Source organism: Sphingobium lactosutens, from assembly GCF_013393185.1.
Lineage (GTDB): Bacteria > Pseudomonadota > Alphaproteobacteria > Sphingomonadales > Sphingomonadaceae > Sphingobium > Sphingobium lactosutens_A.
Window position 1 is genome coordinate 111,078 of the sequence record NZ_QJQX01000085.1, and the last position, 47,956, is coordinate 159,033.

Genomic DNA, 47,956 nt, shown 5'->3' on the forward strand with positions numbered 1-47,956 from the left:
GCCGACTTCATCGGCGTCTGCCTCGACCAGATATGGAACCAGATGGCGAAGTTCCGTTACATGTTCGGTGGCAAGACCACATGTCCCGCCGTCATTCGCGTCGCCTATGGCGCGGGTCGCAATGCCGGGCCGCAGCATAGCCAAGCGGCCTATGCGATGATGACGGCCATTCCGGGCCTGAAAGTCGTCATCCCGTCCACGCCTGCGGAGGCGAAGGGCCTGCTGGCGAGCGCGATCCGCGACGATGATCCCGTGCTTTTCTTCGAACCCAAGGCGCTTTACGCGACGCGCGGCGAAGTGCCGGAAGAGGAATATCTGATCCCCTTCGGCCATGCTCGGTCGGTGCGGGAGGGCGAGCACGCCACGATCGTCACGTGCGGCCAGTTGGTTGGCACGGCGGAAAAGGCCGCCGACACGCTGGCGAAGGAGGGCATCGGCTGCGACCTGCTGGACCTGCGCACCACCAGCCCGCTGGATGAAGAGGCGATACTGGATTCGGTCGAAACGACGGGCCGCCTCATCGTGGTGGATGAAAATCCGCCACGCTGCGGCCTTGCCGCCGACATCGCCGGGCTCGTCGCAAACAAGGCCTTCGCCGCCCTGCGCGCGCCGATCCAGCTGGTAACGCCCCCGCACACCCCCGTCCCGTTCGCGCCGGAGCTGGAGCAGGCCTACATGCCCTCCACCGCGAAGATCGAAGCGGCCGTCCGCGCCGCCCTCAACTACCGATGAAGGACGCGCCCATGAGCAAGCTGCGCGCATTTACCATGCCCAAATGGGGCATCGAGATGACCGAAGGCGTGGTCGCCGGTTGGGAAATTCAAGAAGGAGCCGCCTTTACCAAGGGTGACCTCCTGACCCTCATCGAAACCGACAAGATCACCAATGAAGTTGAGGCCGAATATGACGCGGTCGTCTGCCGCCTGATCGCCACGCCGGGCGAAACCTACCCGGTCGGCGCGCTGCTCGCCGTGTTCGGGGACAGCGAGGTGGACGCGGGGACGGTCGACAGCTTCGTTGCCAGCTTCGGCGGCCCGGGCGCGCCCGGTCCTGCGCCATCTGTCAGCGAAACGCTAGCCGCTCCCGCCTCGGCTACAGCCATCGAAGTGCCGAGCGACCCCAGCGTCATCAGCCCCAGCGCCGCCGAAAAAGCGCGGCGCGAGAGCATCGACATCTCCGCCATCGCCGGGTCGGGCCGCAATGGGCGCATCACCCTTCAGGACGTCGACCAAGCCAGCAAATCGCCCGTGGCGATGCCGTCGGGCAGCCCGGTTTCGATCGCGCCCACCACCGGCCTCGACCAGCATTTCGCCTCTCCCCTCGCCAAGCGGCTGGCGGCCAATCACGGCGTCGATCTGGGCACCATATCAGGCACTGGTCCACGCGGCCGCATCAGCAAGGCGGACGTGCTCCAGCACGTCGCGCCGTCCCCCGCGCCGCAACTCATCGAGCCGCCGCAGCCCGTCGCTCCCCCTCCCCCGCTCCCCTCGGCGGATGTGCGCGTCGTCAAGATGTCGCCCATGCGCAAGGCGATTGCGAAGCAGCTCAGCTTCTCCAAATCGACCATTCCGCATTTCTACCTGCGCAATTCGGCTTCCATCGACGCGCTGATGGCGATGCGTGAACAGGCCAAGCGCGCGACCGGCGCGGCTCCGTCGATCAACGATTATCTGGTGCGCGCCTGCGCGCTGGCCTTGAGCCGCCATCCCGACATCAACGTGCAGGTGCACGGCGATGAAATCCACCACTTCCCCCACGCCGACATCGCCGTGGCCGTTGCGACCGACAAGGGCCTGTTGACGCCGATCGTGCAGGCGGCGGAAGCGAAGAGCGTGGCAGCCATCTCCGCCGAGGTGAAGGCGCTGGCCGAACGCGCCCGCGCAGGCAAGCTCGCCCCGCATGAATTTCAGGGCGGCAGCTTCTCCATCTCCAACCTCGGCATGTTCGGGATCGACACGTTCGACGCCATCATCAACCCGCCGCAGGGTGCAATCCTGGCGGTCGGCGCAGCCCGCCAGGCGACCGGCGCGGCGAACCATGCGCTTCAGTTCAGCACCCGCATTCAGCTGTCCCTGTCCTGCGATCACCGCGCCATCGACGGGGCGGTGGGAGCCAGATTCCTGGCCGATCTGACTGCGCTGATCGAAGCACCCGAAGAGTTGACGCGATAGGTCGGAATATCGCGTCGGCGACTGCATTGCGCTTGTGGAATCCGCGGCGACATAGAATATTGCTGGTGAAGATGGCGCTCCCGCCCGGACGTCAGGGAAGGCGATATTTGATGCATGAAGTGAAGCTGCTCGATCTGTCTGAACTGGAACCGGCAGGCATGGCGCCGGCCGACGCCGGCCTGCAACAGCGCAAGAGTTCGGAAACCCGCGTCGCCATTTTGGACGCGGCGATCGACTGCCTCGCGGAGCTGGGTTACTCACGCACTACCAACCGCCTGATCGCGAAGCGATCCAAGGTCTCCCGCGGGGCGATGCTGCACCATTATGCGACGCGGCAGGACCTGATCGAATCTGTAATCGACTATGCTTTCTACTGCCATATGGAGGAGTTCGGCCGCGCTATCCGTGGGCTGTCCGATCAGGAGCGCACCAGCGACAATAGCGGAATCGCGCTCGACTGGGAGCTGTTCCTGTCCCGCCCGCACAAAGCCTATATGGAACTGACGATGGCGGCCCGCACAGACGAGGAGCTGCGCACGATCTTCGTGCCGAAGGCGCAACGGCATGATCGCATCTGGTGCGACCAGCTGCTGGCGGTCTTTCCCGAATGGAGCGACGATCAGGAACTGCTCAACCGATCCCGCCGCGTGGTCACGGCGATGATGAGCGGCATGATTCTCAATCGCGACATCTGGAACGACCAGATGATGGAGCAGACATTGCTCCAGTTCCTGGCCGATATCCTCATCAAGCTGCGCGAAGGTGAGTTGCAGTTCCGGTCCGCCCCGCCGCCGAAGAAGGGCGGCGCGAAGGCCAAGCGCGCCGCCTGACGCGGAATGTCCCCCCTCCCGCATGTGGGAGGGGAGGTCGCTTGCAGCTATTTCACCGGCGCGTAGCGATCCAGCCAGCGATCGAGATTTTCGTGGAAGAAACGGACGCGCCGCTCCTGCCCCGCCAGGCATTCCCGCTGGAAGCCACGCGAATGCAGCGCCTTCTGCTGGTTCGACCAGATCGCCACATCCTGGTCGATTGTCGGCCCCATCGTATGGTCGCCGGCCTTCCCCACCTGATGCGGGGCGGGCACGTCCATGCTGACCCAGTCGCGCATCGTCGGTGAATAGTAGCTGGTCTGCCCCTCCGGGAAGAGGTTCATGTACCACATATCGAAATAACATTTTTCCGGATCGGTCGGATGCGGACGCGCGCGCAGCCAAATGTTGCCATCGGGCTTCAGGCTGAACGACAGGTTTGGGAAAAGTGTGTAATGCCAATTATCGGTCAGCATATTGTCGTCATAGCGGGAGAAATCGTATCCCTTCTCCTTACCTAGCAGCCGCTTCTGCTTCTGCAAGGCTAGGCGCAGATCATGCATCCGGCCACGGAAATCTTCCGGGTCGAGGCCCCAGAAGCGGATATGCTCACCCAGTTGCCGGATGATCTCCGGCTCCCCGCCGCGCACCGTCTGGCTGGGCGCGCCGCCCGGCATCAGCATGCGGCAATGACCGCTCTCATACAGATCGAACTGGGAATGGAGGTAGGAAAATTCCGCGACGAACTTCAGCTGCGGATGCGCGTGGAAGACGTGGTAGGATTCATTGAAATTGTCCTGAACCAGCTTCCAGTTGAAGTCGCCCTCCACCGTCACCCAGTGGGTGCGGACCATCTGGTCCATCGGATAGGCTTCGATCTGGTCCGCGATAGGGCTCAGGAACTCGCGCAGCGGCATGCAGGCATCGTCCATGTTGAACCAGACCATGCCGCCCCAGACATCGGACTTTATCTCGACAAGATTCTTTTCCATGCACTTCAGGTCAGGACTGAAGTCGGCAAGGTCCGGAACAGTCTTGATCTTTCCCTGAAGGTCGAAGGACCAGGCATGATAGGGGCAGGTCAGCCGGCGGGCATTGCCCGTCTCCTCCGTCACCAGCATCATGCCGCGATGCTGGCAGACGTTGTAGAAGCAGCGGATCTTCTCATCCTGCCCGCGCACCGCCAGTATGACTTCGGGGCCGAACTCCATGGTGACATAGTCGCCGACCTTCTGGAGCTGGCGTTCCAGCGCCACCACCTGCCAGGTGTGGGTCCACATGCCCTCCCATTCCCGTTTCCAGAATTCCCGGTCGAAATAGCGGGACGGGCTGATCGGCGCGTCACCGAGCGCGGGTTCGAGCGCCTTGGTTGCATCGATACCGATGCGGCGGGCGGGCGCTTCCTGTGTTTCGATATCACTCATGGCCATCATAGCCCCATCAAACAAAATCGCGGGCGATTGGCAGGCGGCGCAGATGCGCCCCGCCGCTGACGCGAATGGTGTCACCGGTCGCAATGCACTCATCGCTCGCCAGCCAAAGGGCCGCGGCGGCGACGTCGTCGGCCGTCGTCATCCTGCCGATCGGGATTTCACGCCGGAAAGCGTTCACGACCTTCTCGTCCGCGAAATAGCTCGCGGTCATCGGCGTGCTGGTCAGGCCCGGCGCGAGCGAATTAACCCGGATGCCGCGATCGCCATATTCGACCGCGGCGACCTTCACCACCTTGTCGGCGGCCGCCTTACTGCCCGCATACGCAGCAAGGCGCGGCGTGGTCAGTTCGGCAGTCACACTGGACATGGTGATGATCGATCCACCCTGCCCCATATGTTCCGCCACTTCCTTGATGAACAAGGCCGTGCCGATGAAATGGATGCGCGCTTGGAACAGCAGCGCTTCGGCGGTCTCGTCCGCGATGGGGGCATTGCGGTTAACCCCGGCCGTGTTGATCGCGACATCGATCCCGCCCAATATTTCAGCAGCGGCGCGCGCGCCGTCGCGGATCGATACCTCATCCAGTATGTCGGTCTTCACGATGCCGGCCGCGCCGCACATGTCGGCCACTTCACGCGCACTGTCTTCCTGCGGCGATCCCAGCACGATGGTCGCGCCTTGCGACTTGAACAGCATGGCGATGGCGGACGCGATCCCACCCGGCGCACCGGCTCCCAGGATATAAACGCGCTTGCCGTCTAGACGCTTCGATTGATCAACACTCATGCCATTACCCCAATCTTACTGTTAGCTTTGTTGCCGTTGTCGAGAGACGCCACGTGGGCGTAGATCGGATCACCTTGGCCTCGCTCGCCGAACACGCGCGGGCTGCTGGGCGACCGGTCCCATGTGTCGGTCCGGTCGAAATTGGCGTTCCAGTCGTAAACGGCGTGGCGGTGGGCGATCTTCCACACCCCGTCGCGCCGTTCGAACCGGTCTAGATAGCGGCCGGCCGCGATCATCCGCACCGGCTTGCCATCCGCATCGGCCATATCGTGATTGGCCATGAAATAGGCTTCGCTGACGGCATGGTCGCCCTGCACATCGACCAGCACATTGCCGATCAGATGCTGGGTCCGCTCCATCGTGACGAGCACGCCGAGCGCCCAGTCCACGAACTCCGCCGCGCTGCCCTTGAAGCCGCCATGGTCGTCGGTCGCATCGGCATGGAACAGCGACAACAGCAGCGGCTTGTCGCAACGGTCGAGTCCGCGCGCCAGTTTGTGAACCAGTTCCGTGCAGGCCTGCTTGGACAGTAGTGTATCGATGTCATTCCCGCTCATGCGCCTTCGGCTCCTTCATCTCCGCCGCGCGCGAGATATTTGTCGAGCGTATGCTGAAAATGTCGGACCCGGCTTTCCTGATAATGGGCCAGCCGGACCTTCCGCGTCTTCGACGCCTTCATGCCGGTCTGGACATGGGGCAGGTTGGCCATGTCCTGCTCCAGCACCGCGCCCAGTTGGCCCAGCTCATCGGCGAAACTGCCGCCGGGTGGGATCAGCGTCATTTCCGGCTGCGGCGCGGCTTCGCCCGGCTTCAACCGGCTCAGCAGGCGAACCTCCATCAGCGTGTGATCCTGATCGGGCCAAGGCCGCCAGCGATAGACGACCGTGGGCTGGAAACCGCCCCAGGGGGAGAAATTGGGAAAGATGTTGTAGGTCAGGGCGTCCTGCACTTCCGCATCGCTGGCCAAGTCGAGATCGCGGCCAAAGGCTTGCGCAAACCGCTTGCGGTTATGGTCGCCCATGGATGCGCGGGCGGTCCGCCCCTCCTCCACCGTCAGCGTCATGCCCGGCTCAACCACGCGTCCATTATATTTCAGAAAATTGTCGATGATGTCCTGTTCGGTCGCCTCGCCTTCGATCTGCGGAGACAGAACGCCGAAGGGGGTGATCGCCAAATTCACATGGTCGCCCCACATCATATATTTGCTGTTGGCGTCGCCCGTGAACGGCATGATCTGCGGGTGGGTGGCCGAAACATGATAGGCCTCCATGAACGCTTCGGCGCAGGCTTTCCAGTTAGCCGGGACGACCTTTCCGACCCAGGCGGTGGTATAAGCATCCTCATGCCGCCAGCGCGCAAAATGTTCGGGCAAGGGCGCCAGATATTCTTCAAGGCTGGGGCCGCCCGGATTTTCCTTCAGGAAGATGTAGCCGCCCCACGACCCGACCTGTGCCTCGGGCAGTTGCATGTCGGCGTCCTTCATGCCGGGGAAGTCCCAGCGGCAGGGCACATTCTTCAGGCTACCGTTCGTGTTCCAGCTGAACCCGTGATAGGGGCAGCGGAAATCCGACGCCCAGCCGCTTTCGGTGCGCAGCTTGCGGCCACGATGCAGGCAGACATTGTGGAAGGCGCGGACCGATCCGTCCTCCTGCCGCACCACCAGAAAGGACCGCCCGACATTCTCGTAAAGCAGGTAGTCGCCCGGCTGCGGAATTTCCTCGTCGCGGGCGACGAACTGCCAAACTTCCGGCCACATTTTCTCGCATTCGCGCGCAAAGAATTCCGGGCTCACATAGCGGTCCACCGACAGCGGCGCATCGCCCAGATCCTGCCAGGATTCACCCTTCAGAAAGGCCGGCACCTCGCGGCTGTCCCGCTCGGCCAGCTCGTCCCAAGACGGACCTGGCGGCGGCGAGGGGATATTCGTGCCTAGATCGGCCACGCTCACTCTCCTGATATTTTTTCGACCCAATGATGATGCCATGGGTCGGGGAAAATTACAAGCCACGTGGACTTTTTTATTCCGTCTGCCCAGGTGAAGGGCGAGGGCGGTTCTCCGCCAGAACCGTCCAGTCCGCTTCGGGAATAATGGTCGCCAGGCCAGAAGACTGGCCGCTCCTCGACCAACATGCCATCCAGCGGTTCCCGCATCGCCCTGCGTTCCTACGCGGCGGCGAAATCGTCGAGTGAACGCCACCAACTCGTCTCGACACGGGCATGGCTGGACAGGGGCACCGTTGCTTCGGCGGAGGACCGGCGGTGGACACTGAACCGCACCGCATCGCCTGGTGAAAGCATGTCCGCGTCCTCCTGCACAAACAGCATCGCCTTCAGCAAGCTCGCGCATTCCCTCCGCGACGGCGCACCCGCGACCGGCACGAGCCCCTCGACATCAATGTCCAGCCGATGGTTTTGTACATAGCCGCGCAGCAGCCCCGAATGCGCCAGCCGCAACGCTAGCCCGCGATGAGTGGTCCGCCAATGCAGCCGAAACGCATCTAGGGACAGGTCCGGTCTGCGGACGATCTGGCCCATGACCTTCAGCATGATGCAGCTCTTTAAGAAAACGATGGCGCTTCCCTTTACGGCAGAAGCGCCATCGCTCGGGAGAAATCAGAATTGGAAGCGGAAGCCAGCCCGGTAGCTGCGCCCGATAGCGTCGTAGATGACGAGGTTGGTGCCTGCGCCCTGATTATTGAGCGGGTCCTGCGAAGCGACGACGGGCGGGGCCTTGTCGAGCACATTGTCCACCGCGACGAAAAACTGACCTTTGCCACTGCCGACCTTCATGTCCCAGGACGCGAAGGCGTCGAGATAGAAGACCGACGGCACATGATTGCGGTTGATGTCGTTCGGGCCGAAGTCCGTTTCCATCTTCGCAGCGCCGATGAAGCGACCCTTCAGCTGCACCGTCCACGGCTCCTTGGCATAGGTCGCCGTCATCAGCCCCCGCCAGTGCGGAGAGCCCTGGAAGGAGCCCAAATTGTTGCCCGCTTCGCCCGCCCGTGTGATGATCGACGTCGTGCCGTTGGGATTGACGCTCACGATCTCCAACTTGTCGACATAGTTGGCGAGCGCGCGCAGATCGAGCGATCCACCGCCGAGGTCCGGTATCCGGTAGCCGACCTCTATGTCGACCCCGCGCGCCTGCTCGGTGCGGGCGTTGAACGGCTGGACGCTGACATCGGTCAGCACCCCGCTCGCATTACGGGTGAGCGCCGAGCAGAAGGTAGTGAGCCCAGCCGCGCAGAAGTTGATGATCTGCTGCGAGGACGTCACCGAAATAGCATCGGAAATCTTCACGTCATAATAGTCGATCGATGCGGAGAAGCCGGGCAGGAAGCTCGGCCGGAGAACGACACCCGCCGTCAGCGAGAGCGCCTTTTCCGGATCCAGCGCCGTATTGCCCCGGGTTGTCTGAAGTACGGTGACGGTGCGCCCCGCCTGGATGGGGTCGGAAGGGTCCGTCACGAATTGAACCAGCGATGTTCCGGCGAGGAACAGGTCGCTGATATTAGGCGCCCGAATGTCGCGCGAGCGGGTGACGCGAAACTCGATATCGTCGATCGGCGAGTAGGAGCCGCCGATCTTCCAGGTCGTCACCCCGCCGCTGGTGCTGTAATCGGTGTAGCGAACGGCTCCGTTGAGGTCGAGCGACTTGCCCAGCGCGCTGTCTTTTAGCACCGGTACCGCGAGTTCGGCATAGCCTTCCTTCACGTTGATGGTACCGCGATAGGGCCGTAGGTTCGATACATAGGCGATCGGAGCGGGCTGCGACGCGATCGGATCGGAATCGATAACGCCGCCGCTGTCGCGCCGAAATTCCGCACCCGCTGCCAGCGTAACCGCGCCCGCGGGCAGGTCGAACAGGTCGCCCTGGATGTTCACGCCGGCGACGAACTGCCGCATCCGCACATGCGCCAGCGACCGGAATGTCATCCAGTTTCGTTGCGCAGCGGTCAGTTCTCGGCTGCCGAACGGATTGTAGGGCACGCAGCCCGCCGCCCGCGCGGCGGGATCGGCGCATATGATGTTGCCGGCCCCGTCGTCAATGGCGTTGATGGCCGCCAGCACGCGGGACGGAATGATGTTGTTGTTGACCGCGTTGCGGATGCGGGACTCGCCATATTGAGCGGACACGTCCCACTTCCAGTTGTCGCCCAGAGACCCGCTGAACCCGACCAGGACGCGGCCAAGACGGCGGGTATTGTCCGCCTGAGGAATGCCGATGTCCTGGTTCATGTGCGACAGGTTGAAGCTGGTGATGCCCGCCGCGACCATGCGATCCCGCACGGAAGACGGCAGATAGGCGTTGTTGATCGAAATTGGTTCGGAATCAACGCGCCAGAAGGTTCCCGAATAGTTGGTGGAATGGGAATAGCCGTAGGATGCTTCAACGAAACCGGACAGGTCGTCGGTGAAGTCGTAGCTGACCCGGCCATAGAGCGACAGGTTCTTCAGTGGCGCGGCGATCTGAAGGTTGTTGAGGCTGAGGTCCGCATTCTGCGTTCCGCCCGCCTGCAACAGCCCGATCTCCACCGGGCCGAAGGGGAAGGCGGTCGACGCGACGCCGCCGCTTTCATCGAATAACGTGCCACGCAGCGGGCCGGAGATGATCAAGCCGGTGCCGGTCAGGTTGGCCGTTGCATTTGGCAACACCAGGCGCGTGGGCGATCCCGCCGGGTTGGGCGTCAATATCTTGTAGCCCTTGTACCAGTCATGGTCGCGCAGCCATGCGTCGCCCTGATAGGCGCCGTTGAAGCTCAACACGACATGGCCGCGATCATCGTTGAAGCCTGTGCCCCAGCTAAGGTCGCCGGAAATGCTCTCCGCATCGCCGACCTCGCTGATGCCGCCCTGTATGCCGCCCTTCAGGCCCTTGAACTTGGTGTCCAGGATGAAGTTGACGACGCCGCTGACCGCGTCGGAGCCCCAGGCGGCCGAAGCGCCGCCCGTCACCACGTCAACGCGCGAGACAAGGCCCTGCGGCAGGGTGTTCACATCGACCGCGTTGGTCACGGTAGAAGGCGTCACGCGGCGGCCGTTCAACAGCACCAGCGTGCGCGCAAAGCCCAGGTTGCGCAGGTTCATGAGGTTCGCGCCGCCCAGCCCCCCGCCGGTGGTCGCCAGCGCTGTGCGCGGCGAGTTGGACGCCTGAAGCGCGGGAAGCTGATTGACATAGTCGGCGACCGTCACTGGCGCTCCGCGCCGGATTTCCTGTTCGGTGATGACGCTGACGGGTGTCGGCGCATCATAGCCATCGCGCACAATACGGGAGCCCGTGACCACGATGTCGGCGATGCTGACGGGCTGCTCGGTCGCCGGGGCGGGTGTGCTGGTCGCAGGCGCACCAGGCTGTGTAGCCGTGGCGGTTTGGGCATGGCCTGTTGTCGCAAAACCCATCGCAGTGGTCGCGCACAGCAGGAAACGAAGTCCTCGCATCCTCATCCTCCCTTAAAAGATCCGTGACGAGGGTCGCTATGCCGACCTACCGCCAATGACCGCACCTCTTTTTAGCCCGCGTTATCACTCGCGCCAAATTAAAAAGCGTGTGAGTGCTAGTTTTTAGGAGCCTGCATCTTTTTTGTCGCATATGGAGAAAGGCGGCATTCGCCGGGCGCGACCTGGCTTCCACAGGGAAAAGGCTTTGAAATCATGATCCTCGGTTTTCACCACGCCGGCATTGCAACGACTGACCTTCCCCGGATGCTGGATTTCTATCGCTCGATGCTGGGCTTCGAACTGGTCACGGAACGGGAATGGGCGGCGGGCAGCGACCGCCATGACGCACTCACCGGGCTGGAAAACTCTTCCGCCCGCTACGTGGTTCTACGGCTCGGCCATGCCTATCTTGAACTTTTTCAGTATATTTCGCCGCCGCCCACTCCCAATGATGCCGACAGGCCGGTGTCAGACGCGGGCCTTACCCATATCGCCGTCGTGGTGGACGACATCGATGCGGAGTTCACCCGGATGAGCGAAGCGGGCGTGCGCTTCCATTGCGCGCCCGGGCTGAAGGGTCCGTACCGGGCTACCTATGGGCGCGACCCGGAAGGCAACGTCTTCGAGCTGATGGAAATTTCCGATCCGACTCATCCTTACGCCCTACGCGCCTGATCAGCCGGGCAGGGCCTTCGCGGCGGGATAACGCCCTTCGTGATCGACGCGCCATTATCGACGACGAAGGATTGGCCGTTGATCCACCGCGAGTCGTCGGAGGCGAGGTAAAGGATGAGCGAGGCGATATCCTCTGGCACGCCGCGCTCATTCTGACCGCCCGGAACGTCGGGCAACAGCCGCGACTCGGCCCCGGCGTCTGCGCGCTTGCCCGGCATCGCCCAAACCATCGGCGTGTCGATCCCGTTGGGGAGCACCGAATTGCACCGGATGGCGAGCGCGCTCTGCGCGCAATAAACGGCGACGCAGCGGGAATAGGCATCCACAGCTCCTTTCGCCGCGCTGTAGGCGGCCACATTTGGCTCGCCCTGAGCAGCCGCGATCGACGCCATGTTGATGATCGATCCGCTGCCCGCCCGACGCATCGCCGGAATGGCGTATTTACAACCCAGCACCACCCCGTCGACGCTAACTGCCATGATCCGGTGATAATCCGCCATATCGATGCCTTCCGGCGATCCCAACTCCACAATGCCCGCATTATTGACCAATATGTGGAGCGCGCCATAGCGGCTTTCGATTTCGGAAATCAGGGCGGCCCATCGTTCTTCCACGCATACGTCGTGCGGCAAGAACAGCGCTCGCTCGCCGATTGAGCGGGCGAGAGCCTCTCCAGCATCCACGTCCACGTCGGTCAGCACGACTTGAGCGCCCTCGCTGGCGAAGAGGCGCGCGTCCGCCTCCCCCAGCCCCTTGGCCGCGCCCGTGACCAGCGCCACCTTGCCCGTCAGCCGCCCGCTCATGACAAGCGGAATCCGTGCTGCACGCGAGTTGTCGACGTTCCTGATCGAATATATATAGCACGTGCTACAAATTGCCGCTTAGCCATTGCCATCCGCTCCTTCTCGGCATATTCAAGCCAGATGGCTTGTTTTTCCACGGCCGGTTGAAGGCGTCAATGGAAAGCTGGCCGATGATGCGGATGGCGATACCGCTGACGCGTCGGAACAAACGGATCACAGGAGAGAGTGCGTGACGGGCGAGGGAGACAAGCTGAACGGCGATCTCACATGCGATGTTCTGGTCATCGGCAGCGGCGGTGGCGCGCTCACCGCTGCGGTTACCGCTCGCAAGGCCGGCATGAAGGTCATCGTTGCGGAAAAGCAGGATGTGTTCGGCGGCACCACGGCGACGTCGGGCGGCATGCTGTGGATTCCGGGCAATCATCATTCGCCCGCGATCCAGCAGAAGCTGGGCGAACCGGACAGCCTGGAAAAGGTGCGCACCTATATTCTGCAGGAGGCGGGCAATTATGCCGAGGTCGACCGGATCGACGCCTTCCTGAAATATGGCCCGGAAATGGTCGAATTTCTGGAGCGGGAAACGCACGTCAAGTTCGAAGGGATGGAATATCCTGATTATTATTTCAAGAATCCGAATGCGGCCAAGACGCGGTCGCTGATCGCTGCCGAATATGACGCTAAGAAGCTGGGCAAGCATTTCAAGGAACTGAAGCGCCAGCTGCCGCAATTGCTCTTCCTTGGCTTCGCCATCGGCTCGTCCGTCGAAATGCAGCAATTCTTCAAGGCTGGCCGTTCGCCCAAGGCGTTCCTGGCGGTCGCAGGCAAAATGGCGCTGCACCTGGTCCAGACCGCCATCTACGGAGGCGCACGGAGAGTGGTCCGCGGCGGGGCGCTCATCACGCGCCTGGCGCAAAGCTGCTTCGAACTCGACATACCGATACTGCTCAATTCCCCAGCCAAAAGCCTGATCAAGGAAGGCGATGTCGTGCGCGGAGCCATAGTCGATGGCCCGAACGGACCGCGCCGCATCGTGGCCAGACATGCCGTGATCCTGGGCAGCGGCGGCTTTCCCTATGACAACAAGCGGCGCGGGGAAGCCTATCCGCCCAACGCCTTTGACGGAACGCCGCGCTCCGTCGCCAATCCGGGCAACACCGGCGACGGCGCACGCATGGCCGAAGGCGTGGGCGGCGTATTCGGCAGCGACGTGTCGAACGCGGGGGCATGGATGCCGACATCGGTTCAGCCCAACATCGAGGGCCCGAAGGGTGTATGGCCTCATTTGGTCGACCGGCTGAAGCCCGGCTTCATCTGCGTCACCCGTCATGGCAAGCGGTTCGGCAATGAAAGCTGCGCCTATTCCAGCTTCGTGCCACAGATCATCGAGGCGACGCGCGGCGACAAGTTTGGCTTCTGCTGGCTGATCGGCGACAAGGCCGCGATCGACAAGTGGGGCATGGGCCGAGTGCGTCCGAGCCCGCTGCCGCGAAAGAACTACATCAAATCCGGCTATCTGATCGAGGCACCGACTATCGCTGCACTGGCTCAGAAGATTGACGTCGATCCTGAGGCGTTGGTTGAGACGGTGGAGCGCTTCAACGGCTTTGCCAAGCAGGGCATTGATCCCGATTTCCAGCGCGGGGCGGATGACTATGACGCCTACCAGGGCGATGACGAGAATAAATGGCCTAATCCATGCCTCGGCCCCCTAGAAAAAGGCCCTTATTATGCGATCAAAATGTTCGCAGGCGAAATTGGGACCTTCGCCGGTATCAATGTCGACAAATATGCTCGCGTGATCGATGAAGCCGGGCAACCCATCAAGGGACTTTATGCCGTCGGCAACGACCAGAAGAGTGTATTCGGCGGCGCCTATCCCGGTGCTGGCGCGACATTAGGCCCCGGCATGACCTTCGGCTATGTGGCCGGGCGCCATGTGGCGGGAAAAATCGTCGATGAAATGCCGGCCAAAGAAGAGGCGATGTGACCCGGCGATAAAGCTGCGATGAAAGGCTCGTCCCGCAGTCCGAGACTTGCAAACGGGACTTGATCGATCAAGATGCGCTGATGACAGAAGCAGCATCGCCGGCTGAGGACTCGGCTGTGATACAAAAACATGGTCTCTTCGCGCCCCGCCGACCCGGACCACGCGAACAGGCGGCTATCGCCACCCGCATCAAGCTCGTGCTGGCGGCCGAAACCCTGTTTGGCGAAAAGGGTGTCGACGCCGTGTCGCTGCGGGAAATAGCCGGAACTGCTGGGCAATTGAACAGCAATGCCACGCAATATCATTTTGGTGACAAGGAGACCTTGATCCAGGCGATTTTCGAGTATCGCGGCCGGCAGTTTGAACCCGCGCGCCTGGCCATGCTTGAACGGCTGGAAGAGGAAGGCCGGCTTCTCGACGTCAGGGGGCTGATGCAGGTGCTGTGCTTGCCTTATCTTTCGGCGAGAAGTGCGGCGGGCAGATATAGCTACGCCGCGTTCCTCAGCCAGTATCTTACCAAACTGGGATCAGCAGGCATAACGCATCCGTTCTCGCAGGGCGACATCGCCCCGGCGTATAATCGACTTTTTTCTCTGTTGAAACAGCGGCTAAACTATCTGCCGCCGAACCTTGCGGTCCGTCGGGCAGGTATGGCCTCGCTCAGCTTCTGCGGCATGCTCATCCGATGGGAAAGCACGCGCGAGGGCTATGCCACACTCACGCTACGGCAGTTGGTGTTGGATACTCTGGAGCAAATTACGGCGGCCGTCGGCGCGCCCGCCGCTTACGAAGGCAGCTATGTCTTCCCCATAGAGGCATAGCTGCGCCAGCCCTCATCCGCGCCAGAATGAGGGGGAGCCCCCCTCACTCCTTCAAGGTCACTTTCACGGCATTGATCTGGCCAGTAAATTCCGCCGGTGACTGCTGCTCTGGATTGACAGGCGTGGTCGTGTCAGCCCCTATGTCGAGTCCTTCGGTATGCGAAATCCATCGCAACGTATGGTCGATGCGCCCTTCTGCAACCTTCTGCCCATCGATCGAAAGCCGTCCGGTACCGCCCTTGATCGGCCCGCCGCCGTCATATTGGAAGTCGAAGGCGATATGATGCTGGCCCGGCACGACAGGCTTTGGAGCGGCCAGCATATAGATGCGTGGCGGGACCGCATTATAGGTGAACACCACTCTGCCAGCGATTATCGACAAGCTATAGCCGCTGAATTGACCGCCTTGCGCGATGATTGCGCCATCTGCGCCCCCTTCCGGCACTACGATGTCCGCATCGATCGCGAAGGAGCGGTTGATAATATGCGGGGCGGTATCTTGCGCCACGCGTCGCAGGCGTGACCGATAGACGAATTTCGTTTGCCCTTCGGTCAGCGATGGACGCCCTGCACTTCCCTCTCCGATAGTAGAATTGTGGATGGGCGTAATATTGTTCGCGGCTGCTTCCTTCCAGAAGAGATCCTTCATCTCCTGAAGCTTGGCAGGATTGCTGGCGGCCAGATTACGCGCTTCAGAATAATCCTTGGCGACATTATAGAGCTGCCATTCGCGCTGATCGACAGGCGTTGCGACATTGGCGCCGGTCAACCAAGGGGGCCGGGCCGGCGTCGTCCCGGCAAACCATCCATCCTTGTAGATGCCCATATTCTGCATCATCTCGAACACCTGCGTTGTGCGACGCGACGGTGCTCCGGGGGCAGAGAAGCTGTAGTTCATGCTGACACCGTCCATGCGCTGTTGCTCTACGCCATTGACGGCCTTGGGTTCGGCGATGCCAGCCGCTTCCAACATGGTGGGCATGATGTCGGTCACGAAATGGAATTGCGACCGCATACTCCCGCCCGCCGGGATATGGCCGGGCCAGCTCATAACCAGACCATTGCGCGTGCCGCCGAAGTGAGAAGCAACCTGCTTGTAATATTGGAACGGCGCATTGGTCGCCCAGGCCCAAGGCGCAGGATAATGGGCGTAGAGCTTGCCAGTGCCGATGTCATCGATATGGGCGAGCTTATAATCCATCGCCTCGGTCGCGCGCGCAAGCGCGCTCTGCTCGTACATCAAGCCGTCGAGCGTACCTTCGGCGCTGCCGCCATTATCACCCTGGATGTAGATGATGAGCGTGTTGTCGAACTGGCCACTATCCTTCAGATGCTGTACGATGCGGCCAATCTGCGCGTCGGCGAAGGCCAACGCAGCGGCGTAAGCCTCCATATGGCGGGCATAGAGCCACTTTTGATCGGGGCTGAGCGAGTTCCAGGCCGGAAGGCTCGAAGGACGTGGAGTCAGCTGGGCATTGGCGGGGATGATGCCCATGCGCTTTTGCCGCACATAGGTTTCCTCACGCATCTTATCCCAGCCGCTGTCGAATTTGCCGCGGAATTTTTCCAGCCACTCTCTGGGCGCATGATGAGGAGTGTGCGCGGTGCCGGGGGCGTAATAGACAAAGAAGGGCTTGTCGGGTGCAAGCGTTTTCTGCTGATCGATCCAGCCTATGGCATCGTCGGCCATGTCCTTGTCCAACACATAGTCGGGCTTGCCCGTGGCTGGATCGACGGGCGTGGTATTGCGCACCAGCGCCGGCGCGAACTGGCTGGCATCGGCATTCAAGAAACCGTAAAAATATTCAAAGCCAAGGCCGGTGGGCCAGCGATCGAATGGCCCGACCTGGCTCTGTTCCCAATCCGGCGTGATATGGCCTTTGCCGAACATCGCAGTGCTGTAGCCACCATCCTTTAACACCTCAGCCACCGTAGCGGCAGATCTCGGGATGATCGACGTATAGCCAGGATAAGCAGTCGAAAGATTGGTGACATTGCCCATGCCCACAGCATGGGGGTTGCGCCCTGTGAGCAACGCAGCACGGGTCGGTGAGCATAAGGCGGTGGTGTTGAACTGGTTGTAGCGGATCCCAGCCTCGGCAAGAGAATCAAAGGTGGGTGTCGGCACCGGACCGCCGAATGTGCTGGTCGCACCGAAGCCCACATCATCAGTCATGATAAGCAAGATATTGGGTGCACCTTGAGGCGCCTTCACCTGCGCAGGCCACTCCGGCTTAGGAGAGGTATTTGGTGTATGCCCCGTCTGCTGGGCGGTTCCCGCTGCGCTAATTAGGCATAGGGCGAGCGTCAGGCTGGCGGCTCGCGGACCATTTACAAGTTTCCGCACTTATCTCTCCTCGGAGGCCATGAAAGAGGATGCCCTGTCCGCACAATTGAGGAGTGGGCATTCAGGATGACTGGAGCTGAACGATCACCGACCCGAATTCCGGGCGATCGCGTGATCGATGTTGGGCGCACCTATCCTCCAGGGTATCGGCTGTGTTCGTTGCTTAAGGAGGCGATCCCCAATGTTATTCGGTCCCGCATCTCACTCCCCCGCCACACATTTCATATAACGCGGCGATTATGTTATCGCAACAATTATAATGCACGATATACTTTTATGAAGGTGGGCGATCCCAGTTGGCCCGGAATCCGGAGCACTCTCCCGTGTCACTGGTCACTGGTCACTGGTCGCCACATGCTGATGTTGATTTTCTATGCCGAATTTCTTCAATCATAGCGATTGTTTTTCGTCGACCTCGGCGCCGCCAGGTGCATTACAACGAGGAGCACCTGACTACACCTCGAAGTCAGACTGTCGCTCCCGCCCACCAACCAAATCGTGAGGCCCGTGAAATCCGCCTTCATCGCCCGCCAACATGAATAGCGATCGCCCGTCTTCATAATGAAAAGGTGCGGAGATAGCCGCCGTCATCTGACTGAGCGCGTCTATCAATGTGTTCTCCAGCGATGGTATCGATCCATTGTCGACGTCAGCATTGTCCCAGCCTACGACTGCACCAACAAAAATCCTGATGACCCCACGAACCCTCAGCCGGAAGATTTCTTCCGGAAGATGCGGCATCCGGTCGCGAAGGTGCTGCAGCAAGGACTTGCAAATGGGTGCTGGTTTGTCAGCATCATCCAGAAAGGGATAGAACGTGCGCGCATCTGCCGACCGCAGTGTCACTTGCGAGAGGAATTTTGCATATCTGTGCGACCTGCCCGGCCCCACAATTGAGAGATAAGGCAGAACCAATATCTCCAGCAAGGTCTGCAAATCATAAATTCTTCCTGTCGTCCGCGCAGTATCCATCATGCGAGCCCTGACGTTCTCGAACTCGAGCGTATAATGATGTGATATGGCCTGAACCAGTTCTTCTTTCCCACCAAAATGATAGTTCACCGCGCTGGTGTTCTTCAGGCCAGACGCAAAAGCGATCTCTCTCATCGAAACATTGTCGATCCCGCGCATTGAAAATAGCTTTTCAGCCGCAGCGATGATGATCAAGATCGTGGCACGGGATGCACGATTTGCCGTTTTTCTGCGCGTCATCAAAAAGCATTGATCCTGCACTAGAACCTTCTCGTTTTTCGACCGCATGGCAGTTTGATCCTCCGTGTCCCGACTCCCAGCCGACGCAATCTTGAGCAATGCGCACGAACGTAGAAAATGTTTTACGTGCTACGTAGATGCGGTTCAACAAGGCGCCTTGCCACTCCATTTATCAGAATAGCGAGTACACCAAAAATTTTCTTGCGAATAAAATGTATCACACGATACATAATAAGACTCGAGGAGACGCGAAGGTGGTACGCTTCCAGAATATCTTCCATACTGGCTATCTGGCTCGCGATGTCGCATCAGAGATGGCGGCATTGTCCGAGGCACTAGGCCTCCGCTGGGCAAAGCCCTACGTCTATGAGGCGCTTACGATCTGGACCCCCGACCGTGACGTGCACCAGATCCGGCTTGAGGTTGCCTATTCGGCGGACGGCCCGCAACGTGTGGAAATCCAGAAAGGCCCGGCCGGGTCGATCTATGATCCGGAACTGCACAACGCCCATCATCTGGGTATCTGGGTGGAGGAGGTCAGCACTGCTGCCGCGCCAATGCTGGCGCAGGGCTGGAGTGTCGTCGTATCCGCGCTGCCGCCCCACCAGGGCTTTGGGACCTTCGCTTATCTGCGACCGCCGCGGGAAGGAATGCTGATCGAACTGGTGAACCTGGCGGCCAAGCCGCGCTTCGAGCGCTGGTGGGGAGGCGCGGATGGCCCGTTCTGACGTGGAGGCAAAGCCGCGCCCGCTGGCGCTTCATCACCTGACTGTGCGGGAATCCTCTGTCTTCGACCTGGTGAAGATCGCGGCGGAAAACATGTGCGAGGCGGTGTGCATCTTCACCCATGCGCCGCGGATCCCCATCCCAGGCGCCAGCTTCACCGAATATCCGCTGGTTGATTGCGGCAATCAGGCAGAGTTCATTGCAACACTACGCGCCAACGGCGTTGGTGTGGGCAACATCGAATTTTTCCCGGTGACGGAAACGCTCGATCTGGAGGATTACCGCAAATCGCTAGCTGTGGGCGCGGAAGTCGGCGCGAAGAGGATGGTGACGCACATCCACGATGGTGACGACAATCGCGCGCTCGATACGCTGGGACGCCTGTGCGACGAAGCCGCGCGCTTCGACCTGAAGCTGGGTTTGGAATTCATGGGCCTGACCCCCGCCTGCGCTTCGATCCAGCGTGCCTCCTGGTTCGTAAGTCAGGTCGGCCGCACCAATATCGGCATCGCGCTCGATGCGCTGCACCTGATCCGTACAGGCGGGACGGCGGAAGATGTCGCGGCTATCCCGGCGGACCAATTTAGCTATTCACAGATTTGTGACGGCCACGGCCTTGACGTCACCGGTGACTATCGTCGGGAAGGGCAGGATCGTGAACTGCCTGGTGACGGCGACTGGCCGCTCCACGCCATCTACACCGCGCTCCCTGCGTCGACACCACTGGATGTTGAGGTGCCGTCGGTCACGCGCGTTAAACAGGGCGTGCCACCGCGGAATCGCGCCCGCATAGCCGTGGAGCGCTCTCGAACGCTGATCGACAGCGTCACGCCCACGAGATGACAGGACAACAAAGGCATGATCAAGATCATGGGCATGTTACAGCGGCTGCCGGATATGCCGCTCGATGCCTTTCGGCTGCACTGGCGTACGGTGCATCGTGGGCTGGCGCTACGGCTGGCCCATGCGGATATCCTGCAAGCCTATGTCCAGAACCATAGGCTCGCCATCGACGTGGACGGCATGATCCCTTTCGCTGACGGCGTGCCCGAATTGTGGTTCAGAGATCTGGCGGCTTTCCAGGGGATGCACAGTTCGATCGCTTTCCGCGACGGCGCCTTTCACGACAGCGACCGCTTCATGGACGTGACGCGCTACCGGTCGCTTATGCTGGAAGAGGAGATGACCGTTACCGCTCCCCCGCGCGAAGAATGCGCGGGGCTGCTCAAGGCCATATTCATCCTGGACGATGTAACGGACGAAGAACTGACCGACGGCGCCCCCTCCCCTACCATGGGCGAGATCAAGCCCGTGCGGCTCAGCTATCATCGGGCGCTGTCCGAGGGGGCGGCGCTTTCCGGCCGTCCCTGCAAGGCGGTGGAAACGAGCTGGTGGGCGGACCTCCCCACCTTTCTCGATGCATGGTCGAACCGACGCAAGCGGCAGGTCGAGGGCATACTGGTCGAGGAAAGACCGATCTTCTGGGTCGGGGAACGCGTCCCTCCCGCCGACTGGGCACCGGTCGCGATCAGCACACGCACCGATCACTGACATACAATCCTATTCATATCTGTGGGAGAAGGATCATGGTCACCACGACTGCCACATCGAACAACAGCGCTGAACCATTCCGGTCTGTCACGGCCGAGGAGATTGCTCATTACAAGTCGCATGGCTGGGTCAGGCTGAAACGGTTCCTCCCCCAAGCGACGGTCGATGTCCTGTTGTCATACGCGAAGGAGAGGATGGGCGAAGATGGCGCGACTAGCGCCAATCCGGGCAAATTCTCCTTCTTCAATTCGCTAGCCGTGCAGCAGCCCCATCATCCCCTCTTCGGACCCATCATCCGCCATTTCGGCAAGAGCGCCGTTGCCCTTCGCGACCTCAAGGTTTCACCCGGCATCCGTTACTTTAAGGATAGTTTCGGCGTGAAACTGCCGTCGAACCGTGCTGACGGCCATGGCCGATCCGACTGGCACCAGGACTTTGCCGCCCAGGTTTCGGACCGCTCGGGCGGCATGGTCTTCTGGAGCGCGCTTATCGACATGACGCCCGACAAGGGAACCATGGCGTTTCTAGACGGATCGCACCGGCACGGCGTGATGGGCGATTATCGCACCTATGGTGAGGGTAATCTGCTGGATGCCTATCCGGGTTTGATCGAGGAATGCCCCTCGTCCGGATATCTGACTTTGTCGGCGGGCGACGTCACCGTTCATTCCGACATGTGCGTTCACTCCGCAGGCAAGAATGTCTCCGACGGGCCCCGCTGGACGTATCTTGTTCAGCTCAACCCCGCCGATGCGCGTTGGACCGGCGCACCGTCTGTGTCATTCGACACGAGCTCACTGACTCTCCTCAATACGCTCGATGAGGAACGCTTCCCCACGGTGGGTTAACGGCGCCACAACCGGCCGTGCGTCCCGCACGGCAAGCTCGGCTCAATGGCAGGCACTCGAATCCACCCGTGCACTACCAGTCTCGAAGGTGACGTCCCTCTCGTGCCTAAAGTTGTCGTGTTCGGCAGAGCGCAGCAAGTTTCCCCGAGCATCGATGGCGACGAATACTGATGCAGTTTGGCAGCGGGAAACTTCCTCCGCCCCATTTCTGCCATCCAAGTGGCCGATTCTATTTTCCAGCTGCTGACCGTCAGCTCTTTAATGGGGTAGGGGGTTAGCCTCACCGGTTTGCTGTGCTCTGGCTCAAGTTTATGTCCCAGCCTTCGACTTTCGGTCGCTGACCTATTCATATCACGGATCTTGAACAGCATCGGCGAAGAGCATAATTTTCGTGGCGGCCCTTATCGGCCGCTAAAGGTAGAGGATAGGAAGAAAGGAGGCAAAGCAATGTCCCTCTCCCATTTTCAATACCCGTTAGATGTGGTTCACCATCCCCAGTTTGAGCCAGAGGTAAAGCGATCCATTCTGGCCTCGTGGGCCTCCGATGCTCACGCGGTTGAGGGCAAGCCCGCCCTTTGGAAGCAGCCTACGGTACGGCGTCCCTTCTCGGTGGATGATATGATGAACGCACTGCGGCATCTCGACGGGAGCGCGCGCTGAGCCATGTCGCACCGATTTCTGGCGTATCTCAGCGAGGAGCACACCCGGCTGAAGCGGGCTAAGGCTACGCTGAAGGCCAACGGACAGGCTGACGGCCCCCGAATGGCGCACCTGCAGATGCTGGCGCAGGCCGTGGAGCGGCAGATGGAACAGTGGGCGTCTGATCTCCTGCCTCGATGAGAGGCGGTCTAATATCGATGCATAAATGAAATGGCAGGCGGGGCGACTTCGGAGAATTCGTCTCGCTTGCCATTCCCGTTCAACCCTCAAGGGCTTCAAAGCCAGGCGTTTTTTCGCTAGATCGAGGGCCTTGAAAAACTACCAGGGCTTACCAGATAAACCGCTGCCGGATGCCGGCAGGGTCCGGTATGGAGAGCGCCCGCTCTCTCGGGCGCATCTTCGTAGACTTGTTGCTCAATGGAGGACTTGGATATGAGGACCAATTTTGACTTTACCCCGTTTCGAATGTCGACCGTGGGGTTCGATCGCTTGTTCGATCTGCTGGAAAACGGGTTGGCCGCGAGTGTCGGCGAAGGCTATCCGCCTTTCAACATCGTCCGTGAAGGTGAGGATTGCTACCGCATCGACCTGGCAGTGGCCGGCTTCCGTGAGGACGAGATCGAAATCTCGACACAGCAGAACATGCTCTTGGTGACCGGTCGTAAGAGCGATGGCGACGAAGGCCATGTGCTTTACCGTGGCATCGGCGCGCGTGACTTTGAGCGCCGCTTTGGACTCGCCGATCACGTCCAGGTGAGAAGCGCAGACTTGAAGGACGGTGTGCTGTCGATCGAACTGATGCGCGAGATTCCGGAGGCTATGAAGCCACGGAAAATCCGGATCAGTTCGATGAATGACGACCACGCGCAACCGCAAGCCGCCCCGGCAATCGCGAACGACGGCTTTCAGCTAGAGGGAAGGCAATAAAATGGTCGCCGCTAAACATGCAGCGATGAATGCCCGCAAACCAAGGAGATGAATCATGGCAATGCGTGATTTGGTTCCGTGGCGCCGGCAGGAGAATACGGCGCCTGCGACGTACCAGCAGAGGGAACAAAGCCCCTTCGCTCAGCTGCATCGGGAGATGGACAGGCTTTTTGACGACTTCTTCCGCACGCCCATGGTGGGTGGAAGCGCTCTGTCTGGCCCAGGCTGGCCCAGTCTGGAGGTGAAGGAGAGTGAAAACCAGGTGACGATCACCGCAGAACTACCCGGCATGAACGAGAAGGATATCGAACTCTCGATCTATAATGGTGTCCTTACCCTCAGGGGCGAAAAGAAGAGCGAGCATGAAGACAAGGACCGGGGCTGGTCGGAACGCTTCTACGGCCGCTTCGAACGATCCATCGCTCTTCCGGCGGGCGCGGACGAAGAACATTGCGGCGCTGATTTCAGAGACGGCGTGCTGACCGTGCGCCTTCCGAAATCGGATGCGCCGGACAAGGGGCGCAGGATCCAGATCGGCGCGCCGCAGACACAGCATTGACTCTTCAGGCGTGCCGCCTTGCGCGGCACGCCGCCCTTTCTTCGCGGTACTTTCACTGCGTACTCGTGAAGCGCTTTCGATCCGTTCCCGCCCTCCAACGCCTATTTTTCTGCTCTCAGCTGCAGACCGACCGGTTTTACCATGAATAGTCTGGGGGTGAGGGTTGAGCGTTTCGCATTTGACCAGACTACGATTCGTCAGCGGCATGGGCGACCTCGACCAACCAGTCATGAAATGCGCTCACTTCATATCGCCGTAATGCTTTTGGAGAAGCCACAACATAGTAAGCCCATTTCACCGGCCAGTGTTGCTGAGGCAGCAAATGCACGAGACGGCCGCTGTCCAGCTCCTGGGCGACCAGGGCCTTGCGCACGAGCGCCACACCTTGCCCAGCAATAGCGCCTTGAATGACGGCAGCGGTCGAATTGATTTTCAACCCCCGATCCGACGGCATCCGGTTCGACCCCGCACGTGCAAGCCATTCCGCCCAGCTAGGAAACTCACCTCCTGGATGGGGTGTGCCGTCGTGAATAAGCGTCTGGTCAGCGATCCACCCTGCCGTTGGCTGTTCCCCCACTGGCACCAAACGCTGATGACAAACTGCAATGATCTCCTCGGCCATGAGATGGGTCGCTTTGACGCCTTTCCACTGACCCAAGCCGCAGCGTATTCCAAGATCCGCCTCTCCATGGGCGAGATCGATGACGCGGTCTGACACATCCAGTCGGACATCGATCGAAGGGCACGCCGTTACAAAATCTTCCAGTCGGGGGAGAAGCCAGTTGGCGACTAAGGCTTGAGACGCTGTCACTATCACCACCGATCGGGCTTTCCGCCCACGCAGCTTCTTGAGCCCCGATTCAAGCAGATCGAGGCCCTGAGATATGTCCTCCAGCGCCTCCCGCGCTTCTTCGGCCGGCAATAGCCGCTCTGAGCCGGTCCGAGTGCGTCGGAATAGCGGGTAACCGACCCAGTCCTCCAGAGACCGAACAAGCTGTCCCACGGCTGCGGGGGTTACGTCCAACTCGGTTGCGGCACCCACGAAGCTGCCATGGCGAGCGGACGCTTCCAGTGCCTGCAGAGATTTAAGCCGGGTTAGAAATCGCATGATGCCTGAATAGCGCGACCGGGCACGCCGACAAAGTTTTTCTTTCTTTGCGATGTCGGCCGTTTGCCTCGCCCAGTCCGCTGCCTTCGCTCATTTGAGCAACTCAAGCGGCAATGAGGATCGGACGAAATGCTCCACGGCAAGACAGCGCTGGTGACCGGCGGCTCAAGCGGCATTGGTCTCTCCTCCGCCGCGCTGCTGCGCGACCAGGGTGCGCGTGTCGCCATCATGGGCAGCTCCGGCGCGAAGCTGGAGCGCGCCAAAGCGGAACTCGGCGCCGATGTTCTCACGATTTGCGGTGACGTCTCTTCCATCGATGATCTTATGTTGATGCGCGCCGAACTTGAACGAACTTTCGGCACGATCGACATTCTGTTCGCCAATGCTGGCGTCGCGGCGGGCACCCCGATTGGAAGCACCGACGAGGCAAGCTACAGCCGAATAATGGACGTCAATGTGAAAGGCGTCTTCTTCACCGTTCAAGCCGTGCTGCCATTGATGCGCGAAGGCGGATCCATCATCCTCAACACCTCTTGGCTCAACCAGGTTGGGGCGCCCGGCCGCGCCATATTGTCGGCTTCCAAGGCGGCCGTACGCTCTTTTGCTCGCACGCTCTCGGCTGAACTGCTGGATCGCAAGATCCGCGTCAATGCCGTCAGCCCCGGCTCCATCGAAACGCCAATCCATCGCGGCAGCGGCCAGAGCGAGCAGGATTTTCGCGCTTATTCGCAGCGCATGGGCGCGCAGGTGCCGCTCGGTCGGATGGGCAAGCCAGAGGAGATCGCCGCTGCTGTTCTGTTCCTGGCCAGTGATGCATCCAGTTACATGCTCGGTGCGGAGATAGTCGTCGATGGCGGCAGGGCGGAGTTGTGACCAGGATGCTGAACGCTGATCTGACCAGCCGAGCCTCCGTTCAGGCGGACGAACTGGACTGGATGCCCAGCCCGATGAATGGGGTCGAGCGCCGCATGCTGTTCCGCATCGGGGAGGAACAGGCGCGGGCCACTTCGATCGTGCGCTATGCGCCAGGCAGCAGCTTTTCCCGCCACGAGCATCCCGGTGGCGAAGAGATATTCGTTCTGGACGGCGTGTTCCAGGATGAAACCGGCGACTTCCCTGCAGGCAGTTACATCCGCAATCCGCCCGGCACTGGACATGCACCGAAAAGCGATGTGGGCTGCATCATCTTCGTGAAGCTATGGCAGTTAAGTGCGAGTGATCGGCAGCGCATCGTTCGGCAGCCGCGCGAGGGAGAAGCAACTCGCCCTCGTTCAGGCGTCGCGCAATCACGGATGTTGTTCGAGAGCCCTTCCGAACATGTGGTGCTGGAGCAGTGGAGTCCGGGAGCGGAAATCGTCCTCATGAACCCGGAAGGACTGGAACTGCTCGTCGTTGACGGAACGATTCAGAGCGAGGGCGACATGTTGCGCCGCATGGGCTGGCTCCGCATCCCGGCCGGTGAGCCGCTTCATGCACAAGCCGTACCCCACGGCGCACAGATATGGCTGAAATGGGCTCCGCTGCGGCACGAAGATGTATGCGCGTTTGCGTAATGGAGAGGAAGAATGGATGACTTGATCAAGGCGGCGCTAATTGGCGTCGGCGGCACTATTGTTCTGGACATATGGGCGCTGTTTCTGACGCGGACCTTCCAGATACCCGGTATGAATTGGTCGATGGTCGGCCGCTGGATCGGCACGATGCCACAAGGGCAGTTTGCCCATGCGAGCATGGCGGCGGTTAAGCCCGTCGCCGGCGAGACGACGATCGGGTGGGCTGCGCATTATCTCATCGGCATGGCCTATGGCCTGATCCTGCTTGCCATCTGGGGCTCACCATGGATCGCGCGACCAACGATCCTGCCGCCGCTGCTCGTGTCCTGGACACTTCTGGTCGCGCCCTATTTCATCATGATGCCCGGCATGGGTTCAGGTGTCGCCGGCTCGAAGACTCCCAAGCCCAACGTCGCTCGCTTGAAGAGCCTTGTGGGACATTCTGTCTTCGGCATTGGTATGTTCTGGACAGCCCTGCTGCTCTCTAGACTGTGACCGGCATGCTGATCCCTTCCGTGAAGGTGTGAAATGAAGCAAAGACAGGTTGGCATCATCGGAGGGGGCCTCGCCGGCCTCCATGCTGCGCGGCGGTTGCAGGCAGCCGGTATCGATTATGTGCTGATTGAGGCACGCGATCGTCTGGGCGGCCGCATCTTGTCCGTGGATCAACACGGTCAGCCTTGCGACGACGGGTTCGATCTTGGCCCGTCCTGGTATCGGCCGCACATGCAGCCAGCCATGGCCGAACTGGTCGCGGAACTCGAGCTTTCAGCCTTCTGCCAGAGTAGTGATGGCGACGTCATCTTCGAGCGCATGTCTCGTGAGGCACTGCAGCGCTATCGCGGCACAGCTCAGGAACAGCAGAGCATGCGTCTGACCGGCGGCACAGTGGCGCTGGTGCGTGCGCTCTCACGCGATCTGCCGACCGACAGGATCTTACTCGGCGCGCGCGTGAGCGCCATGACGTTGGCCCCAGGAGGCGTCGAGCTGAGCATCAATCTGACGAATAGATCGAAGCAGAGCATCATCGCACAACAGGTGATCGCCGCCCTGCCCCCTCGACTGCTCGAAGCAACTATAGCCCTTTCGCCAGAACCGGATGTCAGCGATACGGAGCGTTGGCGCGCAACGCCCACATGGATGGCGCCGCATGCTAAATTCTTCGCCCTCTACGATCGCCCATTCTGGCGCGATGCGGGCCTGTCGGGCACCGCGCAAAGCATGGTGGGGCCGATGGTGGAAATACATGATGCGACGACCGCATCTAGCGGTGCGGCGCTGTTCGGCTTCCTTGGAGTCGCGGCAGATCAGCGCGCGCTGCTTGGGCAAGATGCGCTAGCGCGCGCCTGTCTGGACCAGTTCGCGCGCGTCTTCGGAGCAGATGCACGTGCGTTGAAGTCGACGCTTCTCAAGGACTGGGCCGCCGACTCGTTGACCGCGACCGAAGCTGACCGCAGCGCGGCGGGCCACATCCTCCCGAGCACCGCGCCATGGGTGTCGGGTGAATGGCAGGAGAGACTGTCGCTAGCCGGGAGCGAGACGAGTCCATCTGAGGCTGGCTATCTCGCAGGCGCGGTGACTGCGGCTGAACTCGTCGTGGCCGCGACGCTCAGGCGGATGGCGGGGTCAGCGCGCTGATGGCGTATGTTGGCGCACGACCCCCGCCAGGTGATAGAAAGGTTAGATGATGATTGCATGGCGAACCATGCTCACTACGGCCAGTGCCGCGCTTGGCACGCTCTCGGGTACCGCACTGGGCCTGTTTCTTACCTGCCCCGCCGGTGCTCTGGAAAGTAGACTGCATATTGTCCCCCAGCACTTTGTTCGCGGCCAAGCCGCCTTCATCCTTGCCGGGCGAAAGCAGCCGGTGGCGCAGGGTGGCGCGTGATTGTCAGTGCACGGCGGATTTTTTCACAATCCGACCCTTCCCGGACGCTCAGCCCTCCATTTCTGCTTCTCGGATGCTGACTGTCTGTTTTTCAATCCCGCGCCGAGCCTAATGACTGGCTCATATCAAATCGCGCAACTGGATAATGAAGATTCGATTTGAACGGAATTTCCATCATATGTTCTGCTCGAGCCGTGTCGCACGCCCAGCTATTGCGGGCACGAGCATCTCGCATATAAAGGCGCGCGAGACTTTGGGAAAGTTGCTGGATATCGTCGTGAAGGACGGCGGTTGACTTTTATGAGCGTGGTTTTTGGGAGGGGGAATGTCACGTCAGTTGAGGTTGACCAAGTTCAGCGATCTATCGCTCGCCGACCCGTTCTTCGACAGCCTGAAGGCGGGTTACAAGGGCTTCCCCCAATGGTTTGAGAGTAAGGCAAACGAGCCAGTTTACGCTGTCATTGACGATCAAACCGACGAACTAAGTGGGATGATCTATCTGAAGCAGGAGAATGGTCCGGTTACCGACGTCGAGCCGCCGCTACCTGATCGCCTCTGGCTGAAGGTCGGCACTCTCAAGATCGAGGGTAAGGGTACGCGTCTCGGGGAGCGCGTGATAAAGAAGATCTTTGACACCGCTATCGGCGTAGGTGCAGAGGGCGTCTATGTTACCGTCTTCGAACTTCACGAGAAGTTGATCGAACTATTCAAGCGCTATGGCTTCGTCGAGCAGGCGAGCAAGACCACCAACGACGGCATAGAAAAGGTACTGGTGCGTTCGCTGACTGAATTTGCCGGGGATCGCTTGAAGGATTATCCCTTCGTGCACCGTCAAGGCAAAAAGGCGTGGTTGCTGGCGATCTACCCTGCCTATCACACCCGACTTCTGCCCGATTCCATCCTAAAGAACGAGCCCATCGAGCTTATACAGGACGTCTCCCACACCAATACTATTCACAAGGTGTATATCGGCAGATTGTCGCTGGGCCGAATGGCGCCGGGGGACATCGTTATTTTCTACCGGACGAGCGACAAAAAGGGGCCAGCCTATTTCCGTTCGGTGGTAAGCTCGATATGCGTGGTCGAGGAGGTCAGGGCCAAGAAGGACTTCGTTAATGTCGAGGCCTTTCTCGCATATACGATGCCGCGTAGCGTGTTCTCTGAGGAGGAGCTACGCGATCAATGGACTAATTCGAAGCGGCTGTACGTCGCCAAGATGACCTATAATGCGGCTTTCGAAAAGCGTACGACCCGTGGTCAGCTGCTCGGCAGCGTGATCTCGGAACAGCCACGCTGGGATTTTCGCGCGCTGACCAGCAGTCAACTCGACCGTATACTCGAACTAGGTGAAGTAAATGCGCGTCTTATTGTCGATTAAACCGGAACATGTGGAGAATATCCGGCGAGGCATAAAGACATTCGAGTTTCGTCGCCGAATTTTCGCGCGCCGCGACGTCCGTACTATTCTCATTTATTGTACGCGACCGGTGGGCCGGTTGATCGGTGAATTCGATATCGCCGACATCCTTGAGGACGAACCCGAGGCGCTCTGGGCGTCAACAGCCGATGGATCGGGCATATCCAAGGATTTTTTTGACTCTTATTTTGAAGGTCGGACTCGCGGCTATGCGCTCCAGATCGGCGCGCTGCGGATTTATGATGAGCCAATCTGCCCAAGCGAGTGGTTCGATAACTTCACACCACCTCAATCCTATATGTACGTCGGACCGGCCGAACCAGGCTGCCCACCACCTCGCCAGCTGGCCATGCTGTGATGATAGGTCGATGCACGCTGGTGTTCGGAGTATCTGGCGTTGGCAAAACCAGCGCCTGTAAGGCCTATGTGGCGACCCATCCCGACACTCTGTTCGTAAGTGCGAGCGACCTGCTGAGGGCCGCGCGGCAGAGTAGCGCAGAGGCGCTGCGCACCGCTCCGGCCGACAGGGTGGTTGAAAACCAGTCGCTGTTGGCTTCGGCGCTGTCAGCCTTTCGTGCTGGCCGGGAGGACAGTCCGATCCTCATCGACGCCCATGGGGTCATTGATAATGATCGCGAGCTGGTTCGTGTGCCCGTGTCGGCGATCGCGCCACTAGCGCCCGATCAATTGATCCTCCTCGAAGCACCGGCGGAGGAGGTCGCAGCCCGGCGCGCTAGCGCCGAGCGCCCGCGGCCCGTTCGAAATCTCGATGCCATCGTCAAGGAAATCGCTACAGAGCGCGAGGTCGTCTCGGGCTTCGCAAGCGCGTTGAACCTGCACCTCGTAATTGCCGAGGCAGGCATTGGATTCACGCTTGATGCGCTCCTCGACGCGACATGTCCGTCCCCACCAACGGGAGCGACGTCGAAATGGGCAGGATGACCGGGTCATTATAGCCCAGTTCGGTCATCTTCGGCACATAGAGTCCCTCATGCGCCGACGTGACATCAAAGCCATAATAATCGAAAATCCGTTCGAACTGCGGAAGCTTTGTCGCACTGACGGTCAAATGCGGCCGGTCATGGTCAAGCCATTTGAGCAAACCGTCGAACAACCGCACCCCGATACCACGGCCTGCATAGGTCGGCGCCACCCGAACAGTACAAATTTTACACTCATCAGCTTCCTTCTTGGCGATTCCTAGCCCAACCATCGCGCCGTCACGTTCGACCGGCAGCAACAGCCGCGTACCCTGACGCACGCCCGGCACCACCTTCTGGACGAACCAACGTGCTATGCCAGGATAATCCTCGGACAACGGCAATAGGAAAGTAAGAGTACGCGCCTCCGCATCGCTCATTTTGACAGGATGGGGGTGGGGCGATTTGGCGCCGAGGGTCGAGGCATCGGTGATCACGGCTTATTTTCTACGCTATTTGATTGGTCACGCCTAGTCTTGTCCGTGTCCGATGCGGCAGGCCTTGCAGGGAGAGCAGGCACAAGTTTGTGATCGGCAGTGGGCGATGCCACTGCGGATGGAACATCCGATGCGGGCATTTCGGTCCAAGCCCGGTCCCAAAGTGCCTGAATGCCCGATGCCGCAAAATTGCCGCCGAGACCGAAGATGAAAGCGATCACCAGATAGATCAGCAAGATTTTGCGGCTGCTGCGCCGGGTCTGCAGCTTCACAAAAGCCGAGAAATCACTGATGGGCGCCTGGCGCTTCCAGTGATACACTACCATGCCATCGGGAATGCCAGAGCTTACATAGCCGTTCCAGCTCTGCTCGAGCAGCCGCATCTTATGTGATGGGGTGTTCGAGACGCTTAGTTCCGAGTGAACCGGCACCGCAGTCAGAAAGGCGATGAGTTTGAAAGCGACTTCACCGCCCTTAGCGCGATCGTTGCGCATCCGTTGTTCGATTGCAGGCGGCAAGGTGCGCGCCTCATTCATCCGGAAGTCAATATATTCAATTTCATCGAAACCACTCTGGAAGCGCCGGTCATGAGGCTGGATCACCTTAACGAAGGGATTCTCCTCGGACCCGGATTTCAAATGGATGCGCAGACGGAAATAGGATGGGGCTGGCGGCGCGGCATGGTTGCACGCCTCGTGGATCGCATCGGGCAGGATCGTTAGCACGGTGCCGTCGTGCTGCTCAGCGATCTCTAACTCGTTGACCTCAATGCCTTGCGAGCCGTGCGCGAAGCTGTGCACGCGGCAGAACACGCTGTGTGGTTTGTCATTTAGCTCGATGCATCCAGTTCCGCCCGCGACCGGCGCCGTGATCTTGAACACCTCGTTGAAGATACCCTGTGCGAACTGTGACTGAGAGAGAAACCGCGCACAATCCTCAACGGAGGATCGATGGACCTTAGTGGGTATATAAATCCGAATTCTGTCGATCTGCGTGATATCCGTGACCAACAGGCCAATCTCAATAAAATCTTCGACGGCGTTCCTTGCCTTGGCTAAGAACGCTGGATCTCCGGCGATCCTCCAGTAATTGAAATGGGCTTCTAGATCAGTTGGTGCCGAGTTGGCCCTTGGTACGCACCAGATCGCAATCGTACCGTTGTTCGGCATCTCTTACCCCCAAAATTATATCATAGGATGCCATCAAGTTGACGAAATTCGGAGTGTAGGCCTAGCATCTACTATAGACCACGCAATAGATCGAAATAAACTATATCGCGTCAAGTCTCCTTCTTACCCGGAAAATCGATCACATCTGCGGTGTGTCTTAATCCTGACCCGGGCGACTTTTTCAGCCGAAGTGCTGCGATTGATCCCTCATTTGACATGTAGCCAGCTGGCAGACCACTCAGGGACTCGACGTCATTTGCAGGAAGACGAACAGCGGCCAGCAACTCCGGTTTGGTATAGACCCGTTCATCACACAGTAACCGGATCGATCGGCTAAGGAGACGAGGCTGCTCAATTGGCATCTCGCCTTCGTCATCTAACGGCTCATGTTTCCGCCATCCCTTGGCGCTGTAGTGCTTGAACAAGCGTTGCTTGTACTCGTCACTGATGATTTCTAGGTTAGCACATCGCATGATCATAGCACCCACCGACGTCTTCCACCGTTCCTTTAATGATATAAAGGCCGGAAGCGACGGCGACCATACTTCCGCGCCAAAGCTCTCGGCAGGAAGAAGAAAAGCACCAGCAAAATAGAACGCCTGCCGCTCGATTTCCTTGAACGCGGCAGCATCGTAAAGCGCGCGTTCAGTAAGCTCGCGGTGTAAGACGAGATGTCCAAGTTCATGGGCTGCGTCAAGTCGCGACCGAGCACAGGTCTGCTTGTCGGTAGCTAAAAACACATAAGGCCGCTCGTCGACAGCCGACCAGTTAGACAGCCCGTCCATCGTGCCAGCGTCGATGCGCTCTTTCACGACGACGATGCCAGCGTTTTCCATAGCGAGCAAAAGATCTGAAATGGGACCTATACCGAGCTCCCATGCAATGCGGCATTCGATAGCCATCCGCTCAATGTCGGCGTCACGGATTTCACGAAAGTCTGTAGCGCCGATCTGCGGGACATTCGGTTCTGGCAAATCAACAGATTCCTGCAAAACGAGGGAGATGTCCTGCGCCCACCGCAAGCGCGCCTCGACGCGGCTCCGTACACTTTTTGTCGCTGCTGCCATCGAGCGGGCAAACATCGGAGCCGGCCCGTGCTCTGCCTGGGGATTAAGGAAGAAGGAAACCGGTAGATTCAAACCGCGCGCGACCGCTTGGAGCGCGTCAATCTCGGGCAATTGGTCGCCAGCTTCCCATCGGGAGATGCTGGAACTGGTCCGGCCGCTGAGGTCGGCGAGCGCCACCTGCGTGAGTCCGCGCGCCGCGCGCGCTTCGATCAACCGCTGCGGGCTGAATCCCGGCACACCACTTCTCATTTCAATGTCCTTTTGACCGCAGAACTATCAGGAGCTGCGGCCGTCCTTCTTCAGTTTGGGATGCGCGCGATCCTTAATTTCGACCGGCATCTCCCGGATCGTCGGAGCGGCAGCATCATGATAGAGCGACATAAGTTGATTCAGCGACTTTATCTCCGCCCAAGAGCTGAGATCATGGTGCGGGAAGCCAATTCCAACCCAGCCCGGGAGGGAGGGGTCCCCGCCCTTCTGGGCTGCAACCACCAGCACAGCACAGAGCTGATCACGGTCAGGCTCGGGAACACGCATGTAAAAATCCGGCTGGAGCGGGCTCAGCCATCGATTGGTTTCTGCGACTTGCTTGCGAAACTTCGTCGCACGCGGCGGCCCGCGATGAGCTTGCACATTACCACGGATCAACATGATCCCACCTGCCGATACGACGCTGTAGCGACCGCCTTTGGGATTGGTGTGCGGACTGCTTACCTGGAAGTTGTATCGCCTGGATGCTCCGCGCAATCCGGCTTCCAGTCGCGCATGTCGCAGTTGGCCAAGCATATTACTGCGCTCGGGTTCTTCGACAAACTGATTAGAGAGACGGTGGGCTTCTGCGAAAGCGGCATCGGCAGTGCCTTGGAGGTCGAGAATAAAGTCGCGCGGGTAGGTCGCAACGAACCGATCCATGCACTCGCTCATTTCTTCGCTTCCATATACGTGTTGCGTTAAATGGAAAAATACACAAAAAATTTGCGTTATCAAGCTATCAAGCCCACGCGATCAATTTTTCCGATCGCGCCACAGCCCTTTAGGACGTAAACAGCCCTCAGCTAGTTCTGCCGACAGCTCTCCCCTGCCGCTCACGTTAATGATTACAGTGATCGGAAGACGGCCTCTAGAACCTACCGACCAGCGGCAGCTTATTCCTATCGGCGGCTCCAAAGCTGTCTGACCTGAATGTCCCAAGGCTTGCCAATTCCGAGAATGCGGTCCCGCCTCACGTTCAAGCGCTCCAACCAAACCACGCTCTGGCGGCTACGCGTCGGGCTATCGAAGCCAGTTCTCGACCCGCAATCCCGGCACCCGCTCAAACTCCCGGACATTGTCCGTCACGAGCGTAGCGTCGAGTGCCAGGGCATGAGCGGCAATGAACATATTGTTTCCGCCGATCGGTTTGCCTTGACGTTCCAGCTCCGCACGAAGAGCACCATAGTGGCGATCCGCGTCGTCCTCGAGCGGCAGCACAGGCAGACGTTTGAGAATCCCTTCGAGCTGCGCCGTCAACCGCTCTGGTCCCCTACGCTCCGCCCCGAACCGCAGTTCGCTGGCGACAATGATGCTCGTGACAATGGTCTCGGTCGTCCCCTGCGCGATATGCGCGCCAATCACCCTGCGGATGCCGGATCAGATCCGAAAGAATGTTGGTGTCGAGAAGGTACATGATCAGAATTCCACGGCATCCGCGGGAAGATCGTCGATCGGACCAAAATCTTCCTCGATGTCGTCGAGTGTAGCCAGATAGTCGACCAGCGACAGGGCAGGCGCGGGTTCGATGATGAGCCGGCCGCCTTCCTTGCGCATAATGGCATCTTCCCCGGGCAACTCGAACTCGCGCGGGATACGGACAGCCTGACTGCGACCGTTTTTGAACAGTTTGACGTGGCGTTCAGCGTTCATGGCGACTCCTTGGCATATGACACTGGCATATGCCAAGGGAGAAGGCGAGCAGGCAGTCAGTACGGACGCATCGTTCCCGAGCGGACCGTGATGGCGAAGAAGAAGAGCCGTTCGGCGGGGATGCGGTAAATCCCGCCAAGGCGAGACCTAGCAAACCGGCCAGCCTCAATCCGAAGGCTGCGTGGGAGCTCCATTCGCGAGCGCATCAGCAATCATGGCGGCCAGGGTTTCTTCGGCGCGCCTGCGTGCGCTGGGGTCCTTGGCCTCCAGCTCATGCCGGACCCATTGTGGCGCGCGTTCTATCACTCGCAGAATCAAGTCAGTGGTATTCTCGTCCATGGGCGCAGCCTATGACGGTGGATACAGGCGAACGCAACGCGGTAGTCGGCGTTCCAAGCCGTGCTCTAACCCAGAAGGCCTCAAGCGGGTTTCCCCAGTGCTTCGGCTTCTTGCGCCGCCGCACGGAACTATAGGTCCAACGTGCGCGCGCGGCTCCCGGTCAAAGATCAAGGCCCAGACTTCGCTCAGGGAGGGCTGCCAAAGTATCGGAGCGATCCTTTTCGGTGCGCCCCTGCTCACCGCTGCCTGGCCGGCCTTTCCTTGCTGCGCCCCGATATTGCGCTTTGTCGCTCACCCCTGATTTGGGACCATCAGGAAGGCCAAGATCCTGAGCCCTTGGCCGCTCAGGACCGCCATCGGCCATATTATCGATATTAAGCCGCCCCGTGGCTTCCAGCGCCGACGTCTTGTTACCAGGATTGCTGGCGAGCTGGCGCTCCAGCTTGGCCTTGTCGTCCACGATCATGGTCAGCTCGTCCCGAACGCGCGTGACGCCGACATTGAACAGGCGCTGATTGGAGAGGTTTGTTTCGTAGCTCGCCATGACGGTGATGGCCTTGTCCGTGGTGATCCCCTGCGCCATGTGCATGTTGAGGCTGTAGGCGAGGTCCAAACGCGACAGCATCGGGTCGGAAAGGCCCAAGGTCAGTCGCTGCCGCGAAGCCGTTTCGACCGTAACCGCATTCTGGTCCGCGGCGACCACCGTCGCGATGGCGGCGTTGTGGAGATCACGCGACTTGTCATTCGCGGTCCAGCGGATGCGATCGCCCTCACGGATCTGAACAATCTTCTTTTCGGAAAGCTGAAGCCGATCGTGAGTTTCCTCGGGAGAGAGCTTCCGCGGATCGAAAAGGACGCGCTGGCCGCCCTTGCGAAGGTCGATCTTGCCATTGGCATGGACCTTCGCCACGTCATAACGCCCGGCCTTAAGGCCGACATCCCGCATACCGCCGCGCCCAACCTCCAGCGTCTGCCCCTCACGGTAGTTCTTCGCATAGCGCAGCTCCTCCCGGGTGAGATTTACTCGCTCATAAACGACGATCTTGATCGCCTCGCCACGCAGCGATCCTTCAGCAACAAGGCCCTCTTGGATGCGCATGTTGATCGCTGCCCGGGCGTCTCTACCCGACGCGAACACGGCCGTACGCTCCCGATCTTGGGGCGAAAGGCCAAGCCAGCGATCGGCGGTATCTTTCGCCGGACTCTGCGACTCAATGACCTTGTTCCCCAGCAGGCGAAGGGCATGGCCGGCCTTCCCGGCGTTGGCCAATGACGCGACCGTTCGCAGTAGCGTCGTGCGCTGACGGATATTCTGGTCCATCCGCGCCATGGTGCCGCCGCTGGCCTGGATCATGGCGAAAGCCTTGCCGGCATTGATCGAGGGGAGCTGCTGACGGTCCCCGACCAGCACCAGCTTGTCGATGCCGAGCGCCTCTACGACCTGATGGAGGGTGAGCATATCCTTTGAAGATACCATCGAGGTTTCATCGACCACGATCATGCTGTTGGCGAGTGCCATGCGCGCTTCGTCATAGCGCGGTCCGCTGCGCTCAGTGATGAAGTGCTGATGCGCAAGAAGAAAGGAAGCGATCGTCTGGCTTTTGATGCCTGCCCCTTGCGCCATATCGGCAACCATCTTGTTCTGGAATGCAAGGCCCAACACTTCGCGGCCTTCCGTCTCGGCAACCCGCGCGACGGCGGAAAGCATGGTAGACTTGCCCGCACCCGCGATGCCCTGGACGATGACCGTGCGATCGGCAGAGGAGACAATCAGGCTGGCCGCCGCCAGCTGCCCGGGATTGAGTTCATGAACGCTCACCGACTGAAGCCGAGCTGGGGCGTCTGCAGCAGCGATAATCGGCGTCGCCCTGCCCTTCCCCGCCTCTACCAGATCAAGGATCTTCTCCTCGGTCGCCAGAGCTTCACCGGTAGTGACCATGGAGACGACACCATCACTGTCGCGGCCGACGCCGGGGATGAGCGAGCCGCGCTTTGTGAGCGCCGCGATACGCTGATCGACAAGATCGACGGTGACGCCCTTCAGCCCCAGATCGAGCGCGGTTTTGGCAAGGTCCGTCATCTTGTAGGCGGCTTCCCGCTCGGCATGAATGCGAATGGCAGATGCAACGGCAAGCTGCGCCCGCGCCGCTGCCGGCGTCTGTCCCATGCGGGCGAGGCCACGATCGACCAGCGGATCGTCAGGTCCAAGGACATCGGAAAGTTTCTCATATGTCCTCGCGATCACCTCCTTGATCGCATGATAGCCGCGCTGGAGAGTGGACCCAGCCCGTTCCTGCATGCTGCGGGCTCGCGCGAGTTCGAGCAGATCCTTGCCGCTAAAGCCAAGCTCTGCAGCCTTGTCCTTCCAGGCTCTGCCGAGGGCATCGCGATCACCGACATTGAGCTTGGGATCACGGGTACGAAGGGTGATGGACGCGAGGGCATTGCGCGATGTAACGCCCAGTTCAGCGGCCTTTGCTAATATGTCTTGCCTGCGCTGGCTGAAGGCGTCGATCACTTCTCTTGGCACACCCGAAATTTCAAAGGTGCCGTGCTTGCCGGTCATCCCGGTCTGGTAGCCAAGCTCGCCCAGCTCATCGCGCAGGGCGGCATGATAGATGGTGCCAATGACGCTGTTGGCTTTCCAGATCGCGCGATTGTGGAGCGCCTGCCATTTTCCGTCCGGCATCTGGGTCAGGTTGGCGATCACCGCATGGACATGGCCCTGGGGATCAAGCGCCCGGCTCGTGTCATGCTCGAACAGGGCATAGACGAGATTGCCGGTCCGGATCGGCGCCTTCTTCCCGTCTATATCTTTGCGGCCCTCAGCAAGATTGGCTTCGACCCACTTCATGGTGGATTGCACCGCGCGCAAATTGGCTGACAGGATGTTCCGGTCCCCCGCGATGTAGGCCATTATCGAGGCAGATTTGGGCATGGAGAAGGTAAGGTCAGTGCCCGCCTGCCGGTTCTCCACTTGGGCCACCCCGGTGCCGTCAGGCAGGATGCCATTCAAGATGCCTTCGAACGCATCTTTTGTGACCTGTCCCGCGAGGCCAAGCTCGCGAGCCCCCTCCCCGTCCCAGATGCTGACCTCCGCCGATCCCTCGACAGTATAATAATTGTCCTTCGCGAAATAATTAGCAGCGCCAGAGGAGGAGCGCACGGCAGCTACAGAGAGCATGGATCAGATCCCGAAATCATCGCCATCAAGACCCGCGGACAGGTCCGGTCGCAACTCGATAAGCGTCTGATCCTCCACCACGGGAACGGCAGGTGCCTGCCTGTACCCGCGTTCGGTCCGGTCCCGCTCCTGGGGAACCGTCTCTCGCTGCTCACCGCCTTTAGATTGGGCAGCGGCGTCGCCGCTCCGCTGCCGCGCTGCATCGACCAGCGGGTCGCGAATGGGCTCTGTGCGCACCCCATCCTGTGACTCCACCTGTCCAGCGGCGGGCGCATGGGGCTCCTGATCCTGCGCACTGCCTGGAACGGTCAAGTCAGCGACATTCTCAATGACCTGCGCGGCTCCATCACGACCACCCGCTTCACTGCTCTGTCCCCCCTCCTGGAAGGCCCCCTCCCCGCGCCGCGAGCGGATCGGCTTTACCTCCTTACGACGGACGAAGCCGACGGCCACCGACGGGTAATCCTTATACTGCAGCACAAGCCGCGCCGCCGGAAAGCCATCGGGAAATTTGACGAAGGCATGGAGCGAAGGAAGGTTCGTGATGTCGTCGGCAATGACCAGGGGTTCGGTCTGCTTGCGCGGCGTCAGGGTCGAGGCATCGCGCGTATTATTGTAGCCATAGCTGTACGCCTCATCCATCTGGCGCACTTCCCGGTTGCCGATATAGCGCGCACATTGTTCGGCGGTGTCGAGATCGGAGGTGGCGAGGATCAGTTTGGAGCGCGCGAGCGAGGCCAGATTTTTCGCGCCATGCTCGCCATAAACCTCCACCAGCTTTTCAAAACTATGGAGGCCAAGGATCATCGCGCCGCCATAGGCACGGGCGGTCTGAAGACCGTTTTCGATCGCGGGCAGACGGTGCAGCGCACCGAGCTCGTCAAACATGAACCAGGTGCGCAGCGACCGTGTCCGCGGCATTGCCATGAGGTTGTTGATGGCAAGGTCCATCCAGAGGGTCAGGAGCGCCTTGTTCATCGGCAGATCGAGATAATGGGAGGTGATGAATAGGATCGCGCCGGGCTTCTTCTCGCCAGTGATCCATTGACGAATAGAGAAGGGTTCGCCTTCCTCTGGAAGGAAGCGCAGCACCTGCGCATTGGTGTTGAAAACGGCGCGGATCGACTCCGCCATGCGCGCCGCTTCCGGCGCCGTGAGCGGGTCCGCGATCGTGTTGGAGAGATAGCGGTGAACGCGCGCCAGATCGGCCGTCATCAGATTTTCGGAAAGTGCAAGATTGGTGGCCTCGCCCCGCTCGATCAGGCGAATGCACATTTCGATGAAAAGCGTGCGGGCAGCGAGCGCCCAGAAGGGTTCGGAGGACCCGCCGTCAGAAGGGATGAGCGCGGCCGCCGCAGAGGTGAAATCGCTATGCGTAGAGCAGTCGTTGAAGATGGACCAGGCTGGGCAACGTTCATCCATGGGATTGAGAATTGTGTCGCGCGCGGGATCGTAAAAGGACTCCACATAAGCGCCGGTCAGGTCGAAGATGACCGCGCTGTCCTGCCGCGCGCGCATCTGCGCAACGAGGCTCCGCAGCTCAGTCGTCTTGCCCGAACCGGTGGTGCCGATCAGCATGACATGGGACTGCTCGAGCCGATAGGGAAAGGGGATGCCGCCAAGGCTGTACGGGTGATGGATCCCCCTACCCTTTCGCTCGGCAAATGGGAGACGCAAAATGTCCGCAGGCTTCATGCCTGGACAGAGCTGCGCTACATCCTCTTCAAACTTGATCCGGTTATGGTCAATGATCTCCGATCGCAGCAATTCGACATCAACCAGCATGGCGCCGCGCTCATGCCGTTCCTGAAGGATCGACTTTCCCCTCCGTTTGGACATATCGACAAAGGCGATGGCTGCAGGAACGGTGATGAAAACCGACAGCAGGAAGGATCCAAGCAGCCCCTTCATGGCCACCGCCCAGGCGCGGATCACGTCCGGGATATAAGGTACGGCTGACATGATAGTGCGCACGATCTTGCCGCTCGCCAGGGTGACGTTGACGCGCTTCATCGGATCGAGATCGACCCAGTCCCAAAGCTCGGCATAGACCTTCATGCAGATGAGCTGAAAACCATGCTCATCAAGCTTCACCGACATGATGCCAAACCAGCAGCTGAGGAACACAAAGAACCAAAAGATGACGGGCATTTTCGCGCCCGAAAGCCACATCATCAGTTCGTGAGAAAGGAGCTGGCTGCCGCGCGTGAAATTGCCCGAATTGCGCTGTACTTCGCCGCGCGCCGAATGATGGCTGAGCGGGATGTTCTGCCCGTTGGTGCGGATGTCCTTACCGGCCATGGTAGAGCTCCATCCGCTTGTCGGTTTCTGCGACCACGCGGTCACGATATTGGGGGAATTGTTCGCGCAGGATGATGTCGAGGGCGAGCTGCTGGAACTCGCTGATACGCGCCAATCGCAGCCGGCTTGCATCCTCGAGCGCATCGCCCGACAAAGACTGGTCGATCGCCGCGCGAATAAGATCGGCGGTCGCGACCCCACGGGCCAGAGCGTGCCGCTCAAGGCGCTGCCATTGATCCTGCTCAAGCCGGATCGTGTAACGCCGTTGTTTAACTGTCATCCACCATTCCTCCAAGCAGCGAGGTTGGTGGGGATTACGAAAGTTCAGTCTCGATACCTGATCGACTGAATGATTGCAAGTCGTCGGACATTGCACGCCGAGAAACACCTCTATCGCTTATGCTTCCTCTTAGATCGGCTTACGGCAGACATTTGGCAGACATCGCAAACACGCCAAAATGCCAATATTCTGGTCTTTTCTTGAACCGCAGGTGCATACGGTGTGCTGCCTGACCACTTGGGAAGGCACTTAACCAAATGGCGCGCTGGTTACCTGTAACCGGCTCCTTCTTTCCCGGCCCCAGGGCCGGGTCGCCGATCCGGCAGGGATTGGCTCCGCCCATCGGGCGGAAGGATATGGCTTGGCCATATATCGCCGTGGCATGAGGGTGTTCCTCCCTCTACGCCGCGGCGAAACCGCCCCCAAAACCGGCTCCAGGCGAAAAGCAGTTCCGCCGCCAAACGACGATGCTATTCCGGCGCTCGTGCGCCACAATATGGGGAGATGGAAGGAGCGCGGATTGAATGGCCGACCGCCACACTTCCAAGGACAATTCCCGCGCAAGATCAAAGGGATTGAGCTGGACTGAGGAGGAGCTATAACGGCCCCGTCCACAATCCGATCCGACATATGGGAAATGATCCATGGCCAAAGATCTGGACAAGGAACGGGCTGCCATTGCGGCGGAAGAAGCCAAGCTGGTCGAACGCAAAAAGCAGCTCGCTGAAAAGGAACGAGATGCCTCGCTGAAGGTCATCGAAAAAGCGGGCCTGATGAAGCTGTCCCTGGAGGATCTGGAAGCGCTGGTCGGGCGCATCCGCAAGCTTGGGGTCGAGGAGGTTCAGCGTCGCCTGGCGGCGTGAAGGCCAAACCGATCCTAACGAAAATGGGCAGGCCGGGCTCGATGCCCAGCCTGCCCAATGACCCAGGCCATAAGATCTTGGGGAGAGCCTCACCGACCCTCCCCTTTAGATTTCAATAGCTGTCGTCCAGCTTGCCTGGAATGCTGTACACCACCCGGTTGATGATGGTCGTTGGCAGAGCGCCATAATCGCCTTCATCAATGGCGAAGAACCCACCCTCTTCATCCCGGATGATGTGCTGCGGAAAGTAGCTCGTCATCGCGCGTAGCTCGGCGTTGGCAAATGCTGCGATGTAGGTGCCCTCTGCGGCGAAAGCGTTGTGATTGATGTGCGTGGGTTTTCCTCATCAAAATGAAAATTTAGGTCAGCGGGCATGTGGATCGTGGCTGGGTCAACCACGGCGAAGCCGCCGCGAAACGGGGAGCGGAGGACCCGATTTTGCTGCGGCCGGAACGGAGCGCAGCGCAGTGGAGGGCGCGGCAAAATTGGAGGGGCCGCTCATCGTTGAGGCAGCCATGGTCCACATTACAGGAGAGAAAATCAGTGAGATATTCCCCCCTGTCGTTGGCATGCCGTTTCTAGGGAACTCGACACGCCGACCGAGGTGGTACGCGTCATGCAGGCACGATGTTCAAGGACGAAAAACAACGCCCTCGGGCAGGAAAAGCCGAGGGCGCTGCTTGCATGCTGTCGGGCATCCAAGTCGGGGCCAATCTAGCGGAACAGATCCGCATCGACAATCTACCGTTGGCCATACTGCGCCTCGTTTTCGCAAGAGAAAGCTCGGTAAGTTCGAGCAATCATCGGGAGCATTCGCACTTTACGGTTTCAATGCATCCGTCGGCCTTTGGCTGGCATGTCGGGAGATGATAGGGACTGCAATTAGCCCCGCCTCCAAGGGGGAAGAGGCGGGGCTTATCGGGTCCTCCAAGGGGGAGGCGGGTGAACAATGCGCTTTCGTACATGAGTCGCCTATTCATCGCGCGCCTTATATCGTCGGATTCTAGACGACAGCTCGCCAGGCTCGGACCCACCCAGGTGATGATCATTCTCGTCGGGCTCATCTTCGCTCCGCGCGAAAACCTGCGCAAAAAAGCTCTGCAGCGGCCGATCCCATACCACCGCTGCTCCTGTTATCCGTCCCGCCCCCACTAGCGGCTCTAATTCATATCGGCTGACCTGCACTGCCCCTGTATCATCGCCGCGTTTGAAGCTGCGAGGCGGGCCGAAGGCCCGCCCCGTTTCGTCAGTCCGCGCCGGCATTCGACGATAAAATACCAAATTTCTCGACAATCCGATCGGTGGTGAAGACGGTTTCGCCCTCGCGCTCGTAGGAGGTGTCGCGCATGGTACCCTCAGCGAAAATCAGGTCGCCCACCCGGAGACGTTCGGCGATAGTCTTGCGGTAACGCTCATTGAAGATGGTGACCCGGTTCCAGTTAGTGTCATCGACCCATTCCTCGCCGTTCTTGCGGCGGAAATTGCTGGCGATCTTGAGATGGGTGACATTGCCGCTGGCCTGGATTGCACCGACATTGCCAATGACTTCGAATTTGGCGAAATTGATCATTATGATGTCCTTGCTTCTTCCGTTGCTAACGCAAGGTTTGGCAAGCGCATATTGAGGCGAGGACAAGTGAAAAAACGGAGGGTCCGCCGTAGGCAGGAAACCGTCGCAATGCGCAGCATTGCATTTTTTCACTTGTCCTCATTAGCCGTATCGAAGCTAGATCAAACCGGTAGCGACGAGAGAAGGAGAGATGGCGGATATCCACTCGTCCTCCGCTTTAACATGGCTATGATTTGATCCAGTTCCGTTGAAACATCATCCACATCGCAGCCGATGTGATGCGTGGATTGAAGTTCATGGCGATTCCAATCCGTTGGTCGCGGTCGCGCCGCAGGTTGCTACATCAGTTGGCGGCGGCTGATGTGGATCGCCCACGCGCGCGATGAAACATTGTCTGGGCTGCAATGGTCGATTTCAGCAGCGTCTGCTGAAGCATGGGCAACACGGCCCTGCGCGCGCGTGCCGTTCAGCAGCACCGAACAGTCCGCCGCCGTCAGGCGGCCGCTTATTTTTTCATCCTGATGCCCCGATGCTCATCATTCCAATCCTCATATCTGCGGTCGGGGAAGATCGCATCCACCCTTTTGCCTTGGGCCTCATATTCTTCGGCCGCTCGCTCAACCGCCGCTCGACCTGCAGCATTATTATCGCCCGCTAGCGTCACATGCTCCACCTCGTCAGGGAGGTCGACATAGGGCATCGAGCCGGTGCCCAGGGTGATCCACACAGGAACTTTGGGCGATTTCATTCTCAGGGTGAGCCCATCCTCCGGTCCTTCGGTCAGGATGATCCGTTTTTCCGGCGGGGCAAGCCGAACCGCACTGCCACGGATCTGCCCCAGGCTGACCTTAGGGTTTGCCATGTCGGCCTTTTGGCCGTCCTCCGTCAGGAAGATACTTTGGATGCCAACGATCTTACCGCGGCGATCCTGCGCTCCGAGCACCAGAGCCGAACAGCGGCGTCCACTGGCGCCGGTCTTTTTGTCGCGCCAGAGTGCCACGCGCCCATATCGCGCGGTCGCAGGAACATCAGCGGTGATGCCGCGCGAGGCGAGATAAAGCTCTGCAGGCGTGCCCTTGATGCTTAGGGTGTCCTGCCATTCGGCCTGCGCGGCCAGAACAGCCGCAGCGCGGTCCGCCTTCTCCTGTCGCACCAAAGCGGCCCGATCCCGTGGGGCCGCCTCCGGCAAGCCCTCTTCTCCGAGCAGAATGGCGACAGCATCGACAAATTCGCGGCCCTCAAAATTCATGATGAAGTCTATGGCATCGCCCCTCGCGCCGCAGCCAAAGCAATGAAATACCCCCTTCGCATCATTGACGCGGAAGCTCGGTGTCTTCTCATTGTGGAAGGGGCAAAGGCCGACATGTTCATTGCCTGCTTTGCGAAGCTTCACATGTCGCCCAACAATGTGGCTGAGGTCAAAGCGCGCTTTTGCGCGCTCGACGTCCTGCCTGAATTGATTGCTACGCCAGTTCTTCATCACGGCTCGCCTACTCAATGTCGCTCAACGATAGACCGCGCCGGGACACTCGCCCGCGACCATCCAGCCATTGTCCCATTTTGGTTTATAGATCGCCCTCCCCGCCTCCAGCTGCAGACAAGAGAGGCTGCGGCCCCGAACATAGACCATGGCCAATGTCCGGCCATAATCGTCAGTGCTGATCCGCGTCACCCGCAAGGGGCCGGTTATGATCTGCCGCAATGACGCCTTGCTGGCGGCGGCAAGCCGCGCATCGCATATCGCGCCAGGCTTGGGATAGGGACGACAGCGGCCATTGCTGGGATCATCGGGGGCATCGATGCCAAGAAGCCGAATGCGCTCGGCGCCGCAGTGAAGGGTGTCGCCATCGACAACAGTGCAGCTGGTCGATGCGGCAGCGAGAAGCGTGAAAGCAAGAAACACGTGATCTCCTGAACCTGGGAATTTCTCTTTTTCTTTGAGGCACATGGTGCCCGAAAGTGAACCCAAATGGAAGCGATAACCGATTGAGATGGTTTCCTTTTTTCTCGGCTTGCAACTCCGAATGGGACCGGCTGCCGCGCGATCTCGGCTCTCAGAGCCAGCCCTCTGCTTACGAAGCGAAGTCCCTCGACATGCTGCCCCATTGGCTATGCGGCCGGGCCGGTCACGCCAGCGCAGGACGGTCTCGGGGCTGATCTGGGCATCGGTCGGCCCTTGCGCGGGGAGAAAAGGGGCGGCGCGATGGCCGCCCGGCCTGGATCAGGCGGCAAAGGCGATTGCAGGCGCGGTTTTTGTTGATCATGTCGTCTATTCCTTTTGAAATGGAGCCGAAGGCGATGTCGCGCCATCGGCTTCTGCCTGCTGGCGAAGCGGGTCGGGGAATGGCGCAATGAGGGCTGATCGCGGCGGAGGGGACTCCCCACCTTTTACAAGCGGTAATTTCCGTGATCGGCAGCCCGTCTTGACTTCCACTCCTCGGCTCGCGGTTGCAGCACTGCTGCTGCAACCCTTGCCTCGCGGCGAGCAGCGGGTGTGCAAGCGGAAGAACCCTTCGCGGGGACCCGGCTGCACGGAGCGCGTCAGCGTGGAGGAAGCTGGGCGGAAGGCGCTTTGAAGCGCGCCGAGGGCGGAGCCCTAAGCACCTTGAACAGAACGATGCGCGTGCTGCGCACGCACTTTGTTTGTAGCGGTGCGATGCACCGCAGTCGTCGCCGGGCCGTTACGCTATGAGGAGGCTTCTCGTCCCGGCGACGACAAATGCTATGCCGCTTCCCGTTGCGGCAATCTGTTCCGATCGAACAGTTCTCCGGTCTGGAGCATCGCACAAGCCACCCCGATCAACCGGCTGCCTACAGACCTCAGTGCGCGAGCATGGCTATGACCGTGCTTTCGCAAAGCGCTGTACCGGTTTCGACAATTGAGGTCGTGCAGAACCGCCACCCTCGCCCAATGATAGACGGCGGTGCGTAGACGATGCGGACAGGCATACCGCATCACGACCAGGGTTTGCTTCCCACTTCTTCGTGTAACGGGAGCCACGCCCGACAATGCCCGAAGAGTTCCAGGATCTCGACGGCGGATAGCATCATAGCCCTCGGTCAGCAGCGCCGCGAGGACGATCGGCCCCACCCCTGGCATCGAGCGCAGTATCTCGGGGTCACAATGCAGCGTGGACGCTGACGCGTCCGTCGGCCGAAGCTCAGCCACCGCGGCCGTCAGCTGGTCCAGCTGCTTCATCCCCACCTTCATCTGCTCTGTTACCAGTCTGAGTCGCGCAACTATGACCTGGCAGTGCGCGACACAGGCGTCGGTCACACCAGGTGCGACGACGATCGGCTCGGTCCGCAGATGGGCGAGCAAGCTTTCCGCCGACCATTTTCGCACCCGGCTCTGCCGAAGCTGCCGCGCGACAGTGGCCGGGCGGATGCTGCGCGCCTTTGCCGGCGTCGGAATGAGCTCCCAGAGATCCAGCATCCACTCGCGCGCCCAGTTTTCAGACAGGTCGATCATCTGCGGGAAATAACGCCAGAGCTGGTGACGGAAGCGATTGGCTAGTCGGTTCCGCTCCTCCGACAGATCTTCCACCATGCGCGACCATTCGCGCAACTCGATGATAGTGGGGTGCATCGGCTCCAGAAAACGATAGAAACGCAGGTCCGTTCGCAGAGAGTCGGCGAGGACGAAGGCATCGAGCCGATCGTCCTTGGCCCCGGCTGTCGTGAAGCGATCGCGCAATCGATCGAGTTGCTTCGGATTAATCGCATGAACCGCAAAGCCTGCGTCCATCAGATGCTCGACCACCGGACCATGCGGCACCTCGATGCCAATGGCGATGTTTTCGGCCATGTGACCACTGACCGACCTGATCCACTCGACCAGTTCGGTCAGCCCTTCCCCACTATGGTCGAACGGCCGATGACCAAGCTTTTCGCCAGCGGCGTCCAAGGCATAGGCGTAGTGCGTTTTCGATGCCCAATCGATACCGACATAGGTCATGATGCTTCCTGTCATAGCGCCTCCTCTTTCCTTACGGGCAGCCGCAATCCTCGCCGGACCTGTTCTGGCGCTCGAAGGCGCTACTCCCCACTGGGCGTCGATCACGGCCAATCCGTTGGGGCACTCGTCCCCTCTAGGCGCTCGCGGCGCTGGATCACCAGGTGGCTCCCAACGGACCGGCC

General features: G+C 60.0%; 46 protein-coding genes and 1 pseudogene (1 of these 47 running past the window's edge). 21 read left to right on the forward strand and 26 right to left on the reverse strand.

Features of this window, described 5'->3' with window-relative positions; all coding sequences use genetic code 11:
* The 3 genes from DM806_RS26600 to DM806_RS26610 all read left to right on the forward strand — a co-directional run.
* Positions 1-732, forward strand: partial view of an alpha-ketoacid dehydrogenase subunit beta gene (locus tag DM806_RS26600; protein ID WP_179046154.1) — the 3' portion only. 279 nt of this gene lie to the left of the window's left edge; the window shows 732 of its 1,011 coding nt (coding positions 280-1,011); its start codon lies off the left edge, out of view; the stop codon is at positions 730-732.
* An 11-nt stretch (positions 733-743) separates the two neighbouring features.
* On the forward strand, positions 744-2,171 hold the full coding sequence (locus DM806_RS26605) for a dihydrolipoamide acetyltransferase family protein (protein ID WP_179046155.1): 1,428 nt from the start codon (positions 744-746) through the stop codon (positions 2,169-2,171).
* Between the two features lie 110 nt (positions 2,172-2,281).
* On the forward strand, positions 2,282-3,001 hold the full coding sequence (locus tag DM806_RS26610; protein ID WP_179046156.1) for a TetR/AcrR family transcriptional regulator: 720 nt from the start codon (positions 2,282-2,284) through the stop codon (positions 2,999-3,001).
* Positions 3,002-3,048: 47 nt separating this feature from the next.
* Here the strand turns inward: DM806_RS26610 and DM806_RS26615 are convergent, their stop codons facing one another.
* From DM806_RS26615 to DM806_RS26640, 6 genes are all read right to left on the reverse strand, one after another.
* Entirely contained in the window at positions 3,049-4,404 is a 1,356-nt protein-coding gene (locus tag DM806_RS26615) for an aromatic ring-hydroxylating oxygenase subunit alpha (protein ID WP_179046157.1), read from the reverse strand.
* 16 nt (positions 4,405-4,420) lie between these two features.
* The gene (locus tag DM806_RS26620; RefSeq protein ID WP_179046158.1) at positions 4,421-5,200 is read right to left on the reverse strand and encodes an SDR family NAD(P)-dependent oxidoreductase; all 780 of its coding nucleotides are present in this window, start codon (positions 5,198-5,200) and stop codon (positions 4,421-4,423) included.
* Positions 5,197-5,757: a nuclear transport factor 2 family protein gene (locus DM806_RS26625; protein ID WP_179046159.1), complete on the reverse strand. Its 561-nt coding sequence runs from the start codon at positions 5,755-5,757 to the stop codon at positions 5,197-5,199. The genes DM806_RS26620 and DM806_RS26625 overlap by 4 nt, the downstream gene beginning before the upstream one ends.
* The gene (locus tag DM806_RS26630) at positions 5,754-7,142 is read right to left on the reverse strand and encodes an aromatic ring-hydroxylating oxygenase subunit alpha (RefSeq protein ID WP_372859802.1); all 1,389 of its coding nucleotides are present in this window, start codon (positions 7,140-7,142) and stop codon (positions 5,754-5,756) included. Before DM806_RS26630 ends, DM806_RS26625 begins: the two co-directional genes overlap by 4 nt.
* A 221-nt stretch (positions 7,143-7,363) precedes the next feature.
* The gene (locus DM806_RS26635; RefSeq protein WP_179046161.1) at positions 7,364-7,747 is read right to left on the reverse strand and encodes an EthD domain-containing protein; all 384 of its coding nucleotides are present in this window, start codon (positions 7,745-7,747) and stop codon (positions 7,364-7,366) included.
* A gap of 66 nt (positions 7,748-7,813) precedes the next feature.
* Positions 7,814-10,642 (reverse strand): TonB-dependent receptor plug domain-containing protein, encoded by a 2,829-nt coding sequence (locus DM806_RS26640; protein ID WP_179046162.1) that lies wholly within the window; start codon positions 10,640-10,642, stop codon positions 7,814-7,816.
* A gap of 213 nt (positions 10,643-10,855) precedes the next feature.
* Between DM806_RS26640 and DM806_RS26645 the strand changes: the two genes are divergently transcribed.
* On the forward strand, positions 10,856-11,317 hold the full coding sequence (locus tag DM806_RS26645) for a VOC family protein (RefSeq protein WP_179046163.1): 462 nt from the start codon (positions 10,856-10,858) through the stop codon (positions 11,315-11,317).
* Here the strand turns inward: DM806_RS26645 and DM806_RS26650 are convergent.
* Positions 11,299-12,120 carry an SDR family oxidoreductase gene (locus DM806_RS26650; RefSeq protein ID WP_179046164.1) on the reverse strand — a complete coding sequence of 274 codons (822 nt, stop codon included), beginning with the start codon at positions 12,118-12,120 and terminating at the stop codon, positions 11,299-11,301. The genes DM806_RS26645 and DM806_RS26650 overlap by 19 nt on opposite strands.
* A gap of 229 nt (positions 12,121-12,349) precedes the next feature.
* Between DM806_RS26650 and DM806_RS26655 the strand changes: the two genes are divergently transcribed.
* On the forward strand, positions 12,350-14,107 hold the full coding sequence (locus tag DM806_RS26655) for an FAD-dependent oxidoreductase (RefSeq protein ID WP_372859804.1): 1,758 nt from the start codon (positions 12,350-12,352) through the stop codon (positions 14,105-14,107).
* 59 nt (positions 14,108-14,166) lie between these two features.
* Positions 14,167-14,928: a TetR/AcrR family transcriptional regulator gene (locus tag DM806_RS26660; RefSeq protein WP_179046165.1), complete on the forward strand. Its 762-nt coding sequence runs from the start codon at positions 14,167-14,169 to the stop codon at positions 14,926-14,928.
* 43 nt (positions 14,929-14,971) lie between these two features.
* Here the strand turns inward: DM806_RS26660 and DM806_RS26665 are convergent, their stop codons facing one another.
* On the reverse strand, positions 14,972-17,275 hold the full coding sequence (locus DM806_RS26665) for an arylsulfatase (RefSeq protein ID WP_372859806.1): 2,304 nt from the start codon (positions 17,273-17,275) through the stop codon (positions 14,972-14,974).
* Positions 17,276-17,728: 453 nt separating this feature from the next.
* On the reverse strand, positions 17,729-18,535 hold the full coding sequence (locus DM806_RS26670; protein ID WP_179046166.1) for a helix-turn-helix domain-containing protein: 807 nt from the start codon (positions 18,533-18,535) through the stop codon (positions 17,729-17,731).
* A 206-nt stretch (positions 18,536-18,741) separates the two neighbouring features.
* Between DM806_RS26670 and DM806_RS26675 the strand changes: the two genes are divergently transcribed.
* The 6 genes from DM806_RS26675 (at position 18,742) to DM806_RS26700 (ending at position 23,758) form a co-directional block, all read left to right on the forward strand.
* On the forward strand, positions 18,742-19,215 hold the full coding sequence (locus DM806_RS26675) for a VOC family protein (protein ID WP_179046167.1): 474 nt from the start codon (positions 18,742-18,744) through the stop codon (positions 19,213-19,215).
* Positions 19,202-20,056 carry a sugar phosphate isomerase/epimerase family protein gene (locus DM806_RS26680; RefSeq protein ID WP_179046168.1) on the forward strand — a complete coding sequence of 285 codons (855 nt, stop codon included), beginning with the start codon at positions 19,202-19,204 and terminating at the stop codon, positions 20,054-20,056. The genes DM806_RS26675 and DM806_RS26680 overlap by 14 nt, the downstream gene beginning before the upstream one ends.
* A 15-nt stretch (positions 20,057-20,071) precedes the next feature.
* Positions 20,072-20,764 (forward strand): EthD domain-containing protein, encoded by a 693-nt coding sequence (locus tag DM806_RS26685; RefSeq protein WP_179046169.1) that lies wholly within the window; start codon positions 20,072-20,074, stop codon positions 20,762-20,764.
* A gap of 35 nt (positions 20,765-20,799) precedes the next feature.
* Positions 20,800-21,612 carry a phytanoyl-CoA dioxygenase family protein gene (locus tag DM806_RS26690; protein WP_179046170.1) on the forward strand — a complete coding sequence of 271 codons (813 nt, stop codon included), beginning with the start codon at positions 20,800-20,802 and terminating at the stop codon, positions 21,610-21,612.
* A gap of 1,092 nt (positions 21,613-22,704) precedes the next feature.
* A complete protein-coding gene (locus DM806_RS26695) occupies positions 22,705-23,199 on the forward strand; it encodes an Hsp20 family protein (protein WP_179046171.1) in 495 nt (164 codons plus the stop codon).
* A gap of 55 nt (positions 23,200-23,254) precedes the next feature.
* Positions 23,255-23,758 carry an Hsp20/alpha crystallin family protein gene (locus tag DM806_RS26700; RefSeq protein WP_179046172.1) on the forward strand — a complete coding sequence of 168 codons (504 nt, stop codon included), beginning with the start codon at positions 23,255-23,257 and terminating at the stop codon, positions 23,756-23,758.
* 187 nt (positions 23,759-23,945) lie between these two features.
* On the opposite strand, the gene DM806_RS26705 is transcribed toward DM806_RS26700, so the two are convergent.
* The gene (locus DM806_RS26705; RefSeq protein ID WP_256869527.1) at positions 23,946-24,680 is read right to left on the reverse strand and encodes a LysR substrate-binding domain-containing protein; all 735 of its coding nucleotides are present in this window, start codon (positions 24,678-24,680) and stop codon (positions 23,946-23,948) included.
* Positions 24,681-24,704: 24 nt separating this feature from the next.
* Positions 24,705-24,866: pseudogene (locus DM806_RS27920) on the reverse strand (LysR family transcriptional regulator); the annotation flags it as partial.
* A 129-nt stretch (positions 24,867-24,995) separates the two neighbouring features.
* On the opposite strand from DM806_RS27920, the gene DM806_RS26710 reads away from it, so the two are divergent.
* From DM806_RS26710 to DM806_RS26740, 8 genes are all read left to right on the forward strand, one after another.
* On the forward strand, positions 24,996-25,739 hold the full coding sequence (locus DM806_RS26710; RefSeq protein ID WP_179046174.1) for an SDR family oxidoreductase: 744 nt from the start codon (positions 24,996-24,998) through the stop codon (positions 25,737-25,739).
* Between the two features lie 5 nt (positions 25,740-25,744).
* Entirely contained in the window at positions 25,745-26,419 is a 675-nt protein-coding gene (locus DM806_RS26715; protein ID WP_179046175.1) for a cupin domain-containing protein, read from the forward strand.
* A gap of 12 nt (positions 26,420-26,431) precedes the next feature.
* Positions 26,432-26,914, forward strand: coding sequence for a DUF2938 domain-containing protein (locus tag DM806_RS26720; protein WP_179046176.1), 483 nt, complete (start codon positions 26,432-26,434; stop codon positions 26,912-26,914).
* Positions 26,915-26,947: 33 nt separating this feature from the next.
* Entirely contained in the window at positions 26,948-28,057 is a 1,110-nt protein-coding gene (locus tag DM806_RS26725; protein ID WP_179046177.1) for a flavin monoamine oxidase family protein, read from the forward strand.
* Between the two features lie 46 nt (positions 28,058-28,103).
* Entirely contained in the window at positions 28,104-28,307 is a 204-nt protein-coding gene (locus DM806_RS27040; protein WP_218647676.1) for a hypothetical protein, read from the forward strand.
* A gap of 325 nt (positions 28,308-28,632) precedes the next feature.
* Positions 28,633-29,685, forward strand: a complete 1,053-nt coding sequence (locus DM806_RS26730) for an N-acetyltransferase (protein WP_179046178.1) — start codon at positions 28,633-28,635, stop codon at positions 29,683-29,685.
* Positions 29,663-30,082: a hypothetical protein gene (locus DM806_RS26735; RefSeq protein WP_179046179.1), complete on the forward strand. Its 420-nt coding sequence runs from the start codon at positions 29,663-29,665 to the stop codon at positions 30,080-30,082. Before DM806_RS26730 ends, DM806_RS26735 begins: the two co-directional genes overlap by 23 nt.
* Entirely contained in the window at positions 30,082-30,666 is a 585-nt protein-coding gene (locus DM806_RS26740) for an ATP-binding protein (RefSeq protein WP_256869528.1), read from the forward strand. Before DM806_RS26735 ends, DM806_RS26740 begins: the two co-directional genes overlap by 1 nt.
* Here DM806_RS26740 and DM806_RS26745 read toward each other — a convergent pair.
* From DM806_RS26745 to DM806_RS26790, 10 genes are all read right to left on the reverse strand, one after another.
* Entirely contained in the window at positions 30,593-31,141 is a 549-nt protein-coding gene (locus tag DM806_RS26745; protein WP_218647677.1) for a GNAT family N-acetyltransferase, read from the reverse strand. The genes DM806_RS26740 and DM806_RS26745 overlap by 74 nt on opposite strands.
* On the reverse strand, positions 31,138-32,310 hold the full coding sequence (locus tag DM806_RS26750; protein ID WP_179046181.1) for a hypothetical protein: 1,173 nt from the start codon (positions 32,308-32,310) through the stop codon (positions 31,138-31,140). Before DM806_RS26750 ends, DM806_RS26745 begins: the two co-directional genes overlap by 4 nt.
* Before the next feature lie 110 nt (positions 32,311-32,420).
* Positions 32,421-33,626: a helix-turn-helix domain-containing protein gene (locus tag DM806_RS26755; RefSeq protein WP_179046182.1), complete on the reverse strand. Its 1,206-nt coding sequence runs from the start codon at positions 33,624-33,626 to the stop codon at positions 32,421-32,423.
* 27 nt (positions 33,627-33,653) lie between these two features.
* On the reverse strand, positions 33,654-34,289 hold the full coding sequence (locus DM806_RS26760) for a hypothetical protein (RefSeq protein ID WP_179046183.1): 636 nt from the start codon (positions 34,287-34,289) through the stop codon (positions 33,654-33,656).
* A gap of 360 nt (positions 34,290-34,649) precedes the next feature.
* Positions 34,650-34,991, reverse strand: coding sequence for a type II toxin-antitoxin system VapC family toxin (locus DM806_RS26765; RefSeq protein ID WP_372859810.1), 342 nt, complete (start codon positions 34,989-34,991; stop codon positions 34,650-34,652).
* A gap of 54 nt (positions 34,992-35,045) precedes the next feature.
* On the reverse strand, positions 35,046-35,279 hold the full coding sequence (locus DM806_RS26770) for an antitoxin (protein WP_179046184.1): 234 nt from the start codon (positions 35,277-35,279) through the stop codon (positions 35,046-35,048).
* A gap of 165 nt (positions 35,280-35,444) precedes the next feature.
* Positions 35,445-35,618: a DUF6771 family protein gene (locus tag DM806_RS26775; protein WP_179046185.1), complete on the reverse strand. Its 174-nt coding sequence runs from the start codon at positions 35,616-35,618 to the stop codon at positions 35,445-35,447.
* A gap of 160 nt (positions 35,619-35,778) precedes the next feature.
* The gene (mobF, locus tag DM806_RS26780; RefSeq protein ID WP_179046186.1) at positions 35,779-38,802 is read right to left on the reverse strand and encodes a MobF family relaxase; all 3,024 of its coding nucleotides are present in this window, start codon (positions 38,800-38,802) and stop codon (positions 35,779-35,781) included.
* Between the two features lie 3 nt (positions 38,803-38,805).
* Entirely contained in the window at positions 38,806-41,103 is a 2,298-nt protein-coding gene (locus DM806_RS26785; RefSeq protein ID WP_179046187.1) for a type IV secretion system DNA-binding domain-containing protein, read from the reverse strand.
* Complete coding sequence (locus tag DM806_RS26790; RefSeq protein ID WP_037466103.1) at positions 41,093-41,383, reverse strand: hypothetical protein; 291 nt, start codon at positions 41,381-41,383, stop codon at positions 41,093-41,095. Before DM806_RS26790 ends, DM806_RS26785 begins: the two co-directional genes overlap by 11 nt.
* Positions 41,384-42,027: 644 nt before the next feature.
* Here DM806_RS26790 and DM806_RS26795 point away from each other — a divergent pair.
* Positions 42,028-42,246, forward strand: coding sequence for a hypothetical protein (locus DM806_RS26795; RefSeq protein ID WP_037466106.1), 219 nt, complete (start codon positions 42,028-42,030; stop codon positions 42,244-42,246).
* 112 nt (positions 42,247-42,358) lie between these two features.
* On the opposite strand, the gene DM806_RS26800 is transcribed toward DM806_RS26795, so the two are convergent.
* The 5 genes from DM806_RS26800 to DM806_RS26820 form a co-directional block, all read right to left on the reverse strand.
* The gene (locus DM806_RS26800; RefSeq protein WP_306294804.1) at positions 42,359-42,505 is read right to left on the reverse strand and encodes a hypothetical protein; all 147 of its coding nucleotides are present in this window, start codon (positions 42,503-42,505) and stop codon (positions 42,359-42,361) included.
* Between the two features lie 987 nt (positions 42,506-43,492).
* Positions 43,493-43,816, reverse strand: coding sequence for a single-stranded DNA-binding protein (locus DM806_RS26805; protein ID WP_066531864.1), 324 nt, complete (start codon positions 43,814-43,816; stop codon positions 43,493-43,495).
* Positions 43,817-44,321: 505 nt separating this feature from the next.
* Positions 44,322-45,296 (reverse strand): CHC2 zinc finger domain-containing protein, encoded by a 975-nt coding sequence (locus DM806_RS26810; protein ID WP_179046188.1) that lies wholly within the window; start codon positions 45,294-45,296, stop codon positions 44,322-44,324.
* 24 nt (positions 45,297-45,320) lie between these two features.
* Positions 45,321-45,719: a thermonuclease family protein gene (locus DM806_RS26815; protein ID WP_372859814.1), complete on the reverse strand. Its 399-nt coding sequence runs from the start codon at positions 45,717-45,719 to the stop codon at positions 45,321-45,323.
* 819 nt (positions 45,720-46,538) lie between these two features.
* Positions 46,539-47,774: an IS110 family transposase gene (locus DM806_RS26820; RefSeq protein WP_218647678.1), complete on the reverse strand. Its 1,236-nt coding sequence runs from the start codon at positions 47,772-47,774 to the stop codon at positions 46,539-46,541.
* Positions 47,775-47,956 lie beyond the last annotated feature (182 nt).

Bases quoted from the DNA above. Each gene is read 5' to 3' on its own strand.
- DM806_RS26790 (WP_037466103.1), bottom strand. From the start codon at position 41,383: ATGACAGTTAAACAACGGCGTTACACGATCCGGCTTGAGCAGGATCAA.
- DM806_RS26715 (WP_179046175.1), top strand. From the start codon at position 25,745: ATGCTGAACGCTGATCTGACCAGCCGAGCCTCCGTTCAGGCGGACGAA.
- DM806_RS26670 (WP_179046166.1), bottom strand. From the start codon at position 18,535: ATGCGGTCGAAAAACGAGAAGGTTCTAGTGCAGGATCAATGCTTTTTG.
- mobF (WP_179046186.1), bottom strand. From the start codon at position 38,802: ATGCTCTCTGTAGCTGCCGTGCGCTCCTCCTCTGGCGCTGCTAATTAT.
- DM806_RS26725 (WP_179046177.1), top strand. From the start codon at position 26,948: ATGAAGCAAAGACAGGTTGGCATCATCGGAGGGGGCCTCGCCGGCCTC.
- DM806_RS26605 (WP_179046155.1), top strand. From the start codon at position 744: ATGAGCAAGCTGCGCGCATTTACCATGCCCAAATGGGGCATCGAGATG.
- DM806_RS26695 (WP_179046171.1), top strand. From the start codon at position 22,705: ATGAGGACCAATTTTGACTTTACCCCGTTTCGAATGTCGACCGTGGGG.
- DM806_RS26610 (WP_179046156.1), top strand. From the start codon at position 2,282: ATGCATGAAGTGAAGCTGCTCGATCTGTCTGAACTGGAACCGGCAGGC.
- DM806_RS26620 (WP_179046158.1), bottom strand. From the start codon at position 5,200: ATGAGTGTTGATCAATCGAAGCGTCTAGACGGCAAGCGCGTTTATATC.
- DM806_RS26750 (WP_179046181.1), bottom strand. From the start codon at position 32,310: ATGCCGAACAACGGTACGATTGCGATCTGGTGCGTACCAAGGGCCAAC.
- DM806_RS26820 (WP_218647678.1), bottom strand. From the start codon at position 47,774: ATGACCTATGTCGGTATCGATTGGGCATCGAAAACGCACTACGCCTAT.
- DM806_RS26650 (WP_179046164.1), bottom strand. From the start codon at position 12,120: ATGAGCGGGCGGCTGACGGGCAAGGTGGCGCTGGTCACGGGCGCGGCC.
- DM806_RS27040 (WP_218647676.1), top strand. From the start codon at position 28,104: ATGATGATTGCATGGCGAACCATGCTCACTACGGCCAGTGCCGCGCTT.
- DM806_RS26720 (WP_179046176.1), top strand. From the start codon at position 26,432: ATGGATGACTTGATCAAGGCGGCGCTAATTGGCGTCGGCGGCACTATT.
- DM806_RS26710 (WP_179046174.1), top strand. From the start codon at position 24,996: ATGCTCCACGGCAAGACAGCGCTGGTGACCGGCGGCTCAAGCGGCATT.
- DM806_RS26685 (WP_179046169.1), top strand. From the start codon at position 20,072: ATGATCAAGATCATGGGCATGTTACAGCGGCTGCCGGATATGCCGCTC.
- DM806_RS26645 (WP_179046163.1), top strand. From the start codon at position 10,856: ATGATCCTCGGTTTTCACCACGCCGGCATTGCAACGACTGACCTTCCC.
- DM806_RS26735 (WP_179046179.1), top strand. From the start codon at position 29,663: ATGCGCGTCTTATTGTCGATTAAACCGGAACATGTGGAGAATATCCGG.
- DM806_RS26795 (WP_037466106.1), top strand. From the start codon at position 42,028: ATGGCCAAAGATCTGGACAAGGAACGGGCTGCCATTGCGGCGGAAGAA.
- DM806_RS26680 (WP_179046168.1), top strand. From the start codon at position 19,202: ATGGCCCGTTCTGACGTGGAGGCAAAGCCGCGCCCGCTGGCGCTTCAT.
- DM806_RS26635 (WP_179046161.1), bottom strand. From the start codon at position 7,747: ATGCTGAAGGTCATGGGCCAGATCGTCCGCAGACCGGACCTGTCCCTA.
- DM806_RS26690 (WP_179046170.1), top strand. From the start codon at position 20,800: ATGGTCACCACGACTGCCACATCGAACAACAGCGCTGAACCATTCCGG.
- DM806_RS26800 (WP_306294804.1), bottom strand. From the start codon at position 42,505: ATGACGAGCTACTTTCCGCAGCACATCATCCGGGATGAAGAGGGTGGG.
- DM806_RS26615 (WP_179046157.1), bottom strand. From the start codon at position 4,404: ATGAGTGATATCGAAACACAGGAAGCGCCCGCCCGCCGCATCGGTATC.
- DM806_RS26700 (WP_179046172.1), top strand. From the start codon at position 23,255: ATGGCAATGCGTGATTTGGTTCCGTGGCGCCGGCAGGAGAATACGGCG.
- DM806_RS26625 (WP_179046159.1), bottom strand. From the start codon at position 5,757: ATGAGCGGGAATGACATCGATACACTACTGTCCAAGCAGGCCTGCACG.
- DM806_RS26640 (WP_179046162.1), bottom strand. From the start codon at position 10,642: ATGCGAGGACTTCGTTTCCTGCTGTGCGCGACCACTGCGATGGGTTTT.
- DM806_RS26760 (WP_179046183.1), bottom strand. From the start codon at position 34,289: ATGGATCGGTTCGTTGCGACCTACCCGCGCGACTTTATTCTCGACCTC.
- DM806_RS26755 (WP_179046182.1), bottom strand. From the start codon at position 33,626: ATGAGAAGTGGTGTGCCGGGATTCAGCCCGCAGCGGTTGATCGAAGCG.
- DM806_RS26740 (WP_256869528.1), top strand. From the start codon at position 30,082: ATGATAGGTCGATGCACGCTGGTGTTCGGAGTATCTGGCGTTGGCAAA.
- DM806_RS26775 (WP_179046185.1), bottom strand. From the start codon at position 35,618: ATGGACGAGAATACCACTGACTTGATTCTGCGAGTGATAGAACGCGCG.
- DM806_RS26805 (WP_066531864.1), bottom strand. From the start codon at position 43,816: ATGATCAATTTCGCCAAATTCGAAGTCATTGGCAATGTCGGTGCAATC.
- DM806_RS26730 (WP_179046178.1), top strand. From the start codon at position 28,633: ATGTCACGTCAGTTGAGGTTGACCAAGTTCAGCGATCTATCGCTCGCC.
- DM806_RS26810 (WP_179046188.1), bottom strand. From the start codon at position 45,296: ATGAAGAACTGGCGTAGCAATCAATTCAGGCAGGACGTCGAGCGCGCA.
- DM806_RS26785 (WP_179046187.1), bottom strand. From the start codon at position 41,103: ATGGCCGGTAAGGACATCCGCACCAACGGGCAGAACATCCCGCTCAGC.
- DM806_RS26770 (WP_179046184.1), bottom strand. From the start codon at position 35,279: ATGAACGCTGAACGCCACGTCAAACTGTTCAAAAACGGTCGCAGTCAG.